Raw genomic sequence first — 57,671 nt, 5'->3', positions numbered from 1 at the left:
TATTCTGAGGCTGATGAAAATGCCCTACATGTAAAAATGGCAAATGAAGCTTACTTAGTAGGCGGACCGCGTGTCCAAGAAAGCTATTTAAACCTTGAAAAAATTATTGAAATAGCTAAGAAGACAAATGCTGAAGCAATCCATCCGGGATATGGATTATTATCAGAGAATCCGTCTTTTCCGGTTCGCTGTAGAGAAGAAGGGATTGTATTTATCGGTCCATCAGAAGAAATCATTACGAAAATGGGAAGTAAAATCGAGTCTCGTATTGCAATGCAAGCTGCAGATGTCCCAGTAGTTCCAGGTATAACTACAAATATTGAAACTGCTGAAGAAGCAATTGAAATTGCAAAACAAATTGGTTATCCATTAATGCTGAAGGCATCCGCAGGCGGCGGAGGCATTGGAATGCAGTTGATGGAAACTGAGCAAACGCTCACCAAAGCATTTGAAAGTAACAAAACAAGAGCACAAAACTTCTTCGGTAACGGAGAAATGTATTTAGAGCGCTATATTGCAGATGCACATCATATTGAAATTCAGCTTTTAGCAGATACACATGGTAACACAGTGTATTTATGGGAGCGTGAATGTTCCGTGCAGCGCCGAAATCAGAAAGTAATTGAAGAAGCACCTTCACCATTTTTAGATGAAGGTACGCGAAAGGCGATGGGAGAAGTGGCTGTACAAGCTGCCAAAGCTCTAGGCTATACAAATGCAGGTACAGTTGAGTTTCTTGTAGATGATCAGAAGAACTTTTATTTCTTAGAGATGAATACGAGATTACAAGTAGAGCATCCAGTTACAGAAGAAATTACTGGTTTAGATCTTGTAGAACAACAACTTCTAATTGCATACGGTGAGAAACTATCATTTACACAAGATGATGTAAAACGTAGTGGTCATGCCATTGAGGCACGTATTTATGCAGAGGATCCGAAAACTTTCTTCCCATCACCTGGGAAAATTACAAATTTAACGCTTCCATCAAATGTACGTATTGATCACTTTTTGGAGAATCAAGTCACGATTACACCTTTCTACGATCCAATGATTGCGAAAGTTATTGCTCATGGTGAAACTCGTGAAGAAGCAATTTCAAAATTACATGATGCTTTAGAAGAATTAAAAGTAGAAGGTATTAAAACGAACACGCCAATGCTACTTCAAGTATTGGAAGACGATGTGTTCAAAAGTGGTATTTATACAACGGGTTTTGTAACGAAACAACTTGTTAAAAAATAAGATTTAACAATATTAAGGGGGAAAAAATGATGACGAAGGTATATGCATCGATGGCAGGAAATGTATGGAAGATTGTTGTAGGAGTAGGAGATACAGTAGAGGAAGAGCAGGATGTCGTCATTTTGGAATCTATGAAAATGGAAATTCCAATCATTTCAGAAGAAGCTGGCACAGTTATGAAAATTAATGTGCAAGAAGGCGATTTTGTAAATGAAGGAGATGTATTACTAGAAATTGAATAGGGAGATATAGGGGGAAGCGAATTGAAACTACCTAATTTTGCTGTCATTAAAGAAGTCGGGCCACGTGATGGCTTACAAAATGAAAAAAAGATTGTTGGCACAAAAGATAAAGTAAAATGGATTCAACTACTTACAGAGGCGGGATTATCGTACGTTGAAGTTTCCTCATTCGTTCACCCTAAATGGGTCCCTGCATTAGCAGATGCAAATGATGTGTTTTCTGAGCTGAAAAGGGATCCCAATGTTACTTATGCAGCGCTTGTTCCAAATCAAAATGGTTTGGAACGAGCTTTTTTGCAAAATGTAGATGAGGTGAATGTTTTTTTATCAGCAAGTGAATCTCATAATAAAAGTAATATTAATAAATCAATTAAAGAAGCATTAGTTGTAATTGAAGATATAACAAAACAGGCATTATTCGAAGGAAAAAAGGTAAGAGGCTATGTTTCTACTGTATTTGGATGTCCTTATGAAGGGGATATAAGTGCCACAGCAGTTGACGAATTATGTAATCAACTATTTTCATACGGCATTTATGAAGTATCTCTTGGTGACACGATTGGTGTAGCGAATCCACTACAAGTAGAGCGAGTATTAGAGCATTTATTAAAGAAATATGATGCTTCGCAGTTTGCAATGCACTTCCATAATACGTATGGAATGGCTCTGGCGAATGTAGTTAAGTCATTAGAATATGGTATTACAACATTTGATAGTTCTTGTGGTGGTCTTGGTGGATGTCCATATGCACCAGGAGCATCAGGCAATGTTGCAACCGATGACTTAGTTCATATGCTCCATAAGTTAGGGGTCCAAACGAATATTGATGAAGAGAAGTTATTGAAAGCGAGTCAATTCATTCAAAGTAAATTAAATATCCAATTACCGAGTCATGTGTATAGAGCGCTTCAACATAAAACGATAAGTAGGTGAGAAGATGCTACAATTACAAAACATTTCAGTTGATTATGTAACACCTCACGTTGTAAAGATTTCATTATATCGTGAAAGACAAGCAAACTCATTATCTTTAGCGTTATTAGAAGAGTTACAAAACATATTAACTCAAATAAGTGAAGAGTCCAATACTCGTGTAGTTATTTTAACAGGTGCTGGTGAAAAAGCGTTTTGTGCTGGTGCTGATTTAAAAGAACGTGCTGGTATGAATGAGGAACAAGTTCGCCATGCTGTTAGTATGATTCGCACTACTATGGAGATGGTTGAACAATTACCACAGCCAGTTATTGCTGCTATAAACGGAATCGCCCTTGGTGGTGGTACGGAATTAAGTTTAGCTTGTGATTTTAGAATTGCGGCTGAATCTGCAAGTCTTGGTCTTACTGAAACTACACTTGCAATTATACCAGGAGCAGGTGGTACGCAGCGTTTACCAAGATTAATTGGTGTTGGTAGAGCGAAAGAATTAATTTATACAGGCAGACGTATTTCAGCGCAAGAAGCAAAAGAATATGGTTTAGTAGAATTTGTTGTACCAGCTCATTTACTTGAAGAGAAAGCGATTGAAATAGCAGAGAAAATTGCTAGTAATGGCCCTATTGCTGTTCGATTAGCAAAAGAAGCAATTTCAAACGGTATTCAAGTTGATTTACATACCGGATTACAAATGGAAAAACAAGCGTATGAAGGTGTAATCCATACGAAAGATAGATTAGAAGGATTACAAGCATTCAAGGAAAAACGCACACCAATGTATAAGGGGGAGTAAATATGTTAGATCAAAAACAACAATCGAATACATTTGAAGAACGAGTTGAAACGATTAAACAAGGCGGCGCACCAAAGTATCATGAACAAAACAAAGCAAAAGGAAAACTATTCGTTCGAGATCGCTTAGCTCTTTTATTTGATAATGGTGAATATGTAGAAGATGCATTATTTGCAAATTGTGAACAAACAGGATTACCTGCTGATGGTGTTATAACGGCAACGGGTAAAATACATGGTCGTACTGCATGCGTAATGGCAAATGATTCAACGGTAAAGGCTGGATCATGGGGCGCACGTACAGTTGAAAAGATTTTACGTATTCAAGAAACGGCAGAAAAATTACGTGCTCCGTTATTTTATTTAGTTGACTCTGCTGGAGCACGTATTACAGATCAAGTAGAAATGTTCCCAGGGCGCCGCGGTGCAGGAAGAATCTTCTACAATCAAGTGAAATTATCAGGTAAAGTTCCTCAAGTATGCTTATTATTTGGACCTTCGGCAGCTGGTGGCGCATATATTCCAGCCTTTTGTGACATTGTTATGATGGTAGAAGGGAATGCATCTATGTACTTAGGTTCTCCTCGTATGGCGGAGATGGTTATCGGCGAGAAGGTAACTTTAGAGGAGATGGGCGGAGCTCGTATGCATTGCTCTGTATCAGGATGCGGAGATGTTTTATGTAAAACAGAAGAAGATGCGATTAAACAAGCAAGACAATACATTTCATATTTTCCAAACAACTACTTAGAGAAGACTCCATTGGTTACACCTCAAGAACCGAAACAATTCGAAAAAACGTTAGAACAAATCATTCCAGAAAATCAAAATGCTCCTTTCAATATGAAAGATCTCATTAATAGAGTTATTGATGAAGGTTCTTTCTATGAAGTAAAAAAATTATTTGCTCAAGAACTAATTACAGGCTTGGCACGTATTGATGGTAAGCCAGTTGGTATTATTGCGAATCAACCGCGTATGAAAGGCGGCGTATTATTCCACGATTCAGCGGATAAAGCAGCGAAGTTTATTAATTTATGTGATGCATATCATATTCCATTGTTATTCCTTGCAGATGTACCTGGATTTATGATTGGTACAAAAGTAGAGCGTGCTGGTATTATTCGTCATGGTGCAAAGATGATTTCTGCAATGAGTGAAGCAACTGTACCGAAAATTTCTATCGTTGTTCGTAAAGCATACGGTGCTGGTTTATATGCAATGGCAGGTCCAGCCTTTGAACCAGATTGCTGCCTAGCATTACCGACAGCTTCTATTGCAGTAATGGGTCCAGAAGCGGCAGTCAATGCTGTATATGCAAATAAGATTGCAGCTTTACCAGAAGAAGAGCGTGATAGCTTCATTGCTGAAAAACGCGAAGAGTATAAGAAAGATATTGATATTTACCATTTGGCATCAGAGATGGTCATTGATGGTATTGTTCATCCAAACAATTTAAGAGAAGAGTTAAAAGGACGATTCGAAATGTATATGAGTAAATATCAAGTATTTACAGATCGTAAACATCCTGTTTATCCAGTTTAAAAGCCCTATTTAGGGCTTTCTTGCTCAAAAAATCAAGGAGGGGAAAACATTGAAACAAGCAGTTTGGTTTCCAACAGAAGAATATAAAGAAAAAACGCGTTTATATGGCTGGATGAAATCATTGGGCTATGAAGATTATGAAACGTTTTATAATAAATCTATTGAAGAAACAGCATGGTTTTGGGGAGAAGCTGAGAAAGCGGTTGGCTATCAATGGATGAAACCTTATACAGAAGTGCTAGATTTAGAAAATGGTACACCGTTTGCACAGTGGTATAATGGCGGAACATGTAACGTAGTAGAATCAGTTTTATCACGCTGGCTTGCAGATGATGAAACAAGAATGCAACCAGCACTACAGTATGAGGGAGAAAATGGAACTTCAAAATCATTTACATATGAAGATCTTGACAACTGGGTAAGTCGCGTTGCAAACGGTTTGAAACATGCGGGTATTGAAAAAGGTGACCGTGTAACAATTTATATGCCGATGATTCCGGAAACAGTTGTTTCAATGCTAGCTGTTATGAAAATCGGAGCAATTATTTCACCAATATTCTCTGGATTTGCGTCTGATGCAGTCATGACTCGTGTACAAGCGGCAGGATCAAAAATGATCATTACTGCAGATGGTTTTTCACGCCGAGGTAAAGTTGTTTCATTAAAAGACGAAGTAGATAAAGCTTGCGAACATTGTCCAACTGTTGAAAAAGTTGTTATTGTTCGTCATGCAGGAAATGATTTTACACCACATAATTATGATTTCCCATGGAGTGCGCTAGAAAAAGAAAAACCATTTACACATGCTGAAGAGATGAATAGTGATGATCCGTTAATGCTCATTTATACATCAGGTACAACTGGAAAACCGAAAGGAACAGTACATACACATGCTGGTTTCCCTTTGAAATCTGCATTTGATGCAGGATTTGGAATGAACATCAAACAAGGTGACCGCGTATTATGGGTAACTGATATGGGCTGGATGATGGGACCATTTTTATTATTCGGCTCTCTCATTAATGGAGCAACGATGGTTATGTACGAAGGTGTTCCAGATTTCCCAGAAGCAGATCGTTTATGGGTGACTGTTGATAAATATGAAATTACACATCTCGGTATATCACCAACATTAATTCGTGCGTTAATGGCAAAGGGTGATGATTATGTAAATAAACATTCGCTCAAGAGTTTAGAAGTATTCGCATCAACAGGTGAACCTTGGAATCCAGATCCTTGGATGTGGCTATTTGAAACAGTTGGAAAAAATAATGTACCAATTTGTAACTATTCAGGCGGAACTGAAATTTCTGGTGGGATTTTCGGAAACGTCCTTATTAAACCAATTGCACCGATTAGTTTTAACGCATCTTTACCAGGAATGGCAGCGGTTGTGCTCGATGATCAAGGCAATCCAATTCGTGATGAAGTTGGAGAATTATGTTTAGAGAAACCTTGGGTTGGTATGACGAAAAGTTTCTGGGAAGACGATGAGCGTTATGTGAACACGTATTGGTCACGTTTTGAAAATAAATGGGTTCATGGTGACTGGGTGATTTATGATGGTGAGCAATATATTATTACAGGACGCTCAGATGATACGTTAAACATTGCTGGAAAACGTATTGGACCTGCAGAATATGAATCTATTCTTGTGAAGCATAATGATGTCATAGAAGCTGCCGCGATTGGAGTACCTGATGATGTAAAAGGTGAAGTTTGTCATTGTTTTGTAGTATTAAGGGACGATGTAACATTCACAGGAGAGTTAAAGAAAGAATTAATGAGTTTAGTAAACTCTCATATCGGAAAAGCATTGTGTCCAAAAGATATTCACGTTGTAGAAGATTTACCAAAAACACGAAATTCTAAAGTAATGCGACGTGTTATTAAAGCAGCTTACTTAGGAAAAGAGTTAGGAGATTTATCGTCACTTGTAAATCCTGAAGTAGTTCCGTTTATTCAGGGGTTACAGTCTAGCAAACTATAAAATTACGAATGAGCTCTATTTACATAGAGCTCATTTTTAATGTTTACAAAAAGATAAGAGAGAAAAAGTAAATTTGAAGTTAAAAAATCTACTATTAGTGTTAAGTATATCTGTTTGTTTTTAGTTTTTATCAAAATAGGATACTATGGCTGTCTATTCAATGGAGTGATTGAATTTTGTTAAGAATGAAAATTTAGTGAAGAAAAAAGTAATGAATAAAAGGAGAAATCCCTGGGGGACAGGGATTCAATAAGGGAGATATCATTGTCGTTCAATGTCGAAATTTGGCGTATCCGACAAATTAATATTATCACGAATTTTCAGGAGATTGTGATAGTGGATGTGTCAAAAATGTGTACGGGTTTCATATAAAAGTGTTATTTAAATAGGAAAAGGGAAAAGAATTAAGTTCACTGGTTCTTAAGATTTTTCCCTTTTAAATTTACTGTTTGTTCGTTGTTCTATATACATCTGAAATTGGTAAATCTTCGCCATGTAAAGCTTGAGTACTGTCCTTTTTGTTTGAATCATGTGCCTCCTGAGATGTTTCTTGCATTTGCTCTTGGGCTTTACTAGGAGTATTCAGCGCATCTGATGACACATAATCAAGTTGTTGACTTAATAGATTTTTCTTATCCATGTTATGTAGCTCCTTTTTGAACTTAGATATAAAAACGATGTCTTTTTAAATAGTTACGTGGGTATTATGTATCTTTGAATGGAATTATATACACAAACTATATTGAGAATTTAACTAATAATAAAAAGCACTTGTGATGACAAGCTGAAGAAATATAAAGATCATTAGTCCTTAATAAAAGCGTTATTTTAGTAGGGTGTAGATTAAATAGGACCTGTTGTACGGAACAAGTCCTTTCAAAAAGGACAACAGATAATGACTGGGGGTTACTTGAACATTTCTATTAGTGGTAACTAGATCCCACTACAAAATTTCATTTGAAAGGAACATCCCAATGATAAAAAAGAGCACTGTAAATCAGTGCTCATCTTATTAGATATGGCTTAGTCCTTAAAAATAAAACCATTATGGACAATTCACAATGGTAATAGTGACGCTAGCCATTGTTCCAGGAGAATCAAGAAGTGAAGCAGTAACGGTTACTGTTCCAGGCCCATTAGCGGCTAGAAATACAGCGTTAAAGTTACCTGAAGCATTGGTAATGACCGCAAGAGGAACCATGAAAGCAAGAGAAGGGTTACTGAATGAAAAACTGACCACTACTCCTGGAGTAGGACTACCGTTTACTAATACTTGACCCGAAAAAAATAAAGTATTATTTCCTTGAGTGGATATACATGCTGTGGTTTCGTTAGAAGTCAAGGTAATAGAGGCAGGCCCAGCAGGAAGATTAAATCCAGTTGGTCCAGTTGGTCCGGTAGAACCGGTTGATCCTGTAGAACCGGTGGGACCAGTAGGGAATTGAAAGGGTTGAACAGGTGGAAGTGTAGGTCCAATAGAACCCGGATTAAGTGCAGCAAAATATAAAAACTCGTCCATTATTTATCACCTCTAAAAATCGTATTACTAATAGTAAATGTAATGATAGAGCAATGTGAAATGGACAAGCGGTTGTATTTTAATAAATTAAACAAAATAGTTATTTGATAGAAAAAGAAATTAGTATGTTTATTTTAGAAATTAAATATAAAAAGGCGATTATCGTCAAATCGCCTTTTTGGGTAATGCAGTGTAATTTTATTCAGTTATTTGAAATAAAGTTTCATTCGGTTTGGAAAATCCATACAGTTTCCTTGCCAATTTTAAAATCTCTTCTTCACTACCTGTTAAAGCCTTAACATCATTTTTAAGGGAATGACCATCCTTCTTTAAAGAAGATAATTTTTGTTGCTCCGTATTAAGCGTGATTTGTTTTTCTTTAATCATTTCTTGTTGGTTATTAAGAGAATATTGAAGGACAAAAATTACAGATAATATAAAAGCCAAAGTAGTTATAATACGGCGTCTTGTTTTTTTATTATTACCTTGTTGGATGTTAGGGTTCACTTGCTGTGAGGGTATCTTAGGATTTGATTGTTGTGATGATATTTTTGGGATGTTTCCCATTAAAATGCCTCCATTACTGATTGTAGAATTTAAACTGTTTAAAAGTATTATAAATGTTCAATGGGAATTTTAGAAGATAGTTTAATATAGGTGAGTTTTGTAAAGTTTAAACAAAATCCTTATTTAAATAAAAGGAACCCCGATTGTCTGCAGGGCTCCTAAGGGTAATCGTCAAGTAATGACGTACTCGACTAGTTAACGATATCATGAATTTTTTGGTAAATATACTGGTAAATGCGTCCAAATTAATGAGAGCATTATTTGAAACAAAAACGCTATTTTAATAGGGAGGGGAATAATGATGATTCCATGGGACAAGCGAGTATACATTGTATTAAGGTGATCATTTTATTACAGAGGGGACAATTTTAGAGGTTAGTGAAAAGGCGAATAAATCATTATATTGGCTTTGGTGCATGTTAGCTCCAAGCTATGAAAAAGTGTGCGGTAATAGTACAAAGCGACTTCGGTTGATTCGGATAGATGATGATGAAGAATGATATAAAAATTTCATTTTGTAGAGAAATGAGGTGATTAAGGATGGGCATAGAATATGCCATGTTTGTATTAAAAAAGAGCAGAATTTAGCCTATATATAAAGATGTTGGAATTGTTCTAAAGGGGGGGAATATCTGAAATATAAATAATTGAGGGGAGTGAACTAATAATGGAAACTAGTACTTTTTTAGGATTGTTTTGGGGATGGATAACGGTTATCGTATCGGGAATACTTTTCGTACGTCCATCGGTACTACGTGAATTGAAAAAATTAGTGGTTGAAGACAGAGGATTTGGTATTATGTATGGTTTTCTATCGATTTTCCTAGGGTTAGGTAGTGTAATCCTACATAATGTATGGGTATTCAATTGGCAGGGGTTCCTAACGGTTATTGCATGGCTTGCATTATTAAAGGGAATCTACATAATTGCATATCCTGAACCCTCCAAGAAAACAGACTTTGAATTAAGGGTACTATCTACACGTATAGCGCTCGCTATCATTGGCGCCTTGGCTTTATGGATGCTTATAGTAATCTATATAAAATAATCCTTTTCTAATAAGAACTATATTAAAATAAATCTCTACGTGTTCATTGACAAAAAGCTGACTATACTTAGTCAGCTTTTTGTATATTACATTCTAGTATTTATCGGTCACAAAAGACATGTTCTCTCTTTTAAGTCGATATCGAAAATATTACCAATTTTTTCTTTTACAATGACAACAAATAAAGAAACATTTACAACGACACTTATTTCGTTTAGAACTCCAATCATCATCACAATGATTCTTTTCTTTAGATTTCCACCAATCATCATTACAATGCTTTTCCTTAGAACTCCAATCATCATCACAATGATTCTTTTCTTTAGATTTCCACCAGTCATCACAACAATGCTTTTTCTTAGAACTCCAGCAATCATTTTTCCAGGACATTCTTTTATACCTCCCTTCAATAGGATTCATACTATTCTATGTTTTAGTAAAAGAATGGCTTGTTTATTAACCTATTATTTTACCTTTATATGATAGAGTGCTTTCTACTAGATATAGAATTCATACAAACTATGCTAATTTTCAGGAGATAGTTGAGAGAACTACTGGTTATGATATTAATCAACAAACACTTGTTGAAGGAAACGTTAAGATTTTAAATAATATCTTATTTTGGAGTACGCTTTTTTGAATGTATATTTCACAACAGCAAAGGTACTATATTAATGCAAACAAAGCCTATGTATATGGTATATGTGAAGTAATAGGAAAAGCTGGGGACTCTTAAAGGAGCTGACTTATAAGAGGTTGTCTAAACTTTAAATTCAGCAGAATTAAATCCAATTCCCCTCATTAAACAAGCTTCAAATTGTTAGAGGCCTGTTTTTATAGTTAATAAAGAAAAGAATGTCTAATACAATTGTTTGTTTTTTCCTTTCTATGTGTTTGTCTCTTACACTTTTAAGCTTGTGGACATACTTTACTAATAGAAAGGATTAGGGGGTGAGGTTTTGGGTTCTCGATTTAATAATTGTAAAAAGAAGTGTACATGTAAACAGGATGATTGTTGGGATGCTTTCGAAGAATGTAAAAAAGAACAAGAAGAACAAAATAAAAAATGCGATTGTTGCTGTGTACAAGGAATTAGAGATGAGCTTAAAAAATTAGTAAACAGAGCCGTGCGAATTACTACAGTAGGAAATAATTATGCAGGAACTGTTTCTTCAGTCACTTGTGATGTTGTAAAGCTTGCTAATAGTGCTGGGGTAGTTACAGTAATTATATCAGTTTGTAAAATTGAAGCGATTGAACCATTGTTGACATAGGAAACATTGCATAATTAGGCTATGTTTTTGTAAAGCCATTCTTATGAATGGCTTTATTTTAAATTCATATAAAAGGAGAATATATTCTTTATATAGAAATAAGTTTGAGTTTAAAAAGTATGATATACGAAAGGAGCATGAAAGTGATTAAACTAGAAACCTTTAAAAAGTCTGATTTCAAACAATTAATAAATTGGATTAATTCCGAAGAATTTTTAATACAATGGTCGGGAAATGCATTTACATATCCTTTAAATGAACAGCAATTAGAAAAATATATAGAAAGTGCAAATACACTTGCATTCAAAGTGATAGATGAAGAGACTAAAGAAGTAATTGGTCATATTTCACTTGGACAAATTGACAATATAAATAATTCTGCGAGGATTGGAAAAGTGCTAGTTGGTGATACGAAAATGAGAGGACATTCTATAGGGAAACATATGATGAAAGCAGTACTTCATGTTGCTTTTGAAGAATTAAAACTACATAGAGTAACTCTAGGTGTTTATGATTTTAATACATCGGCCATCTCATGTTATGAAAAAATAGGATTTGTAAAAGAAGGTTTATTAAGAGAGTCAAAAAAAGTTGGAGAAACGTATTGGAATTTATGGGAAATGAGTATGTTAGAATATGAATGGAGCGATAAAAAATAATAGTTACCTATAACTATGTTATGTTAATTAAAAGGGGTATGGTTGGGAATTATGAATAATAAAACGAAAATCATTACAATTGCAGCTGTTTCAGGAGGAGGTAAAACTACTGTTACAGAAAAATTAACTCAAAAGTTAACAAATTCAAAAGCACTATATTTTGATAGCTATCACTTTAAAAACTGTCCTAGTGATATTTGTAAATGGATTGATGATGGAGCAAATTATGATGAATGGGTACTTACGCCATTAATTCATGATATTCAGCACCTTAAACGAGAGGGTAATGTAGATTATATTATTGTAGATTATCCTTTTGCATACTTAAATAGTGAAATGCGAGAGTTTATTGATGTAACTATATTTATCGATACACCTTTAGATATTGCGATGGCTAGAAGAATTTTGCGAGATTTTAAAGAAGATACAATAGATGAAATACATAATGATTTGAAACATTACATGACATTTGCGAGAAAAGCATATTTAGAGGCAATTCATACTGTTAAGCCGAATTCGGATATTGTATTGGATGGCTCTTTATCTGTAAGTAAAATAATTAATCATGCTGTAGAGGAACTTGGCCTGAGAGAAGTGATTGTCAATGGTTAAATGTATAGAGGAATATGTGCAAGTTGATGATTTTAAAATGTATACGAAAAAGTTTCAAGGAAAGAAGCTGCAGCCAGTTATTATAATGGAGGCAGGTTATGGCGATTATTCAAAGGCGTGGGACCATATTGCTGAAGAGTTGATGGAATATGGAACGGTACTTACATATGATCGAGCGGGATTAGGGAAAAGTGGGAACAGTTCCAAGAGACGTATTAGTTCTGAAATGGTAAAAGATTTAAGAAGTTGCTTAGCGCAACTACAATTGAAACCACCTTATATTTTTGTAGGACATTCTTTTGGCGGTATAAATGCACGTTTATTTGCGACTTCTTATCCCAAAGATTTGTTGGGAATCGTTTTGGTTGATTCGACACCGGAAAATTATAAAGAAGATTTTCTGCCAATCATGTCTCCAGAATTTCAAGAAGCTTACTATAAACAGTTTGTATATGAAAGTTCTTATGAAGAGTTTACATTTAGTTTAAGTGAAGTAGATAGACATTGTAAATCAATGAATGATATTCCACTTGTCGTGTTAGCTGCGGGTAAAAAAGCTTTTTATTCGCCAGATGCACAAATGAAATGGTTACAATTGCAAGAAGAATTATTAAGCCTATCAAGCAATAATAAATTTGTAATTGCAGAGCAAAGCGGCCATTATATTCAAAAAGATGATCCGTATTATGTAATAGGTTCTATTAAATGGATTATTGAGGTAGGGGAGAGATAAAAATGTACACTTTATTTCAATACAATTGGCAAGTAAGAGATGATTGGTTTAAGTGGTGTGAACAACTTTCAGAGGAAGAATTACTCCGCAAGCGTGTAGGTGGTGTTGGGAGTGTTTTAGAAACATTATTCCATATTGTCGATGTTGAGTACAGCTGGATTAGTGCGCTTCAAGGAAAAGAAGATAATGAACCGCAGTTTAAAGATTATCAATCCATCCAAAAAGTGAAAGCGTTATCTGATTTATATAAACGAGAATTAGAAGATTTTTTACAAGAATGGTCATCTACCGTAGAATGTAAGATATTAAAAGCTTCGTGGACCGATAAAACATATACATACGGTGAAGTTTTAAGACATGTAATTGTGCATGAAATTCATCATATCGGTCAGCTATCTATATGGGCGAGAGAGTTAGATCTTCAGCCTGTTTCAGCGAATTTAATTGGAAGAGGATTATAAATTTAGAAACCGGCTTGCACTGTAAATGCAAGCCGGTTTTTATATAAAAGAAGATTTCCTAGTTGAAATCCTCGGATTTTTTCTGACGTATATGTAAAAACATTAAAATTGTAATAATGAAGAAAATCAATAATGTTTGTATAATCAAATTTTTAAACTGAAGTAAAACTGTCCACGATGTAACAGCATCTTTAAAAGCTTGGAGTGCAGAGTACGAGGAAGGATCAAAACCGTACTGTAGTAACTATTTTGTTTCAATAAAAGTACTGTTTTCTTCATTGGAGTCTAATATTACGGAAATAAGTCTAGTATCTCCTCGTTTTGCTGTACTGACAAAACTATAATTACCATTAGTTGAAAAACTAGTTTGTAAGCCGTCAACACCTTGGAGTTTAATGTTTTTATTAAGAGAATAAATCATTTTATTTGTGTTGAAAACTTTTGAGTCTTTGAAGGTAAATTGGTAAGAGGTTAGTTTCGTAACATTCAATACATCTGGAAAGTCTTTTACTAATTGTGTCGCTAGTTTAGCTACGTCTATAGCTGTTGTAGTTGATTGTTTATTTGTATCGTTATTCATTCCAGTAGCATTTAGAAACGGGGATGGTTGTGATAACTTTAGTTGTTTTGCTTTTTCATTCATTAAAAGTGTAAAGTTATCTTCGTTTCCAGCAATGTGTTCTGCAAGGGCAAGTGCGGAACGATTATTCCCTGTCAAAAACAATGCATGAAGTAAATCACGAACTGTCGTTTTATCTTTCGAAGTTACTTGTATAGGACTCGTTTCTGCTCGGAAAACTTCGTTACTTATTTTTACTAATTCATCTAACTGTATTTTTCCTTCATTCAGTTGTTCCAGTGTGATATACTCTGTCATTAATTTAGATAAAGTAGCTGATTGTATAGGAGTTTCTTCATTTTTTTTATAAACAACTTCACCTGAATTAGCATCTATTAAAATAGCTGATTTAGCTTGAATAATTGGACCATTTACATAGAGGTAAAAATATAAAACGATAAGTGCTGTAATAACAAAAGATAAGAATAAAATTGTGAACTTTTTCAAGAATTGCATAAGCGATCCTCCTACTATGACATCAATAATACTATTGTAAAAAGGAATGCTTAATTAGGAAGAAAGAAAAGGTAAAGAATTTCTAAAGAATTATAAAGGATTATTAAATTTTGGATTTTAATGGAAAATAAAAGGTCCAATTTCTTACCATATAAGAAATTGGACCTAAAATTAAGTTGTATTAACATTTATATGGTTGTAGTTTTACAGTGAAAGTTGTTTTTTTATCATCACTATATACTTCAATTGTTCCTTTATGCAATTCCACAATACTTTTTGCAATTGCCAATCCGAGTCCAGATCCACCAGTGTTCGTAGAGCGAGATTTTTCAACGCGATAAAAACGTTCAAAAATATGAGGTAAATCCGTACTAGGAATAGGTTGGCCGTAATTTGTTATATCTATAGTAATCATATTATTGCTTTCATAGGCAGTGAGGTCGATATATCCACCGTCGTTTCCATAAGCGATAGCATTTATAATAAGATTTTCAAACACACGCACTAATTTGTCTCCATCAGCTAATACCATGAGTTTTTGAGATGGGAAAGAAGGTCGACATTCTATATTAGCTTCTTGAACTTGTATGCGGAATTGAACAGTTAATTGCCCAAGTAGCTCTACAATATCAATGGGAACAGAATATAAACTTAACTCTTTATTTTGAACACGTGTATATTCAAACAAATCATTCATTAATGCATTAAGACGGGTTACTTTATCGTAAATGACTTGTATATAATGACGTAATTCCACTTCATCTCTATAATTATCATGGTGGATTAAATTCACGTATCCAACTATAGAAGTAAGAGGAGTACGTAAATCATGCGATACATTTGTAATAAGTTCACTTTTTGCTTGTTCCGCCTGTCTCTCTTCATCAATTGAAACTTTCAATTGTTCAACAATTTGATTAACCCCGGTTGCTAACTCTTCCAGGTAATTATGATGTACGATAGAAACTTTATGATTGAAGTTTCCATTTGCAATATAACGAATTTCTTCTATCATTTTTTTAATACAAGTTTCATAATAAATCTTTCTTTCATGACGATAAAAAATGTATAGGTAGGATGAGAAAATAGAAAATAAAAACAAATAAGATACAATCATCATCCATAGAGATTCCTTTATTCCTTTATATTTTTCATATCCAAAAATTCGAATGAATTCTTTTCCGAGCTCACTTAACGTAAGTGAACTTTCAATTACACTTGTAACGAGGCGATATATAATTAATTCAGTAATAGGAGTAAGTGTGATAGCTAACATAAACCAAAAAATCAACTTCCATTTTGGGATATCTTTTAATATATCAAATGCTTCATTTCTCAATTTTATAGCCTACTCCCCAAACAGTATGAATAAACTTCTCTCCATTCATTCCTGTTTCAAGTTTATCCCGTAAATTACTAATGTGAACCATTACAGTTTTATTTGAACCATAACCATCTTCGTTCCATACGCGTTCAAAAATTTCTTCGGAACTAAATACTCTTCCGGTATTACTCGCAAGTAAATATAAAATATCAAATTCAATAGATGTAAGTTTAATATATTCTCCATTTACTTTAACAGTATGATTATGTTTGTGTATTTCAGCAGAACGAATACGAATAATACCATCTTCATTTTTGGAGGAAGTGGCATTTTGGAAAGATGATCTTCGTAACAAAGCTTTCACTCTAGCTACTAATTCTAATGGATTGAATGGCTTAATCATATAATCATCTGCACCTGTCATAAGACCTAATATTTTATCCATATCTTCTGCTTTTGCACTCAGCATAAGAATAGGTACAGTATTATTCTCACGAACTTCCTGACAAACTTCTAATCCATTACGCTTTGGCATCATAATATCCAAAACCATAAGGTCAACATCATATGTAGAAATCATTTGCAATGCCTCATCGCCATCGTATGCTTTATAAATGTTATAGCCTTCATTTCGCAAATAAACAGCAAGTAACTCAACAATTTCTTTATCATCATCAATAATTAATATGTTTTTATTCATTATGTAGTTCCTTTCCTTACAAATCATTAACATTACTATAATATCAAACATTTATGTATTTTGTAGCAATGATTCACCATAAAATTTCATGTAACGTATAAAAAGGGATTAAAACATTCATAACGAATACAAATAAAAAGGATATTTAAATACAGCGTTATATTGAAAGTTAGGAAGAAAGGTGACTTGAGATGTTTTATAAGGATATATAATCATTTACTCCAACTGGAAAAATTGAAAATGATATAAAATCATTTCTATTAAAATACAATAAAGAACTTACTTATAAACATTCAATTCGGGTGGCAAAAGAAGCCCGTAAAATTGCGATTACGTATCATGTAAATGAAGAAAAGGCAGCGATTGCAGGATATTTACATGATATTAGTGCAATCTTTCCAAATGAAGATCGGGTTGCAGTTGCTGAAGAATTTGGAATAGAGATATTACAAGAAGAACGAGAATTTCCAATGATTATTCATCAAAAGTTATCGAAAGTAATTGCAAAAGAGATATTTAAAGTGGATGATGAAGAAATCTTAAATGCAATTTGCTGCCATACTACACTACGTAAACTTGCAACGAAAATGGATTTAGTGTTATTTGTTGCTGATAAAATAGAATGGGATCAAAATGGAGCACCACCATATTTAGTAGAAGTAAAAAAAGAATTAGAAAAATCTTTAGAACATGCTGCTTTTGCATATATTTCATATTTGTGGGACAGAAAAGACACGTTGAAAGTTATACATCCATGGCTAGAAGATGCATATTGGCAGTTAAAAGAAATTGTAGAGTAGAAAGGAATTAAGAATGCAATTAAAAGAATATATGAATGAAACATTCCCTGGAGTTACATTAGTACCACATATATACTTTCAATGGGAAAATCATTTGCATTTTCATTTTGGGAAAGGGAAAGACCTATTTGTAGAAAGAACCGACGATGTAAATAGGGAATACTTCACTCAGCTTTATACATATAATAAATACTTATTTGAAGATATATTTTCAAAAGAAGATGAAGTTTTTTTAGTAACAAATGTTTATCGATTTAAAAAGGAAAATGTGAAAAATCCGCAGAAAATTAATATATATAGACGTTTTATTCATATTAGAGATTTAAAGTATCATATAAGGCAAGAAACAATACCTTTTTTATTTGAAGAAGAAGAAGCTGACTTGTATTGTACTTATCAATTTTCATTAAAATGTTTTGCTTGTGATATAAAGTATACACCGCTTATTCAAGCTGCAAATCATGAAGATTTTCTAGGTCTTTATCCTCGTTTTGGACGCAAAAAAGAAATTTCTTATCCAGATGTATTTCTCATAAATGTAACAAAAGATATTATCATGTTTATTTACGATGATAGAGGATGTGAAGTAATTGCGAAGAATAAAGAAACAATACGAAATTTATATGAGAAATATAAAGAGTGGATTCCAGATTATGAATGAGAAAGTATAGATAAAGTATTTACATGATAACAATAGGGGAAGTGAAGCATGTAATGAAACGTATTGCAATCGTATCCGCATGGGAACCAGAACTTACGTATTTGCATCAATATTATCCAAGTGAACGTATTGAAAAACGAGCAGCTTGGGAATTTCATTTTCATTATATTAATAATATGGAAGTTATCTCCGTAATAACTGGAATTGGGAAAGTAAGTTGTGCTAGTTGTGTGCAATTATTAATTAGTGAGTTTCAGCCAGATGAGTTGTTTATGACAGGAATATGCGGAAGTCTATCAAATAAGGTGAAAAATGGACATATTGTAGTAGCCCTTAATGCAATACAACACGACGTTACTGCTGCTGGTTCAGGGGAAGATATTTTTAATTTATATAATGGTAGGACAGCACCTATTGAAACAACAAAGTCACTTGTAAGAAGAATAAAAAAGATACGATCTTATGATCCGATTCATTATGGTACATTTTTATCTGGAGATCAACGTATCCGTAGTTCAGAAATGAGATATTTACTCCATACTGTATATGGAGCATTAGCGGTTGATCAAGAAGTGGCAGCTTTTGCTTATGTGTGTCAAATCAATAACAAACCTTTTCTTAGTTTAAAAGCTGCATCAGATCAAGCAAATGATAAAACGAAAGAGGAACAAAAAATCTTTAAAATGTTAGCGTGTGAACGAGCGTGCGAGCATTTAATTGCTTTTTTACGTGTACATGAGATTAATGTAGTAAATAATAGATAGTAAGAGGGGTTAATATTGGAAAGTACAAATAAAATAGCTATTCTGGGTGCAAACGGAAACGCAGGGAAATTCCTTGTAAACGAAGCGTTAGAAAAGGGATATCAAGTAAAAATATTAACAAGAAATTCTAATAATATCAAAATAACAAATGAAAATTTAGAGATTATTAATGGAGATGCACGTGATTTTGTTTCAATACGCAAATTACTTAAAGGGTGTCGAGCTGTAATTAATGCGGTAGGTCAACCAAAAAATGAATCTTATATTTTTAGCACAGTAACGAAGCATATTTTAGAAGCAATGAAAGAATTTGAAATAAAAAGATATATACTAATTTCTGGAGGTTCTTTAGATGTTACAGGAGATCAAAAGGGAATTGTAAATAAAATAGGAGCTACCTTGTTTAAAGTATTTTTATCAAAGATGATGCAAGATAAATATAAAGAATTGCAAACTATTCAAGGTAGTGATGTAGATTGGACAATTGTTAGATTACCATTTGTTATGGAAGGGAAGAGCATTGGAAATATAAAAGAGAGTTTAGTAGATATGCCAGGAATCAAAATTCAAAATAGTGATATTGCACCATTTGTTATAAAACAAATTAACAGTGAGAGATATGTAGGGAAGTGCCCGTTTATTTCAAATTAAATGTTAAAGAATGATGGGTAGAGTGAAACTAGTACATTTTACGTATTTGAATGCTAAGTTTAACACGAGTAAGTGGGGGAGAATTTTATATGATTCAATACAAAAGATGCAGTGAAGTAAGTATAGATTTAGTGTATGAAGCTTTTAAAGATGGATTTTCAGATTACATTATTAAAATGGAAGTTTCAAATGAAGATTTTATAAAAAGGTTTTTGGGACCAGAAGGGAATTCACTAAAACATTCCTTTCTTGCTTTAGACGGTAACAAATCTGTTGGTGTAATACTTGGCGGGATAAAGGATTATGAAAACATAAAAACAATGCGTTGTGGAACATTAGCGGTTCATCCTAATTACCGCGGTATTGGTGTGAGTCAAAAATTATTTGAACTGCATAAAGAAGAGGCGCTTCAAAATGAGTGTAAGCAACTTTTTCTTGAAGTCATTGTAGGCAATGACCGAGCGATTCATTTTTATACGAAATTAGGCTATGAAAAAGTGTACGATCTATCTTATTATAATTTAAAAGATATGACTAAAATAATAAATAAAGATTGTAAGGGAATTGAAGTAAAACAATTAGAATTTCCAGCTTTTAAAGTTGAAATTCAGAAATGGTTACACTTCCATATAAATTGGCAAAATGATATGGATTATATCGGAAAAACAAACAATACATTTTATGGTGCATATGTCGATAATGATTTAAAAGGTTCTATATGTATGAATGAACAAGGTAAAATTAGTTTTCTTTTCGTAGACAAAGACTATAGAAATCGTGGTATTGGATCAAAATTATTACAAGTAGCAACAGAAAACTTAAATGTATCAAGTTTATCAATTGGTTTTCCAAACAACAATTTACTGGAAGGGTTTTTAAAGAAAACTGGATTTGAAAAGAATTCATTAGCACAATATGAAATGTATGTATTATTATAAAAAGCGAAAGGAGCCATTCTTTCGCTTTTTATTTTTGTGCTATATTGATATTTTACTTTGTATAATATTCTTTTTTTATGTAGAATAGATAGGATGGGAGGGGATGAAATGAATAATGGATTAAAGTTTAAGATTTTTGAATTGCATTGTTTCGTTCAAAAGACTTATTCTGATATTAAAATAGCATGTGATATTGCTATTTATCAAGAAAACACTTCTAAATATTTAATTTCATTAGGATTTTTAAATAAATCATATATGACTTATATAGAAGCAAAAAGATTTTATCGTGAAAATGAAGAACTTATAAGTGTAGAATTTGATAATTTCTTTCATACATATGATAAATTAGAACAAGAATTAAAAAAAGTTATTTCAACTGAAGATAAGAATCCTTCATTGCTACATAGCAGATTTGATCAGTTTCAGCAAAAAGTTGAAAATATAAATGACCTAATAAAAGTATTGCAAAACGCTCGTTAAAGAATACTTTTTCTTTTTCATATAGAAAGTATGCATTAAAAACATATTAGGGATATGACATATTGAAGAGGTGACTTTTGTTGATGACAGAAGTCATCTTTTTATAATACGGTTTTGCGTAATGTGATGTACTTTTTATTTTTTCTATTTTTGATAGGAATACATTTAAGCAGTTTCATATTTTAGGAAATTATACGAGGAAAATAAAATGAAGAATAAAAAAGAAATAGCTATAGCTGTATTAACAACAGGATTAGTTTTAACAAGTGTAGCACCATACGGAGTAGTTTATGCAGAAGAAACGGGTCAAATGCAAGTTGATATTCAAGAGGGTTCGTTCCGTACAGGTGAACTTACACAACCATCACAAAAGACGCCAGAGAATGTAGTGAAAGATGCACTTAAGGAAAAAACCGAGCATGCTTTGTCTCCAAAACAAGTTAGTGGGGACAAAGGGGTAGATTACAACGTTGTTCAAAAACGTGCTTCTTATGATGGGACTACACTTGTACGTATGCAACAAATATATGAAGGTAAAGAAGTATATGGACACCAATTGACTGCTCATGTAGATAAAAAGGGTATTATTAAAAGTATTTCAGGAAAAAGTGCACAAAATTTAACACAAGAAGATTTAAAGAATGCTAGTAATTTATCAAAAGAAGAAGCAAAACAATATATTTATACGAAGTACGGGAACGATATTAAATTTATTTCTGAGCCAGAAGTTAAGGAAGTTATTTTTGTTAATGAAAACCATGGACAGGCTATCAATGCATATCAAGTTACATTTGCCGCTGCAACACCAAACTATGTATCTGGAACTTATTTAGTGAATGCTCATAATGGTGATATGTTGAAAAATATGGTGCAAGAGTCAGATTTAAAAGTAAGTGAAGAGCATGTTGAAGCTATTAAGGAGAGTAAAAAAAGCAATTTTAAATCATTAACCGGAACTGGAAAAGATGATTTAGGAATAACTCGTACATTCGGTATTTCTGAACAAAGTAACGGGAAATATGTGCTTGCTGATTACACAAGGGGGCAAGGAATTGAGACGTACGATGTAAATTATAGAGATATTAGTTTTGAAGATAAATATTATCCTGGTATATTAGCAACTAGCACATCAACAACATTTAATGATCCAAAAGCGGTAAGTGCTCATTTCTTAGCAACAAAGGTATATGATTTTTATAAAGACAAATATAAGCGAAATAGTTTTGATAATAAGGGGAAAAAAGTAGTATCAGTTGTACATGCTTGGGATTCTGGAGAAACCGATGATCCTAAAAGTTGGAATAATGCATTTAGTGCTAATGTTAACAATGTCAGTATGCTTATATATGGTGATTCAATGGTTAGAGCGTTTGACATAGCCGGCCATGAATTTACTCATGCGGTTACATCTAGCGAATCTAATCTTGAATTTTTCGGAGAATCTGGAGCAATTAACGAGGCGTTATCTGATATTATGGGAACGGCTATTGAGAAATATATAAATAATGGAGAATTTAATTGGACAATAGGAGAACAAAGCGGATCAGTTCTACGTAATATGAAGAATCCATCTTCAATCAATTTTTTTGATGGAGTACCGTATCCAGATGATTATAGCAAATACAGTGATTTAAACGGAGAAGATAATGAGGGCGTCCATTTCAACTCAAGTATTATTAATAAAGTCGCGTATTTAATTGCACAAGGTGGCACTCATAACGGTGTAACTGTAAATGGTATTGGTGAAGATAAAATGTTTGATATTTTCTATTATGCAAATACTGATGAATTGAACATGACTTCTAATTTCTCTGAATTAAGATTAGCGTGTCTTAAAGTTGCAACAAATAAATATGGGGCGAACTCAATTGAGGTTGAAGCGGTCCAAAAAGCATTTGATGCAGCAAAAATTAAAGGAACAGTGAAAGAAAACGAAAAAACTGCAGAAAACCAAGTCCCTGAATTAACTGTACCGCTTACAATTACACTGCGTGTTGGTGATACGTTTGACCCGATGAGTAATGTAAAAGCTGTTGATAAAGAAGAGGGTGATTTAACAAATAAAGTAAAACATAAAGGCGATGTAGATACTTCTAAACTAGGCACATACATTGTGAACTACTCGGTCGTTGACTCTCAAGGGGGGAATGCAACGGCTACACAGACTGTAATTGTAAAGGGAAATGGAGAAGTATTAGATTTAAACCCTACATTAACAGTGCCTACTGCAGCGACAATTCATGTAGGAGATTCATTCGATCCAATGGCAAAAGTATTAGCTATTGATAAAGAAGACGGTGATCTTACTTCTAAAGTAAAACTTAATGGTGAAGTAGATACCTCTAAAGCCGGTACTTACGTATTAACGTACATAGTTACAGATTCTAAAGGTCATAAAGTAACTGCGGAACAAACTGTAACGGTCAAAGTTAGAGATGAAGTTAAAAATGAAATACCAATACTAAAAGTAGCTGATACAACTACAATTATTGAAGGAGACCAATTCAATCCAATGGTAGGTGTATCAGCTACTGATAAAGAAGACGGTGATCTTACTTCTAAAGTAGCATATGAAGGTATTGGAGATACCACTAAAGCTGGTACTTTTGAAATAATATATAGTGTCACAGATTCTGTAGGTAATGAGGTACATACAATACAAAAAGTATTGGTGAAGGATAAAGATACTAGAAAAGCTAAAGGCGTTGCTAATAACAGTAATATCCCGAACAACAGTAATACCGATAAAAAAGAATCTACATATAAAGAGCTTCCCAACACAGGTGCCAGTACAACTAACAGTGCAACAATGGGCATATGGATGGTTATTGCAGGTACAGTACTCACTTTGGCTCGCAAATTTAGACAGATACAAAAATAACGTAGGGATTATTTCTCACACAATAATTATTAGATGAATTTTTTACTTAATAAGATTTTAGTATTTAAGTAGTGTATTTGGCTTCTATAAAACTTTTTGCTTGGACGCTATTTTGCCTACAGACCTACATTACATATAAAGCACGTTACTATTCTCATTCAAATAAAAGAATAGTAACGTGTTTTTTGATTTAAAAATAGCCTAAATTCAAAAGGTCATGAGTGTGGAAGTAATTCTAATCTGCCATTGATAAGTTACTAAAAACACTTTGTTTTAATGAAAGTTTAACTCTATATGACAACATGAGATTTTCGATATTTACCAGGTGTTTCGTTAGTGAATTTTTTGAAAATTTTAGTAAAATAGCTTTGATCACTAAAGTTGAGCGAAGCACATATGTCTGATAAGGGATAGGTTGTGAAAGTTAATAATTTTTTTGCTTCTTCGATTCGTTCACGTTGAATGTACTCAATTAATGAAATACCGACTTCTTTTTTGAATAATATAGATAAATAATCTGAATTTACGTTTGCAAATTTAGCAAGTTGTTTAACTGATATTTGATTGTAAATATTTTCAAAAATATAGTTTTTGCAAATAGCGATAGTCTTTGAGTATTTCTTTACTTTTTGTACTTTTACACGGTCTGCAAAAGTACAGAAAACATTTCTTAATAAATCCCAAACAGATTCTGTGTCTTTTAAATCCTCTGTCTTTTGGATGTGTAGATCGTAAATCTTGTAAGCAATCCCGGAAGGAAGTCCTCCTTTTATAGCATATCTAGTAGCAAGTGTGATGGATGAAATACAAATGTTTTTATGACGTCTTAATTGATGGAATGAAGATAAGGATGAAAGAGTCTCTTGTTGGAATTCGTAATAATATTTGAGTACGCTTTCTTTATCCCCGTTTTCTATAGCTCCAAGTAGTTGGTTCTCTATATACAAATTATGACAGATAGATTCGTTTTTTTGCATTGAAATATATACATCCTCGTTTAAGATACTGCTATGATTTACATGAAATGAGTCACTGTTATTTGAAAAGATACGTACATCTGATTTTTTTTTGTAGAGAATGTTATAGAACAATATTGCTATATTTACAAAGAAATTTTGATCTTTGACTGACAATGAAAAATAATAATCTCTTGTTCTTTTATAATTTGAAATAAAATTAAGGTTACTATCCGTTTTACTTGTAGAAAAATTTACATGTGTCAAGGGCCCGATAATAACAGTACCGTTCACCATATAATGACTCTTTATGTGAATTAAAATGAAGTGCCCTAAATATTGGTGAGATCTGAAGATGGGCGAATTATTTGAATCATTTTTTTGAAAAAGCACATGTAACTGTTCTATTTTTGATTTATAGAACGAATGTGATTCATCTTTTGATGTAAATTCTAAAAGAATATTTTTGTTACAATCTAAAAAACAAACTGGAATTTCGAAATGTTGGAAAAACAGATTACAAATGTACTCTATCTCAATTAGACTGAGCTTTTTATTCATATTATTCCTCCTTACAGTTGTGTGTAATAGTTGAATGTTTATATATTCCTTTTTTTCATAAGTAGAAACGGAAAAACTTTATCTATAAAAATTATAAACTTCTAAGAATAATACCATAATTTAACATGATTAGCACATATTATTTGAATATACAGGTAATAGTTTTAGGGAGTAACGTAAAATATGAATTGTCACACTTATTCGTTGTTCATTGTTTATATGTATCAAAAATGATTAAGATTGGATTTTAAATAGGGATAGGAAGGGAGAGATTAATGAATTGAAGTTAAGTTAAGTAATTAATGAAAATTTGCGATAGAAGTTAATATGTAACGATTTTTGAAGTAGAGATATAAGTGCAATTCAGGGGAAAAACTACATATATCATACGGAGAGACAACGTAATAATAGAAAATAAGAAGAGTGAATAAGTGATTGTAAACAATGGATTGTTGGACGACTATGTTTTAGGTTACTCGTTTAAATCTGGTACTTGGCACACTATTACTTTTAAGAGGGTAATAGTAATAAAGAGATTTTTAAAATGATAGAAGTAGTAAAGGGGATAAGAGAAATGAAAAAAATATTTAGTGTGCTTTTAGTATTTTTCTTAACATTTTCTACATGGTCTAGTGTATTAGTAAAGGCAGCTTCACCATCCAAAGGTACTTTAACGATTCATAAATATGAACAAGAAAAAGATGGCGCATCGGGGCTAGAAGGTGATGGCTCTGCAAATCAAGAGGTACCAACAAATGCGAAACCATTAAAAGGTGTAACGTTTGAAGTGAAAAGGGTTGCGTCGTTTGAAAAAATTTCAAACGATGGGAAAATCGTGAAAGAAGATGTGAAGCCTGTAATGGGAGCAACTCCAACTCAAGTAGTAACAGATGATAACGGACAAGCTGTATTAAAAGATCTTCCGCTAGGACGTTATGAAGTGAAAGAAGTGGCAGGACCTCCGCATGTTAACCTAAATCCAAATACGTATACAGTGGATATTCCATTAACGAATAAAGAGGGTAAGGTACTAAACTATGATGTTCATATGTATCCGAAAAATGAGATTAAACGTGGTGCAGTTGATTTAGTAAAAACTGGTGCAAATGAAAAAGCATTAGCAGGTGCAGTATTCTCTTTATTAAAAAAAGATGGTACAGAAGTGAAAAAAGAGTTAGCAACAGATGGTAATGGGCATATTCGCGTGCAAGGATTAGAGTATGGGGAATACTATTTCCAAGAGACAAAAGCGCCGAAAGGGTATGTACTAGATCCGACTAAACACGAGTTTTTTATAAAGACCTCCGGAACTATTAACGAAGATGGAACAATTACTTCTGGTACAGTAGTTAAAGTAGAAGTGCAAAACTATGAAGAACCAAGTATTGATAAAAAGATTAACGGGAATTTGGAAGCGTTACCAATTAATCCGTTAACTAATTACAATTATGATATCAAAACATTAATTCCAGAAGACATTAAAGAATACAAAAAATATGTAGTAACAGATACTTTAGACGATCGTTTAATGATTCAAGGAAAACCAGTCGTAAAAATTGATGGAGCGGAAGTAAATGCAAGCATTGTAGAGGTAGCTGTAGAAGGCCAAAAAGTAACAGCCATAGTAAAAGATTTCACAAAGTTAGATGGTAAAAAAGAATTTCATTTACAAATTAAATCACAAGTAAAAGAAGGAGTACTATCTGGTTCGGAAATTTTAAATACAGCAAAAATTGATTTTATAAATAAAAATGATGTAATTGGAGAAAAGGAATCTAAACCTGTAGTTGTTGTTCCGACAACTGGAATTATCGAGTTAACAAAAGTTGATGGTGCTGATAAGAAGAAATTAAAAGGTGCGGAGTTTGTACTTAAAGATAAAAATGGAAAAATAGTTGTTGTGGCAGGTAAAGAAGTCACAGGTGTATCAGATGAAAATGGTGTTATTAAATGGACTAACATTCCGTATGGAGACTATCAAATTTTTGAAACGAAAGCACCAATTTATACAAAAGAAGATGGTATAACAGCTTCATATCAATTATTAAAGGACCCTATTGATGTAAAGATTAGCGAAAATAATCAAACGGTTAAATTATCGATTGAAAATAATAAAAGTGGATGGATTCTTCCTGTAACGGGTGGTATCGGAACGACTCTATTTACTGTACTAGGTCTTACGTTAATGGCTACAGCGGCATTTGTTTTCTTTAGAAAAAAGTTTGCTAATAATTAAGGTTTTAGGAACATGTAACCAAGTGATGTGAAAAGGGGAGAAGCAAAATGCTTCCCTCTTTTCAATATTTTAGTATATACAGAGGTGGAAATATGAAACGAAATCTTGTTTTAGGAGGTATTTTTTTATTTGGATTAGCTATTTTTTTATATCCTACTATTAGTAATTGGTTGGCGACTCGTGCACATTATTCTGAGATTAGCTCCTACGATAAGAAGATCAAAGTACTACAAAAGAAAGAAGTTGAACGTAGGGAAAAAGAAGCAACCGAATATAATAAACAAGTTCAAACTTCCATGAAAACATTTGCAGATCCATTTTCTGAAGAAAAAAATAATCATCAAGCGTATGCTGATGCGTTAAATTTAGGTGATGTAATGGGGTATATTGAAATATCGAAAATTAATATAAAACTGCCAATCTATCAAGGGACCTCTGAGGAAGTATTGAGTCGCGGGGTAGGTCATTTAGATTATTCTTCACTTCCAGTAGGTGGAGAAAATACGCACACTATTTTAACAGGGCATCGTGGTTTACCATCATCAAAATTATTTACAGATTTAGATAAGTTGAGTGAAGGAGATCTTTTTTATATTCATTCTTTAGACAAAATTCTTGCTTATAAAGTAGATCAAATTAAAGTAGTGTTACCACACGAAACGGACGATTTAAAAATTGTGAAAAATAAAGATTATATAACATTAATTACATGTACGCCTTATGGAGTAAACACAAATAGATTACTGGTTCGAGGTGAGCGTGTGGAGTTTAACGAGAAAGAAAAACAAAAAATGGGTAAAGAGATATTTATGTTTAATAAGTGGACCGTAGTAATCTTAATCCTATTATTATGTGTGTTACTAGTCGCAATTTATAAGAAAAAATTAACTCGATAGAATGAATTTATTTATCCTGTATTAATGGGCAGTGGGACCGAAAATCCAGAGATAAGTAAAGAAGGTATATAGGGGATGAAGTAAATCCTTACTGAAAAAAGTTTCACTTTATTCGACTGTAGAAAAAATACGGTAAAGGTGGGAACAAAGGAATTGAAGTTACAATTAAAGTTGGTAAGTATTCATTTTATGGTTTTGTTAATGTTATGTGTAAGTTTTGTCGTATATGCACCAAAAGAAGCATATGGATCCACGACTAACTTAGAAGGTCTAGGGGATATATCGCGTTATAATGCTGTTGTCTTTGGTAACCATATAGCAGTAGGTGGAGACATTGAAGGAGCAATTGCAGTTCAAGGTGATATGGATGCATCTGGTTATACAATTGTAGGTGCAGCAGCGGGAACATCTAATATAGTTGGGGAAAAATGGGATGATGAGGGATATCCATCCTTGTTATTGTCTGGAAAATTTAAAAAATCAAGAGAGGAATCTTTTATCATTCAAAACGGAATAGTCGTAATGACAAAAGAGAGTGATCCAGATCGTATCATACAATCTTCTTATGATCGTATCGTTTATAAAGAAAAACTAGAAATTGACGCGAAATTTAATGAATTTCACAACATAGTGAACCAAGTCAGTAAAAATGCAGGTCAATATAAAACGAATACCCCAATTCCAAATATGAGTTATGGAATCGGAAAAGATATAAACAATCCTAATATTTATGTTTCATCAGAACTGGTAGGGAAAATCAATTTAGATATAAGAGATGTCTTTTTACCTAATGCTAAAGGAAAAGATTTTATCGTTATGTATTCGGATGCAATAGAGGTTACATTTAAAAATGGTGCTATCTTATATGACACGAACAATATTGGTAGGGCTACAGATATAATTCCTACATCACAACCCTATTCTCCTAATTCACCGTTCACTGAGTTATACGGGAAGGTGATTTGGGTTTTTCCTAATACAAAAAAGATCACAACAGAGGGATATGGTGTCGTTGGGAGTGTGTTTGCTCCAAATGCTGTATTAGAAACAAAAGGCGGTTCGATTAATGGACAAGCATTTGTCGGTGCAGTACAACAAACTGGTGGATTTGAATTTCACAATTTCAAATTTAATTGGCAACATTGGAACAAGCCTAGTACAGGAAAAGTAAAGATAAAAAAAGTAGATAGTAATAATGATAATAAAGAATTGATGGGGGCAAAGTTTCATATTGAAGATTCAAATAAAAAGGTAGTTGGTGAGTTAGTAACAGATGAAAAAGGGGAAGCGATATCAAAAGAATTACCAATAGGTAACTATACTCTTGTGGAAACAGAAGCGCCTAAAGGTTACGAATTATTAAAAGATAAAATAGCTGTAAAAATAGAAAAAGATGCAGTAGTAGAAATTAAAATAGGAAATAAGAAATTACCAGATCCGATGGGGAAAATGAAGCTAGTGAAAGTAGATACGGGAGATAAAAATAAAAAGCTAGCAGGAGCAAAGTTTCATATTGAAGATTCAAATAAAAAAGTAGTTGGTGAGTTAGTAACAGATGGACAAGGAGAAGCGATATCAAAGGAATTACCAATAGGTAACTATACCCTAGTGGAAGTAGAAGCACCTAAAGGTTATGACTTATTAAAAGATAAAATAGCTGTAAAAGTAGAAAAAGATGTAGTAGTAGAAAGTAAAATAGGGAATAAGAAATTACCAGATCCAATGGGGAAAATGAAGTTAGTAAAAGTAGATACGAGCGATAAAAATAAAAAGCTAGCAGGGGCAAAGTTTCATATTGAAGATTCAAATAAAAAAGTAGTTGGTGAGTTAGTAACAGATGAAAAAGGAGAAGCGATATCAAAAGAATTGCCAATAGGTAACTATACCCTAGTGGAAGTAGAAGCACCTAAAGGTTACGAATTATTAAAAGATAAAATAGCTGTAAAAATAGAAAAAGATACAGTAGTAGAAATTAAAATAGGGAATAAGAAATTACCAGATCCGACTGGGCAATTTGAAATTGAGAAAGTTGATGATAAGGATATTAATTTAAAACTAAAAGGTGCTGTATTTCAAGTCTTAGATAAAGAAGGTAAAGAAGTTACTAGATTAACAACGGATGAAAAAGGAAAGGTGATTTCCAACCAGCTAGTACTTGGAAAGTATACGATTAAAGAAATAAAAGCGCCAAACGGATATATGTTACTAAGAGATCCAATAGAAATAGAAATTACAGAAGCGGTAAGGACACAAAAACTAACAGTGAAAAATGTGAAAAATAATTGGGTAATTCCTAATACTGGTGGCAGCGGAACAATAAGTTTTTACGTGATTGGTTTTGTGCTAATATTTGGTGTGTTATGCTTATGTAAGAAAAATCGTATATAATTCGTATAAAAACAGTTGTGTATTAGGAACTGATTCCATAAAGTTAGAAAATCGTTGTGTTAGAAAAAATCTCCAGCACGAGTTCGGTATTGTACTGGACTCATGCTATTAAATTTGTCGAAGAAGGAAGGATAATAGTAAACATAGAATATATTAATAATTAATATGTTTACGAGGTGAAAGTAGTGGCAATAAAACAAGATGAAATTAAAGTAGTAGTTGGAGCTGGAGTTTTTAATAATAATCCAGGTTGGATTCAAACACAAGAAGATGAACTTAATTTACTAGATAAAGCTACGTGGGAAGAAAGATTTGAATACAATTCTATTTCAGCTATTTTAGCTGAGCATGTATGGGAACACCTTACATTTGAAGAAGGTGTAAGGGCAGCAGAAATTTGTTATGAATTTTTAAAGCCAGCAGGGCACATTCGGTGCGGTGTTCCTGATGCGTTTTTCCAAGACGAAGCATACCAAAATATAGTTCAAATAGGCGGACCAGGTCCGAAAAATCATCCAGCAGCAAGTCATAAAATCGTTCATAATTATAAAACATTAACGAAAATGTTTGAAACTGCTGGATTTGAGGTGGTTTTACTTGAATATTGTGATGAAAATGGTCAGTTTTATTACAACGAATGGGATGCAAACGACGGTGTTATTTTCCGTTCTAAAAGGTATGATTCTAGAAATAAAGGTAATAAACTTGGTTTTCCATCGCTAATTGTCGATGCGATTAAGCGCTAAATCATTCAACAAAAACAAGAGTAAATTCTATCATTTCACAAGTCGCAAATGCGGCTTTTTTTGTACGTAAGTTTTTATTTAATAAGGAAATGGACATACATGATATTCATTCTCAACAAAATATAACTCGATTTAGAAAATATTTAAGTTTTTCAGCACCATTAACTTTAAATTAATACTTCGGTGACATAAATATTTATTTTATAATTATATTCGTGTAAAATGAAGTGAGAACATACATTCTGCATAGGGGGTAATCAATATGATAGCTGAAATTGAAAAAGTAACTGATGGGTATATTGTAAAATTTGAACGCCAATTTCCATATACAATAGAGGAAGTTTGGTCTGTATTAACAGAAAACAGTAAGCTTAAAAAATGGATGTCTAATTTACAGATTGAAAGCCTTAAAACAGGTGGAATAATCAAGTTTGACATGATGGAAGGTTCATTTATAAATATTGATATTTTAGAGTGTCAAGTAAACGCAGTGCTTGAATTTACTTGGGATAAAGATCGTATCCGATTTGAAATACATAAAGAGGAAAATGGTACTCTTTTACTTCTTAAAGAATACATTCATGAGTTAACAGATCATACACCGAAAGATATAGCTGGTTGGCATATTTGTTTAGATCTTTTTTCTTTCGTTATTGAAGGAGAAGAAAAAGAATTTTCTAAAGATGAATGGCAACAATGGTTTGAAATATATAAGGGTAAGGTTCTTGAAGTAAGAGGATAATTGCATAAAAGGTTATTTTTATTATGTAGTTATTACATTTTAAAAATGGTTTTGATGAAAAATAAGAATAGAGGTCAATATGAAAGTAAATCAATTAATTGCTAATAACATAAATAAATTAGATACAGCTATTCCATTTAATAAGTCGTTTGGAATCGCTGGTTTATCAGGATCAGGTAAAACAACTTTTTGTCAAACGATTGGCGAAGAATCAAAAAAACGATTAGTTTCTTTATTGCCAAAGGCTGAATATCAGTATTTATTTCCTAATATCATGGAAACAAATTTTAGTGCTATTAAGATGGAGGATATGCCTTTAGTACTTTTTCTAGCAAAATCATCGATTTCTTCCAACCCACGTTCAACGATAGGTACTCATACTGGTGTGTTTACTGAAGTTCGCGAAAAACTTGCTGAAGTATTTCATCTTTCCCCTGAGGTTTTTTCGTTTAATAATCAGTTAGGTTGGTGTACTGGTTGTAAAGGCCGAGGCACTACTAAAAATATTGAGTGTAAAAAATGTAAGGGAAAACGTTATAGTGAAGAAATCGAACAACATACGATAGATTTATTTGCTAAACCACATACAATTTCAAATATTAATGATTTAAGTGTTGAATCTATTCTTTCGTTAGCAGAAGTGTTAAATATTAGTGAAGCAAAACAACATATACTGCAAAATATAATTAATATGAATATTGGTTATTTAACATTAAATCGAATTATGGGTACGTTGTCAGGTGGAGAGTTAACACGACTTTATTTGGCTGAATTCATGGCAGTAAGTGAAAATGCTGTAATTATTATTGATGAGATTTCAGTTGGACTTGATCATGAAACATTATTACAAATATTAGAAGAGATTAAGCAGTTAGGGTGTAAAAATCAAATTTGGCTCATTGATCATTCAGATACAGTACTGGATACAACAGATGAGCAATTGTTCTTTGGGCCTGGTAGCGGAAAATATGGTGGACAAATTGTGAAAGAATCACCAAGACCAAAACCAATACTGTCGGATCTAAATAAAGAAGTACCAACAGAATATTATGTATTCCAAGAATTATATTGCCGTAATATCCAAATGACGGAGTTTCAAATTCCTAAAAATAGGCTTGTGACGGTTACAGGAGAATCTGGATGCGGGAAATCTACACTTGTTAACGAATGTTTAGCTACAGATTTCTTGAAACGATATCCAAAAGATAAACTAGTTATGGTCGGACAAGATCGAAATCAATCCATTACAAATCGATCAACTGTAGCCACGTTCCTAGATATTAAAAAGAAACTAACAAAGTTTAGCGAAGAAATTGATGATATTTTTGAGCGTTCGATTGAGGATATTATAGATGAACTTCCAAATGAAGATATTGCGTATAAACGCTTGAGTCTACTCATTAAATTAGGACTTGGTTATTTAACGTTAGAAAGAAAAACACAAACATTATCAACGGGTGAATTTCAATGTGTTCATTTAGTTTCGGAGTTATTTGCGAACACAAGAAATCCACATACATTATTTATCTTTGATGAGCCTTCAAAAGGTTTATCCCAAAATATTTTAAATCAATTTATACATAGTGTTAGGGGGATATTGCAAGATGAATCAGTCTCTATCATTATGATTGAACATAATAGTTACATGTTAGAAAGCTCTGATTATATTGTAGATTTCGGGAAAAGACAGCCTGAATCTATAAAGCATCTTGATGTAGTAAGTCATGAAGATTATTATCGTCAAAAAAGCAGTGTGAATAATACTGAGCAAATACATATTTCTTCAGCGCTTAAGCATAAAGAAGGCGTTCACTATATAGAAGAAAATCATATTAACTATTTTAAAAATGCCGAAAACATTTATAAGGGTGGTATTTTAAAAAGTTTATCATCAATGGCCCGTTTAATTTATGGTGAATATGAATCTGATATAATTGCACCTGTTGTTGCTATTGATCTTGAAAGACATTTATATAGTCAATATAGTTTCTTATATGAGATTGGTGGACTAATTAATCATATTGTAGCTGCTCATCCAACTAATAAAGATACGAGAAGTTTTGATTTCTATTCACAGGATAATCATTGTCCATCTTGTTCTGGACGCCTTCAAATTGAAGTTTTCGATAAAGAGATTACAATTCAAGATAAAAATGTTCCATTTTGGGACGGTTTATTCGATCCGGAAATCATGAAAGCATTAAAATTTTATCAATATGAAAAAATAGAATTTCTATTTGAAGAAATTAAAAATGAGCTTGGTCACGATTTATCAAAGAGCTATAATGATATGTCAGAAGAAGAAAAGCATACGTTTTGGTACGGATATTTTGAAAAATCATTTTATGATAAAAAAGGAAAGACACGCAGAACATGGGTAGGATTTAATACGATTATTGGTGGATATATTGTTATTTCAAAAGCAGCTATTAAAGAAGAAATTAAGACTTCTAAAGAAAAGATGACATGTCCAATTTGTGAAGGGACGGTATTAAATCATCATAAACCGCTTAAATTTGGTAACTTCGATATTCGGGAAATTATCAATCAACCAGTTGATGAAGTGTTGAAGATAGTCGGTGATTTACCTGCACTTCAAAAATTGAAATTTATTGTTGGTGGCGATATGAGATTGACAGAAGATGTTTCTTTACTGCCAAGAAAAGCACAAGTTGCACTGAAAATGTTTGAATTAGAACAGGCAAGCTTTTCAAACTATGAAATGGTGTTACAAAATGTCTTACCATTCTGGGACGAAATAAAAGGAAATATCGAATCCATTAGTATTAATAATCAAGTAACTGTTTGTGATTTCCCTAATGTTTATGAAACGAGAGAAACCATCATAGATAAGTATTTCACAAATGGTAAATATAAAAAACTTACGTATGTATACGAAGCGTTTGGATACAAAAAGTTAGTTACCCAAATTAACAAAATTAAAAAAATTAATCCATGTCCATTCTGTAAAGGAAAGAAAGTTATAACGGAAGATAATCTACATGATGGTGTATTTAAACTAACAATTCCATGTGTAACTTGTAATGCAACTGGTATTAATGACGAAGGACTAAAAGAAGTTGTTGAGGGTGTGGATGTACACACATGGTTAACTGGAAAAGTTAATGATGTTGTGGATGAAAGCTTATTAACAGAAGCTGTTGTGCAAATACCAATTTTTAATCGCATTCGTGAATTGGATAAACGAGATATGATGGCGGTTTATGAATGTTTGGAGAGTAATCAGTAAAGTTTTATTAGTTTATGTGTTATTAACATAACTTATATAAAACGTATATTTTTTATAATGTTTATAATAACGCAGTATGAGTATTACAAGGTAATGAAAGAAGATCCAATTTCTTAATGTGAAAATTAAGGAATTGGATTTTTTAGTATTTTTATGTCCCGTATACTACATTTCCAACGATATGGAGGAGAGATAGAAAAATAAAAGGGACGAACAGTTGATATATTATGTAATTATTATATTATAAAAGTGGTTGTTAGGGGTGAAAACAGTTCGCAAGTAATATCTTTTGCTTATAATATCTTCGTTATGTTGTCTGATTTTTTGGATTTAACAGAAATATATACTTGAATGAAGTATATATTTCTGTTAAATTTATCCTATGGACAGAACAAGTTTAATTAAAGGTCATTTAGAAATGTGTGTATTATCTATTTTGTCGAAAAAGAAAAGTTATGGTTATGAGATTATGAAAGAACTTGAAGTAAACAATTTAAAATTGAAAGGAGTAGGAAGTATTTACCCCATTTTAACTAAGTTGAAAAATCAAGAGTGGGTTAATACTTATCAAGAAGTAACAGACAATGGTAAAGTTAGGATTTATTATGAAATTAATGAAAACGGAAAAATACGTCTTGAGAAGAAAATTAACGAGTGGTTAGAATTGCAATCGGATATTCAAACATTATTAAAAAGTGGTTTGAAAGGAGACCTTCTGAAATGAGGAATAGATTAATAGGTAAAGAAAAGCAATTTTTAACAGACGTACTTAAGGAATTAAAGCAATACGATATTAGTTTAGAAGAAATGGAAAATGTTAAGCGACAAATATTAGAACATATTCAAGAATGTCGTGAACATGGTGAAGATAGTATAGATGATTTAGGTACACCTCAATTATTTGTTCAAGATTATTTAGAAATAAATGAAATTGATTTACAAGTTAAAATGAAACAACTTAAAAATGAAAAGGGTAAATTAAACACATCTATCTTACGTGGCATATTCATCGCAGTTATTACTTACCTCATCTCGCAAACTATATTTACAATATTTTTAACTCAATCATTTAATCCAACTAATAGTAAAAATACATTCCAGTATAATCTTTTATATCGTATTTCAGAAAATCAATGGTGGAATTCATTATTAATAATGATTAGTTTTATGCTCTCTGTAGCAGTATTTATTAGTTTAGTAAATTATAAAAAAGAAAGCTGTCTAAAGCATAATGAAGAATACGATCTATAAAATGTCTCTAATTTATATTCTTTGTAATGTATTAATGTTATGTATTACAGATCCAAAAGTTTATGCTCAGCAGAATATTAAAATTGCATTAGATAAGTATATTGAAAAATTTATAAAGGAGCAGAACATTCCAGGAGCTTCTGTTGCAATTGTACATAAAAAAGATGTATTTTTCACAAAAACGATAGGAATTACTGGAGAATCTGAAAAAAAGGTAACTAGTAAAACCCCATTTGCAATCGGCTCAATAAGTAAACCTTTAACAGCTTTAGCTATAGTAAAATTAATAGAAGATAAAAAATTAAAATTAGAGGATCCAGTTCAACGATACCTTCCATGGTTTAAACTAAAAGATTCTCAAATATCCTCAACTATAACAATCCGACATCTATTAACTCATACAAGTGGAATCAGTACATATGAGGGATTAGCATTATCAGATAAACAATCCAAAAATTCTACAGCATTAAAAGAAAATGTAATGAAACTTTCAAATGTAAAATTAACTGCTCCACCAGGTGAAAAATATCAATATAGTAATGCGAATTATATTCTATTAGGTGCACTTATTGAAGGAGTCACAAATGAAACATATTCATCATATATGGAAAAGCATATTTTTCAGCCATTAAATATGAATGGCGCGGCAGCAAGTAAAGAAACTGCATATGAAAAAGGTTATTTAACAGGTTATCAGTCTTGGTTTGGCATACCGAAAAAAAGTATAGTCGCCTATGATAATGCCGGGGCACCGTATGGCTATATTACTGCAAATTTAGAAGATATGATTCAATATATTATGTTTTTGAATCGGTCAGAGGATGCTCAATTCTTAAAGCAAGAAAACATGGATCTTTACCTTTCACCACTTTATAAAATAAATTCAGAAAAAAGTTATGGTTTCGGATTAAGAACAACAAATATAAATGAAAGTGAAACGATGATTTGGCATTCAGGATCAACGCCCGATGCTCGTGCAGAAATATTTATTTTAAATAAAAGTGGCTGGGGTGGTGTGATTTTAACAAATAAAAATCATGTTTTAGAAGAACCAGCACTATCGGAATTGAAAAATGGGATTATTAGTATTTTGAATGAGGAAGAACCGGTTGATATCCCTAAAAACATACCATTAACACAAATTATTTTGTTGATAGTTACACTTATACTTTTCATAATATCATTTATGTTAATTAAAAAGTATAAACATATGAAAACTGCAAAAAAGGTAATTTGGTTATCCATAGGGATTCTATACCTACTATTATTTATTACGTTCATCCCAATTCTTACTTATAGTATAAGATCACCATGGCGTACGATTAAAATGTTTGCGCCAGACGTAGCTTTATTTACAAGTATTATTGTAACTTTATTAGCTGTGAACGGGCTAATTTCAATCTTTATAGCCTTAAGGAGGAAAAAGGTATAAAGGTAAATAATTAAAGAAATATAATTTAAGCTTTATAAACAGTTGACTCTCACACGATGTCATTGTTTAAGATAAAGTTGAGCTTCGAAGTAGATGTGAATTTTAGGAGGAAATCATGTTTAAAATAGGAGATTTTTCAAAGTTATCTTCCATTAGTATACGTATGCTGAGACACTACGATAAAGTGGAATTATTACAACCAGTAAAAGTCGATGAACAAAGTGGTTATCGATACTATGCAGCAGCACAGCTAAAGAAAGTAAATCAAATTCAAACATTAAAAGATATGGGATTTAATATTGCAACTATTAAAGAAATAGTTGCAAGTGAAAATATGGAAGTAATAAAATCACAATTTGAAAATCGTAGTGCTCAAATAAAGGATGAAATGGATGGCCTCCAAAAACAATTACGTCTTCTTGAAGCCTCAATGAAATCGATGAGAGAGGATGTAGTTGAGATGAACTATCATGTTTCAATAAAAGAAATTCCAGAAAGAAATGTAGCCAGTGTTAGAAAGATTATTCCATCTTATAATCGCGAAGGGGATTTATGGGGTATATTAATGCAAGAAATACAAATGAAAGATATTAGTATTGCCCATCCGAGTTATAGTATTGCAGTTTTCCATGATCGTGAATACAAAGAAAATGATGTAGATGTAGAAATACAGCTAAGTATTTTAGAGAATCAAGAAAATACAAAAGATGTTACATTTAAAAATGTAAAATCAACTAATGTAGCTTCCATAACGGTTAATGGAAGTTATGAACAAATGACAGCTGTAAATGAAGCTGCGGCAAAATGGATTGAGACAGAAGGTTACGAATTAGCAGGCCCGATGTTTAACATTTATCATGTGAGCCCAGCGATGGAATCGGATCCTAATAAGTGGGTTACAGAAGTTTGTTATCCAGTAAAATGATGATAAAGAAAAAAGGCATATACATAATGCCTTTTTTCTTTATCAATTCATCCATAAATATCAAGAGAAATTATTTCTTGATTCGATTCATCAATGACTAGCACAATTTTCTTTGCAAATCTACAAAATTAGCGCATTGTAATAGATATTTAAGTTTCTCAACTTCAATTAACTAATCATACATAATTATCTTTCCATCCATCATATTTTGCGTATCGGGCTATATATTGCAATAACAACTTCAAGTAGTTTCGTGAAAGCAGCTAAAGCAAATACAAGTACTGGATTATAGGCTGAAATAATACCTCCTACTAATGCCCCGAGTGGCATTGCTAAGCGTGTAAGTACACGCGAAAATCCTAAAACCCTTCCTTGCATATTTGATGGAACGGTTTCTTGGCGAACTGTGGCTACAATTGTATTCCATGCAATATTGCAAGTCATTGCAATACCGAAAGCAATACCGGGAGCAAGCCAATATGTACTCCAAAGCGCGAAAGTTAAGCCAATTGCTCCAACAAATAATAGTAAAGGAATTAGAATGCCACGTTGCACTCTTTTTTCTAAAGGAACTACAATCAAGCTTCCTAAAAGACCACCTATTCCAATTAATGAATAATTAAAGCCACTTTGTTCCGGTGTAAGTTGCAATGTGAACAGTAAATAATACATGAACACACCTAAAACCGCACTTGCTCCAAAGTTTCCAATCATTGCTTGAAAAGATAAAGCTAAATTTAAGCAATCATTTTTGATCCATTTAAATCCATTAACCAAATCAGCTAGTACATTTTGAAGTGCATTTTTATCTTCGCATTTCTTGTTTACGGTTTTCATAGACGGTAATAATATCACAGCAACTAATGTTGCAATAAATGAAAGAACATTAATCCAAAGCACTTGAAAGCCGCCAATAAAAGAAATGAAAATCCCAGCTATCATTGGACCAAATAAACTAGCCAATTGATTGACCATTTGATAGAAAGAATTAGCCTTTGTTAATGATGCACCTGCAATATGTGGAATGACTGTAACAGTTGTTACATCAAAAAGCATGGACATAACTGCTAAGATAAAAGTAATTACGTATAAATGCCAGATTTCTAATAGATGTAATGCGTGTAGAATTGGTACAAGACTTACTAAAATAATATTTGTAATATCCGCTATCCAAAGTAACTTTTTTCGATCGTATCGATCAATTATTACACCAACTAAAGGGCCGAATAAAACAATTGGCAATACATTAATAGCAAATAAAGAACTCATAATTACAGCTGAACCGGTTAATTGATAGGCAATCCAAGGCAATGCAAAAGTATATAGTGAATCCCCAATTCGTGAAATGAGTAAACCAAAAATGAAAATCTTGTATTCTTTAGAGAAAGTTGTCTTAATGGTAAGCCTGCGTTCTAGTATAAATTTCACAACTGTTTGAACCACCTTTATTATAGAGGAATTTGAAAATCATCCGTCCAATACTTGTTATATATAGAATTCTGTAATTTTTAGATGAATCCTACTTTTTAGAGGTATTTTTAAACTTTTAGGAGGAAATAAAAATGAAGGCAGTATTTTTAGATAGAGATGGAACAATTGGAGGGACAGGTGGAGGAGTTCACCCGAATGAATTTACATTATTTGATTTTGCACCTAAAGCAATTCAAAGGTTAAATAACTTAGGATTAAAAGTGTTTTTATATACAAATCAAACTAGAATTGGAAGGGGATAGTTTACCGAAAAAGAACTGCTTAAAGGATTTCAAAAGATGCAACAAATTTTAAAAGATGAAGGTGTATATATAGATGGAATGTACTATTGTCCACATAAAATGAATAGTAGTTGCGACTGCCAAAAACCGAATATAGGTTTACTTTTAAAAGCAGCAGAAAAACATGATTTATGCTTAAAAGAATGTTTTCTTATTGGAGATACAGGGAGTACAGATATGTTTGCAGCTGAAAGGGCTAATATGAAAAAGATTTTAGTGAGAACAGGATGGGGAGAAAGTTCATTAACAAAGTATAGAAATTTGTGGGAAGAAGTGGTACCTGATTATATAGCGCAAAATCTAGTTGATGCTGTGAATTGGATTGAAGATCATTTGAAAACATAATAAAATTATAGTAAACTATCTTATTCAAAGATTCTTAGGAGGTAGAATATTAATACATATAAATAAGAATGTAAGAACTTCTGGTGCGTATGTAATGTATAAAAATCTATTTGTTTTTCAGGTTGGACCAACGAGTAAAGGAGATACATTAGGTGTAGTAAGGCTTGGAGGACATAAAGAAGATGAAGAAACAGCAGTAGAAACGGCTAAAAGAGAAGTGAGAGAAGAAGCTACTATTGATATTACTATTTTGAGTTCACCAAGTACATACTACAAACAGAATTGGAATGCACAATCAAAGAAAATAAAAGTAGAAAATGAAATCGATCCAATATTAATTATTGATAGTCCAGATGAAACTTTATCTATTATGTATATGGCATATTCAGAAAATGAACCAACTCCATCTTCTGAAACGAACGGGCTCTTATTACTTTCAGTAAGTGATATTAGACTTATTTGTAGTAAGGCAATCACACTAAACGATTATATAAAGCAAGGTGGAATAGCCATATTGAAAGAAAAAATGGATAAAGAATTAATCTTACAACCTTTTCCGCAACTTTTGTTTTTAGCAGAACTTTTAAAAGAGGACCCTGTATTACTTCAGCAGTTTCTAAATTAGGATTATAAATCCACATTTATAAGGGGCTTTTTAATCCTAGATATATCTCAAGGAACTTAAGTGGGATTGGAACGAGATCAATTAATAACCGGGAAATTCCTCAAGAAATAGCACCTAAAGTGGAATATAGCTTATTTAAACATGGAAAATCAGTAAGCGCTGTTTTGGGTAGTTTGTGTGGTAGTGGGAAAGGAGGCATTTAGAATGTACAAATAGTAATAGATTATAAAAACGTTATGTAAACTAAATGTGGTGTTTGGAATGTTTTTCTGAAATTTTATATTTTGTAATATATAATTAACTAATAAGTTTGTGATTACATATCACTAAAGGGGAAAACAAAAAATGAACGAATTAGAGTACAAAAACTTTTATGATAAAGTAGGAAGGTTAAATGGATGGGATTTTAGTAAAATAAAATGTGAAACTGTAGGAGATTCATGGGACTTTTATAGAGAGGTAAAAGAAAGATGCAAACCATCACATATTTTACTTGATGTTGGTACAGGTGGAGGAGAAAATGTACTTAATATATCATCTTCAGCTAAATTGTTAATTGGAATAGATAATTCTAATGGCATGATTGAAACAGCACATTCTAACTTGAAAAAATCAGATGTACAAAATGTTGAGTTTCTTCAAATGGATTCTGAAGCTTTAACGTTTCCACATGCGCATTTTGATATTGCTTCTAGTTGTCACGCACCATTTTTAGCATCCGAATTAGCAAAAGTAATGAAAAAAGGCGCTTTGTTTTTAACGCAACAAGTTAGCGAACATGATAAATTGAACCTAAAAGAAGCATTTGGAAGAGGACAATGCTTAGGTGAAAGAGATGGAACTTTAAAAGAAAAGTATATGGGTGAACTTATAAATGCAGGATTTGAACTCGTGCAAGTACGTGAATATGATGTTACTGATTATTACAGTACGCCTGAAGATCTTATTTTCTTATTAAAACATACACCTATTATTCGTAGATTTGGAGAAGAGGAAGATGATTTTACTATATTACAAAAGTTCATTGATGCAAATAGTTCTGAAAAAGGGATTTATACGAATTCAAAAAGATTTATGATAATTGCTGTAAAATCATAATGTATTTTATTGTAGAAGCTGCTTTTCGTTTGAGGAAAGGCAGCTTTTTTGTATGGAAACAATGCAGGATAAATTTAAATATTCATACTAAAGTTGTAGTTTTTATATGAAAAATCCACCCTTCTGTTTGATTTTATCTATTTATAAGTGTAATACAATACGAATAGATAATATGAAATAAGGGGGAATGTAACGTGATTACACATATATCAGATATAAAATTACAAACAGTTTCGATAGAAGGGATAAAACAAGTTTATAAGGACATATTATCTTTCCCAATAAAACAAGAAACAGCATCTTTTATTCAATTTGAAGTAACACCGCACACAACAATTAGTTTTCAAGAAGTATACGAACCAATCGCACCTGCACATTTCGCTTTTGAGATTCCATATTCAAAATTTCATGAAACAGTAAGATGGTTAAAGGATTCTGGATTACTCATTGTGAAATGGCAAAATGGAAATGTAATTGGTGAAGAGAATGGCCTCTTCAATTTATACTTTAAAGACGGAGATGGAAACCTTCTCGAGATTATCGCACATACGTATGTGAAAGAAGATGTATTAGTTCCACAGTCACCTTTAAATATTTTATATGTAAGGGAAATTGGTCTTCCTGTCAAAAGTGTACCCGTATTTCGCGAATGGTTGAAATCAAATCTAAATATGAAAACGATGGAAGATGGGGATATTTTCAACTTTGTAGTTGGTGGCACAGCCTATATTGTTGCGACTTGGTGGCAGCGACCTTGGATTCCAATTGCGATGAAAGCTTTGCCACCGAAAGTACACATATCTTTCGGAACACCAGATCAAGCATTTTTACAGCAAATCCAAATTAACTTTAAGAGAAATTGTGTACCATTTCAATGTAAACATAATGAAGTATCATTTATTGAGCAAGGATATGCATTTTCAATTGTGCATACACCACATTTTCCTTCCGATATTCCTAGTAAATTAAACTTACCACTTTCTATTTAAGGATAGAAAGTGGTAAGTTTTTTATAATTTCATAGAGAAGGATTTCAGCATAATTACACTGAATGTATAAAGGAGTATAATGTGTCAGCTTAATTTACAGTAAGGAGAGAAATGAATTGAATTTAGGAAATCCGATAGCTAAAGGGAATACAGCGGAAATCTATCTCTATGATAGTAAGGTTGTAAAATTATTTAAGGAATATCTTCCAGATACAGAGTCTATAAATGAAGCAAAAAAACAAAAATATGCTTATTCATGCAGGCTACCAGTTCCAAACGTATTTGAAGTGACAAAGATACAAAATAGACAGGCAATTATTATGGAATACGTAAAAGGAGATAGTATTGGTGATCTCCTGCTAAATAATCTAAATGAGGCAGATTATTACATAAATATTTGTGTGAATGAACAAAAGAAGATTCATTCTATTCGTGTGAACACAGATGAAATAGAATCAATGAGAGAAAGGTTAGAGCGACAAATTAAATCTGTACATAAATTGGATGAAAAACAAAAGGAAAATATATTGAATAAGTTACATTCAATCAAGTTTGAGCCTAGATTATGTCATGGGGATTTTCATCCGTTTAATCTAATTTTGAGTAATAAGAGTGTGAATATTATAGATTGGGTTGATGCTAGTTCAGGTGACATTCGCGCAGATGTATTTCGAACATACTTGTTGTACTCACAATCTTCGGTAGAATTAGCTGAAATGTATTTACATATTTATTGCAGAAATACTGGATTATTGAGAGATGAGATTTTTCAATGGGCACCTATCATTATTGCGGCTAGAATATCTGAAAATGTAACTGCTACAAACATTGAATATTTAAATGATTTGGTAGCGCAGTATTGTAATTAAAGAAAAGCTCTTCCTAAATTCATTTTTTATTATAACCGTTCTAACAATGCAAATGGATGAGTAAGGTTATTGAGATTTGTAATCGGGTATTACATTTGTAAAGAAGGAGTCCATTTTATGAAAACTGGTGAACCAATTTCAATGCATACTGAATTTGAGCAATTTGATCCGGCACTACAGCTTTCGAAACTACATAAGCGTTTCGGAGAATTTATTGCAGTCAATCATATTGATTTAACTATTCCAAGGGGGGCTTTTTACGGAGTTGTTGGGCCTAATGGAGCAGGGAAAACTACATCTTTATCGATGGCCGTTGGTTTGTTACGACCAGATAGTGGTAGGGCAAACGTATTTGGAATTGATGTTTGGAGTAATCCAAAACAAGCTAAAACGCTGATTGGGGTATTACCAGATGGGTTAGCTTTACCGGAAAGACTTACTGGTCGTGAATTATTAACATATATGGGATTGCTAAGAGGAATGAATGCCAAGGAAGTTGCTCGGCGGACAGAAGAATTACTTACAATATTAGAGTTAAATAATACCGAAGGGACTCTAGTTATTAATTATTCAACTGGTATGCGTAAGAAAATCGGTCTTGCACTTGCACTTCTTCATGCGCCGAAATTACTCGTTCTCGACGAACCGTTTGAGGCGGTAGACCCTATTTCCGCATCTACTATCAAAAAGATTTTACAGAAATTTGTTAGTTCGGGTGGTTCTGTAGTATTTTCAAGTCACGTCATGGCGTTAGTTGAACAACTTTGTGATCACGTTGCAATTATATCAAAAGGAAGAGTGGTTTCTTCAGGAACAATGGAAGATGTTTGCGGTGAAGAAACTCTCGAAGACATTTTCGTTCGGTTAGTAGGAATTCCTGTTGTTAAAGGAGAGGAACTGTCTTGGTTAGTGTTTTGATTCGAATGAAGTTATCTATCTTTAAAAATTCAATGAATAGTGGTAAAGCAGTTCTTTTCATTATTACAGGAATAGTTGGCTTATTAATTGCAATTGGAACCATGCTGCTTTTTTCTTTTTATCCTACAGAACAGAACGTTTCACAAAGCATTCTATACATAACATTTGCTCTGTGGACAGTAGGGTGGGTTTTGGGTCCAATTATCGCTGGGGGAGATGGAATATTACGTCCTGAATATTTCGCGTTGCTTCCATTTACTTCTTATAAACTTGCTAGGGCGTTACTTGTTGTGGCTTTTATAGGATTAGGACCAATCGTTAGTTTAATAGCCTTCATAGGACTATTTATTTACGCAGCTAGGGTTAGCTTAACTGCAACTATAGTTGCAGTTCCAGCAATTATTTTACAGTTAATATTTGTAGTATTGTTATCAAAAGTAGTAGTTAGTATTATTGGTGAGACGTTGAAATCAAGGATTGGCATGGAAGTGGGAGCAATGCTCTTTGGTTTCATTATAGCGTTTCTAAATGTGGGATGGTATGTACTTCCTGCTATTAATAAGATGACACTTAGTGATTTAACTTTACTTTACATGTTTCCGTCTAGTTGGGCGATACTCGCTGTAGAGTATGCGATTCAATCCAATTGGTTATTAGCTTTTGTTTTTTTAATGCTTCTAACAATATTATGTGGATTGCTCTTTTTTATATGGACAACATTATTGATGAAAAGTACAGTGATTAAGAAAATCGAAGGAAGGATTACTACTAATAAACATAGAAAAGCTTTACGTTTCTTTTCAGAAACGTAAATTGGAGCAACATTTACGAAAGAATTAAAAAGTTGGGGAAGAGATCCACAACGAGGCCGTTTCCTCCGGATGGGTATTTGGATAGGGCTATTTTATGGTATTTTAGTTACAAGCGCTAATATATCGTACTTAATGCCTTGGGCAGGGATAATTATGATTGTATTTACAAGTATGTTTTCCTGTAATATATATGGTTTCGATGGGAGTGCATTATGGTTAACTTTGACGACACCTGACGCAGAACGAATTGATGTGCGTGGCCGTCAATTTGCATGGTTGATAGCTGTAGGTCCAATTGCAATTATAACAACAATTATTTTCACAATCTCTAGCGGACTTACTTTCATTTATCCTTGGGTATTTGCAGTAATACCAGCATTACTTGGTGGAGCTGCAGGTCTTATTATGTTATTTTCTGTATGTAACTTAGTACCAATAACTGATCCTCATCGCCGCGGGAGAGGGAGTGTTATCTCAGGTGATGATATGAATGCGAGTAAAATGTTTATAACAACGTGGTTAATGATGGTGATGGTACTAGCAACAACTATACCCGCTTTGTTAGTTGTATGGCTTGGGACATTACTACATGTACAGTTCTTACAATGGCTAGGTGTATTGACTGGCATTTGTACAGGAATGTTTTTTGCTTGGTGGTTTGGGCGAATTGCTTACTTAAAACTTGAAAAAAGTGGATCTGAATTGCTATTTGAAATGAAGAATGGCATGAAAATATTGCGTGGGGATAACAAAAAGAAAGATAACGGAAAAGCGGTTGAATTACCTAAGAAAAAACTAGCTATTGTTGTTCTTTTAGTATTTATGGGTATCTTTTTTTTGATACATCAAAGTGTAGTCCCGTTAATTTTTGAGATATTTAGTGTAGATGAAAAAGTTCGTCTTTTCTTTCTACCGCGCTATGTTCCACATATTGTTCGTATTCCTATAATCATCCTATTTGCTATATTAGGTACAGCATCTTTGTATAAAGCAATTGTAATTAAGAAAAAACATGGGAAGGAACATCAATTTATAAAAGATGAAATGTAAAATACTGTTTAAAATAATCTAGTAATTATAGGATGTTGTTCAACTATCATTACCATGTAGTTGAACAACACTTCTGCTAAATATTAATGAGAGAACGATTATTTTCGATCTTCATCCTATAAAGGTTCATTATCCGTACTTGTTCCTCAGTTAATTCTCCTTTATCCCAATACATATGCATTAAGCTATATTCAAAAATCTCCTTTAATTTAATAAACATAGGCAACTTGTCTATCATCTCTTTAGGTAGTTCATTTTCCTCTTGATATCCGTCAAATATTGCTTTTGTAATAGAATGCTCATAGTCTGCGATATTCCCATTTCCAGCAAATGAATATTCTATCGCACTATAAATAGGAACGGCTAAATCAAATATGTAAAAATGTTTTTCACAGTCTTGAAAATCAATCATTATTAAGTTTGAATTGTTTTCAACTAAAATATTTTCTAACCATAAATCACCGTGAATTAAGCCGTAATTCGAAGTGGATTTTTCTACCCCCTTTATAGAAGTTAAAACGTCAGAGGCAATTTCTCTTATAGTAGTTTCATCTTTAGGGATATACTTAAGAAAATTATATTCTTCATTTTCATACCAATCTTTTATATGTTTAACCGGTTTAGTCTTTTCAAAGCTTTTAGAAATACGATGTAATTTTCCAATTTGTTTACCAAGCTTTCTAAATATATTAGAATTCCATTCGTACCTTGGTAAATGTATGCCAGGCGCAGCTTTATATAATACAGCAAAAATCTCCTTGTCTAATGTTAACTTTTCTACTAAATTCTCATTAAGAGAAGGTATTATTGGAGGAACTGCTAAACCATTTTCATATAAAAAGTTCGTATATGTAACTTCTTCTAATTGTTCTTCATATTTTTTGTAGTTTGTAATTCTAATGAAGTATGAACCTAGTTCTGTAAGACATTGATACATTTCATTCGTTATAGGTTTAATGTTAATAAAATTTAATGGATATCGTTCATTTATTAATTGAAGTATTTCTTTTTCTAGCTCGTTCATTGTAGCGTCCTTTCCAAACTTATATTTTTTAACTAGAGAACTAAAAGAATCTTAATTTACAAAATTCGTGTTTAATAGTTGAAATCCTTTAAAATAAAATATGATGTAAATTGACTTTTAAAAAGTGGTAAGGTGTATCCATCATACTAATTAACGCTAAATTGAAAAGTTAATAGAATGTATCAAAAAATAAGATAGCTAAAAAAATAAAATTAATACTTACATATAAATTTTGAAAATCTTAGAGAATGGCTCATGTTATAAAACACAAGAAATATCAAAAGAAAGAAACGAACCTCTTTTATACTTATAAATAAGGAGTGGAGGAAATGAATGAACATATACAGCAGATGATTGATTGGATTGAGAGCAATTTAAAAAAAGAATTTTCATTAAATGAATTATCCCGTTATATGGGCTATTCTCCTTATTATTGTTCCTTTAAATTTCACCAAGTAACAGGCATTAGTATTAGGCGCTATATTCTTTTAAGAAGACTGTATTTATCTACGGAGGATTTGAAGAATGATAGAAAGATAATAGATATTGCATTAGATTATGATTATTCTTCGCAAGAGGCTTATAGTAGAGCTTTCAAAAATGTTTTTGGAATGAATCCAAGAGAATATCAACTTAACAACATGCCTATTCAATCATTTGTTAAACTCAATATAAATAAAGAAGGGGAGTTTAAAATGAATATTTCTAGAAAATTTGAGGTTGAGCAGTTACGTAGCAATAATAATGAGTTGTTTGATAAAGATGTATTAAACATATTGAATGGTCAAATGATGTATGAAGAATTTAAAGCTGAAAAGCTAATGGGTGAGTCTGATTACGCTCCATTTAACGAAGCAATGTGTGTAAACACGGCTACTACACGAGTTTTTAATGAAGAGTTTATTAATATAAGAGCAGAAGGACACAACAGTTCAGTAGAAAGTTATACAAAAAAGGTTATAGATCCGTTAGAAAATCTTTTTACAAAAAAGTATAAATGTATTGTTTTATGGTTCGGTGAAGATATGTTTTGCCAAATGAATCTACTTACTATACTTTCATACCTTGAACAGTCTTGCTATGAAGGGAAAGTATACTTAAATAACTTCAGAGAAGATGAATTTAAAGTAAATCAAATTGAACTTGAATTGGGGAATTATTCTTCTATATACAATGAAGTATTAGTAAACCATAAAAAAACATCCTATAAAGTACCACCTGTAATGTATCAGGCTATAGACTTATATTTAGAAATGCTAAAAGAAGATAATATCGTAATGAAATTCATCTCTAAAAATCAAGGTTTATCAAATCATGAATTATTAATAAAGTTGTTTCAAATTTTTCCAACAATCGGATATGGTGATTCTCAGTACATAGAATTAATAAATAAAATAAAGAAGAAAGCTGAACCTAAAATATAGGAACAGCTTCCTTCTTATAATTGTTTAAGTGACTCTAATTCGCCCTCTACAAATAACATTAGTTCTTTAATTGTTTCGCCAGAAAAATCAAAACGAATGCCAGCCGCTTCATATATTTTCGGTAAAGATTTAGAGCTACCTAATGATAAAGCTTTTTTATAATTTTCTATTGCTTGTTTAGGGTTTTCTTTATATTGTTTATACATTTGTAGTGCACCAAGTTGTGCGATAGCGTATTCGATGTAATAGAATGGTAATTCAAATATGTGTAGTACAGGTAACCAGCTAGTTGCAATCCAATTTTCATACCCTTCAATATTTACGACGTTCGATTGGTATGTTTTATGTAATTCTAAATACTTTTCATTTCTTTCTTTAGCAGTATGATTAGGATTTTCATACATCCAATGTTGAAATTGATCAACGATAAGCATTTGTGGTAAGTACTTAACAATATCTTTAAAGAAATCTAATTTTGCTTTTATAAATTCTTCTGTATTCTCATAAAATGTATCCCAATACTCCATCGAAAATAATTCCATTGTCATGCTAGCGAGTTCAGCTGATTCAGAAGGGATTTCTAAATATTTTTGTAGCTCTAGCTGATTCATACACTCATTATGAATACTATGACCCATTTCATGAAGGAAAGTAGTAACGTCATAATGTGTATGATTGAGATTCATGAAAATAAAAGATAGTTGCGAAGCAGGTAAGTATTCACAAAATCCTCCAGGTCCTTTTCCTTTACGACTTTCTAAATCTAAGCAATTATTTTTATGCATACGGCTTAATAATGCAGAAAATTCCGGGTCTAGTTTGTGTAAAATGCGAGAACTTTTTTCGACTAAATCACTCGCATCTTCGATAGGTTTTAATACTTTTTGATTTGGTGCGGTTGCTTTTAAATCCCATAGACGAAGACTATCTACTTGAAGTTCAGATGTTTTCTCATTAAATATTTTATCGATAAGTGGTACTACGTATTCACGAATAGATTCAGCGAGCTCATAGCAATCATCAGGCGTATAATCAAATCGTTCATGTTTTTTAAACATATAATCACGATAATTATGTAATTGAATGTTTTGCGCCTTTTGATGACGGATTGCGATTAATTCATTTAATATATTTTGTAATGTATCTTCAACAGATAAGAATGTTTCAGAAATGAGTGTTTTTGCTTTTTTTCGTATATGACGATCCGGATCTTGTAAGTAAGACTGTAGTTCGGTAATTGTCTTTTCTTCACCGTTCCATAGCGCAGTTAAATCACCTGTAATTTCGAAGTACTCGGTTACTAGTTTGTCTTCGTTAACCTCTAAATCAATGTTCTTTTCACAAAATAAAGTCTGCGCATTCTTTATTTTTTTATCTAGTAAGCTATACGTTTTTGGATCAAGTTCCATTCGAAAAGGAGACTCTAAATATTTATTATCAAAAGAATTTTGAAAACGTTTCAAAAGTGGTCGTACATATTGTTGATCATATTCAAAAGTATCTTTTATTTTTTTATTATTTGTATTACATTGAAAGGCGATATAGTGTGATCTTAATTGTTCTTCGATTTCCCAAATGACTGTAGATTGTTTTATTAACCAGTTTTCAAGCTCTAGTTTTGAAGCAATCACTTCATTTTTTAAAGTAGAAAGAGCCTTTTCTAATTCTAGAACGTTACTAATATCAATCGTATTTAAGCGCTGCATAACATATCCCTCACTTTTTATTTATTCATGGAGATATTCTACTTATTAATTGTAATTTCCTTGTTAAGAGAAGGAAATGTGAAATAATGTTAAAGTTTAACGTGGTAGAAGAGATGTATTTCCGTTTGCTTTATAATGAGCTTGTAAGAATGAGGAATCTTTTTAAGTGGTTGTATAAGGGGTGAAATAATGTATAAGTATTTACATATTTTTAATGATATAGAAAACATGATTCAACATGGAGAGATAAAAGAAGGAAAGAAACTACCGTCTATTCGGACACTCGTTACGAAATATGAATGCAATAAGGCGACAGTTATACGAGCGCTACATGAATTAGAAAAGCGTCATATTATTTATTCCGTCCCTCAGAGTGGATACTACGTTGTTCGAAAATCAGGGAGTTTTGTAGAAAATGACGAGATAATTGATTTTGCTTCCTCAGCACCAGATCCAGATGTTTTTCCATATTTAGATTTTCAACATTGTATTAATAAAGCCATTGATACATATAAAAATGACTTGTTTGTATATGGGACGCCGAAAGGTTTACCATCTTTAATTCCGGTTATTCAAAAACAACTGGCAAACTATCAAGTCTTCACTAAAGAAGAGAATATTTTTGTAACGTCAGGTGTACAGCAGGCGCTAGCAATATTAACTTCTATACCATTTCCAAATGAAAGTGAAACGATATTAATTGAACAACCAACATATCATCTATATATTGAATATCTAGAAATAAACAAAATTCCTGTAATCGGTATTAAACGTACGAATGAAGGTATTGACTTAAATGAATTGGAACGCATTTTTCGAACAGGTAAAATAAAATTCTTTTATACAATACCAAGATATCATCATCCACTTGGAACTTCTTACTCTAAAGATGAGAAAGAAAAAATCGTGCTACTGGCTAAGAAATATAATGTATTTATAGTGGAAGATGATTATTTAGCAGATTTAGAAATGGATTCAAAAGCAGATCCGTTATATAACTTGGATAATTGTAATCATGTAATATATTTAAAAAGTTATTCGAAGATTATTTTTCCAGGTTTACGGGTTGGAGTTGCGGTCATTCCGCCATCCATTGCAAATGATTTCCATAAATATAAAAAGATTTTAGATATTGATAGCCCAATGATATCTCAAGCTGCTTTAGAAATTTATATAAAGAGTGGCATGTTTGAACGTCATAAAAATAAAATTAAATCTTCCTATCACGATAGATCTAAAAAACTAGCAGAAACATTAGAAAGAACTCATAGTGAAAACCAGCTTTTATTCATATATAAAAAGCATAATACAATTGGAATCCATACTTGTTTAGAATTACAAAAAACGAGTATTTCCGAAATGTTTTTCCAAAGATTAAATGAAATGCAAATAAGTATTGATACTATTGATAAAAATTATATGAGAGGTTTTCCGAAAGAAAGACTATTAAAGTTAAACGTATCGAATGTAAAGGAAGATAGGATTGAAGTAGGAATTCGTAAAGTAATTGAGGAAATCAAACAAGTGGAACGTATAACCTTTCAATTTAAAAAAGAAAAAAATGAAAAAGGAGGTTTGTTGTGAGACGCAAAATAATTCTCTTGTTTGTGGTATCGCTATAATAATTGAAGCTATTGTTGTTACTAAATATTATAATAAAGATGATAATTAAAATCCTTCAAAGATACATGGCTAGATTTATCAGAAGATAATCCCTACAGCCAATTCTTAATTACGGTTATGGCGGGTGTAAACCAATTAGAACGTGATCTTATCCGTATGCGGCAGCGTGAAGGGATTGAACTGGCTAAGAAAGAAGGAAAGTTTAAAGGTCGGTTAAAGAAGTACCATAAAAATCACGCAGGAATGAATTATGCAGTAAAGCTTTATAAAGAGGTAGATATGACTGTAAATCAAATTTGTGAAATTACAAATGTGTTTATGGCCTCATTATATAGAAAGCTATCGGAAAGGAACAGTTGATGAGTTATACTAAAAATCAGAAATATATAATAGGGGATAAATTCCATAGAGAGGTGGAATTACATGCCTAAAATTGATAATATGTTAGCGATTCTATGGATGCTTCGCTCAGGTAAAAAAATTACTGCGAAACAAATTTCAGAAAAGTTAGAGATGAATATAAGGACTGTGTATCGTTATATTGATACAATTTCAACAAGTGGTGTACCTATAATTTCAGAACCAGGACATAACGGTGGATACACTTTATTGAACAATTTTATTGAGGCTCCTCTTTTTTTTGATTTTGAAGAGCAAACTTCACTATTTCACGCTGCTGTTTTTGCAGAAGAAGCCGGATATTATGGAGGTAAAGCATTAAATAGGGCCATTTCAAAACTAAGTAAATACTCAAATCAAGAGCAGGAAGCAAAGATAAACCAACATTTAAGTAGTCTAGAAGTAATCAGTCGATTTAGTTCACTCTCTATGGAACATTTTTTGAAGGAATTGGAGCAGGCCGTAACTGACGGGTACTCAATAAAAATCCTCTACTATAAAAGTGGCAAAAAGCAATTAAATTATAGATTGGTCGATCCGTACAGAATTATCTATTGGAATAATAAGTGGTATGTGATTGGATTTTGTCATCTTAGGAATGATATCCATAGTTTTAGAGTAGATCGAATTGAAAGTTTAATGCTAACCGAAAATAAGTTTAACCGGCCAGAAAATTTTTCAGCACGTGACTTTTTTATAAAAAATCTTCTTCCAACTATAGAAGATAAAGAAGGAATTATTTCTTTGGTTATTAGTGGGGATAAAAGTGTATTGGCTGATATTTGCCAACATTGGTTTTTAGGACATTATTTACAAGAGCGGACTTCAAATCAAGCAGTTTTTCTTCTTGAAAAAGATATGATACATACATATGTACCTTATTTACTTTTACCGTACAATAAATCTATTAAAGTTATTGAGCCAATAAGTCTTAAGAAAAGACTTATTGAAGTACTGTCGGAATTAATAAAATTTCATGAAGTATGATAACTTCCCTGACGTTAACTGTCAGGGAAGTTATATTATAATATCCATATCAATTGTGATTGGAGTGATACGGGATGCAAACAAAAAAAGTTTTTCTATATGTATTTAATACAATGTCGGACTGGGAATATGGATATTTAATTACCGAACTAAACTCAGGAAGATATTTTAAAAAAGATTTAGTACCTTTAAAAGTAATTACAGTAGGAGCTAATAAAGAAATGATTACTACTATGGGGGGACTGAGCATAAAACCAGATATTTCCGTTGATGAATGTACTTTTGAGAGTAAAGATCTTTTAATTTTACCAGGAGGGACTACTTGGAGTGAAGAAATTCATCAACCTATCTTGGAAAGAATTGGCCAAGCTTTAAAGTTTGGCACTATTGTTGCTGCAATTTGTGGTGCAACTGAGGCCCTTGCAAATATGGGATACTTAGATACTAGAAAGCATACAAGTAATAATTTAGAATACACTAAAATGGTATGTCCTAACTATAAAGGAGAAAAGTTCTATGAGTTGGGATCTGCGGTATCTGATGCGAATTTAGTTACTGCATCAGGAATAGCTCCTCTGGAATTTGCGATGGAAGTACTGAAAAAATTAGATGTATTTGCATCAGATACATTATATGCATGGTATAACCTAAATAAGACTCATAAACCTAAATACTTCTTCCAGTTAATGAATTCAATAAATAGATGAACTAAAAAATTAACTTAGCAGATTTATATTTGTTTAAATAATTACCATGCTCTAGACAATGTCAAAGCATGGTTTTTGAATATAACTTAAAAATGGTTATGGAGTAATGAAAATTCCTTAACGTTGTAAATTCGTATTTTCCTGACGTTACCTCTATAAAAGGAAATATGATAGTAATCTTATATTGGAAGTGATAGAACTGAGTTATAAAAACTAGAAGAAAATTATTACGTTAATACTTTTTAGAGCACTCAATTGTTGAGTGCTCATTTTGTTTAGGACATAATTGTTTTAAATGGAAATAAACTACCAATAGGTGATATCCTTAAGGTATAGTATTTACTTTGAATAGGAGGTTGATGTAGTCTATGGGGGTACGTATAGTGGATGATTTACAGCAATTATCATTGTTACTTATGTTTTTAAGTACATTTATATTTTACAGATACTTAAAGAAAGTGAAACGAGAGAGGAAATTGACTGGTTTTGAATGGACAATGTATTTTGTCACTCAATTTGCGACATTAATTTGGGCATTCACTTATTTTATTAAACACTTAGCTGAATCGTAATTTCTATTCATTTCAACTAGTTTACTGTTATCTATTAGGAATATAAATATAGTCCGTATCTAAATCAATGACAACATCGCTCATGATGTATTCTCGTAGTAACTTTGGGATTATTTCATAGTGGTACCGTACACAAAATAAGCTTAGAAGCTCTTCGTTAGATAACTCTTCATTTTTAACATTTATATACAGGACGCATTCAATGTTTTAAGGAATTAAGTCAAGGAATAACTACTCCTTTAAAAGTATTTGTCTCATATGAATAATGAACAAAACGAACAGATACTTGTCACATAGCCTACATATGTTTCGACACTAATATGATAACAGAGCGCGGAGTAACATGTACGAGAATTTTTTTATAGGTACATCGGGTATGTAAACCAGGCAGGGGTTTTGCTTTTTCATTATGTACAAAAAGTATATTATCTTTCTTAATGTACATATTAAGTAAAGTATTTAATATCATGTACATAAAAGGCGGGGTAATATGGATGAAAATAAGAAAAATGAAGAATTGATTAAATTTAAGAAACAATGGTTTAATGAAGATAATCAACCAGTAGCTGGTATAGAGTTAGCTTTACCGCCCGATATAGGCAGCATGTTAGACTTGAAATCAGTTGATGATGAAAGTGGAGAAAGTAATAATGAATAAGTTTAATCTATACGCATCCATTTGGGTGCTTTTGTTTTTTTTGACAATAGAAGATGGATTATCAAATCCTTATTGAAAAAAGATTGATCTAAATAGATCCATTTTTTATATATGTAACTTTTAATTTTCACAAAAAAGTTTAATCAAAATTCATTTAGAATGCTATATGAAATGGGAATGCTAATAACATTCACTATTAAAGGATTGGGCCATAATGAATATTATTTTGGAGAGTATTATTTTAATTTTCACTGGAATGATTGCATTAAAAATGACTGGTAGTACATCTGTTAGCCAAATGACAAGAGCTGAAATCATTATAGTAGTATCAATTGGACGTATTATTGTAGAGCCTGTATTAAGTAGGAAAGTAGTCCCATCTATATTTGCGGCTGTAATATTTGCAAGCATACTTCTTATCATTCATTTCTTTGAATTAAAATCAAGGAAGGTGGAACAATTCCTTAATGGCAGTAGCATTATAATCGTTGAAAATGGAGAGGTTGTAAAAGAGAATTTAATGAAGGCAAAAATGTCGGAGCAACAACTATATATACAATTAAGAGAAAAAGGGATTCATGATTTAAAAAGTTTACAACAAGTTACAGCCGAACCGAATGGACGTATTGGTTATCGATTAATAGAGAAAGCTCAACCGATAACTTTAGAAATGTTAGAAAAAATATTAGATCAGCACAAAATAAAAAAATAATTTCTCTTTAGAAAAGCCAATACTATGAACTGCACCCCAATTGTTAGACACAGTCTAACAATTGGAGGTGCAGTTTTTTGTATGACAAAATTTACGAAGGA

53 protein-coding genes and 4 pseudogenes (1 of these 57 running past the window's edge) are annotated in these 57,671 nt (G+C 32.2%); 46 read left to right on the top strand and 11 right to left on the bottom strand.

Annotated elements, in window-relative coordinates:
- The 6 genes in view from JDS99_RS07305 to JDS99_RS07280 are tightly spaced (at most 49 nt apart) and all read left to right on the top strand, a layout consistent with a single transcriptional unit that may run on beyond the window.
- Window positions 1-1,245, top strand: the 3' portion of a protein-coding gene (locus tag JDS99_RS07305; protein ID WP_048546961.1) for an acetyl-CoA carboxylase biotin carboxylase subunit. The gene continues 93 nt to the left of window position 1, outside the view; the window shows 1,245 of its 1,338 coding nt (coding positions 94-1,338); its start codon lies off the left edge, out of view; it ends in the stop codon at window positions 1,243-1,245.
- Window positions 1,246-1,271: 26 nt separating this feature from the next.
- Window positions 1,272-1,487 (top strand): acetyl-CoA carboxylase biotin carboxyl carrier protein subunit, encoded by a 216-nt coding sequence (locus tag JDS99_RS07300; protein WP_001987345.1) that lies wholly within the window; start codon window positions 1,272-1,274, stop codon window positions 1,485-1,487.
- 21 nt (window positions 1,488-1,508) lie between these two features.
- Window positions 1,509-2,420 carry a hydroxymethylglutaryl-CoA lyase gene (gene mvaB / locus JDS99_RS07295; RefSeq protein ID WP_088063513.1) on the top strand — a complete coding sequence of 304 codons (912 nt, stop codon included), beginning with the start codon at window positions 1,509-1,511 and terminating at the stop codon, window positions 2,418-2,420.
- 4 nt (window positions 2,421-2,424) lie between these two features.
- Window positions 2,425-3,213 carry an enoyl-CoA hydratase gene (locus tag JDS99_RS07290; RefSeq protein WP_098857058.1) on the top strand — a complete coding sequence of 263 codons (789 nt, stop codon included), beginning with the start codon at window positions 2,425-2,427 and terminating at the stop codon, window positions 3,211-3,213.
- 2 nt (window positions 3,214-3,215) lie between these two features.
- On the top strand, window positions 3,216-4,757 hold the full coding sequence (locus JDS99_RS07285) for an acyl-CoA carboxylase subunit beta (protein WP_199694837.1): 1,542 nt from the start codon (window positions 3,216-3,218) through the stop codon (window positions 4,755-4,757).
- 49 nt (window positions 4,758-4,806) lie between these two features.
- Window positions 4,807-6,747 carry an AMP-binding protein gene (locus JDS99_RS07280; protein ID WP_199694836.1) on the top strand — a complete coding sequence of 647 codons (1,941 nt, stop codon included), beginning with the start codon at window positions 4,807-4,809 and terminating at the stop codon, window positions 6,745-6,747.
- Between the two features lie 442 nt (window positions 6,748-7,189).
- Here the strand turns inward: JDS99_RS07280 and JDS99_RS07275 are convergent, their stop codons facing one another.
- From JDS99_RS07275 to JDS99_RS07265, 3 genes are all read right to left on the bottom strand, one after another.
- Window positions 7,190-7,387: a hypothetical protein gene (locus tag JDS99_RS07275; RefSeq protein WP_088084176.1), complete on the bottom strand. Its 198-nt coding sequence runs from the start codon at window positions 7,385-7,387 to the stop codon at window positions 7,190-7,192.
- A 405-nt stretch (window positions 7,388-7,792) separates the two neighbouring features.
- Window positions 7,793-8,266 (bottom strand): exosporium leader peptide-containing protein, encoded by a 474-nt coding sequence (locus JDS99_RS32550; RefSeq protein WP_199694835.1) that lies wholly within the window; start codon window positions 8,264-8,266, stop codon window positions 7,793-7,795.
- 198 nt (window positions 8,267-8,464) lie between these two features.
- On the bottom strand, window positions 8,465-8,833 hold the full coding sequence (locus tag JDS99_RS07265; protein ID WP_199694834.1) for an FtsB family cell division protein: 369 nt from the start codon (window positions 8,831-8,833) through the stop codon (window positions 8,465-8,467).
- A gap of 667 nt (window positions 8,834-9,500) precedes the next feature.
- On the opposite strand from JDS99_RS07265, the gene JDS99_RS07260 reads away from it, so the two are divergent.
- Complete coding sequence (locus tag JDS99_RS07260; protein WP_002127497.1) at window positions 9,501-9,881, top strand: hypothetical protein; 381 nt, start codon at window positions 9,501-9,503, stop codon at window positions 9,879-9,881.
- Window positions 9,882-9,988: 107 nt separating this feature from the next.
- Here the strand turns inward: JDS99_RS07260 and JDS99_RS07255 are convergent, their stop codons facing one another.
- Entirely contained in the window at window positions 9,989-10,291 is a 303-nt protein-coding gene (locus JDS99_RS07255; RefSeq protein WP_306426517.1) for a hypothetical protein, read from the bottom strand.
- Window positions 10,292-10,840: 549 nt separating this feature from the next.
- Here JDS99_RS07255 and exsK point away from each other — a divergent pair.
- The 5 genes from exsK (at window position 10,841) to JDS99_RS07230 (ending at window position 13,620) form a co-directional block, all read left to right on the top strand.
- Window positions 10,841-11,155: an exosporium protein ExsK gene (exsK, locus tag JDS99_RS07250; protein WP_199694833.1), complete on the top strand. Its 315-nt coding sequence runs from the start codon at window positions 10,841-10,843 to the stop codon at window positions 11,153-11,155.
- Window positions 11,156-11,274: 119 nt separating this feature from the next.
- Entirely contained in the window at window positions 11,275-11,814 is a 540-nt protein-coding gene (locus JDS99_RS07245; RefSeq protein ID WP_199694832.1) for a GNAT family N-acetyltransferase, read from the top strand.
- A gap of 51 nt (window positions 11,815-11,865) precedes the next feature.
- On the top strand, window positions 11,866-12,426 hold the full coding sequence (locus JDS99_RS07240; protein ID WP_199694874.1) for a nucleoside/nucleotide kinase family protein: 561 nt from the start codon (window positions 11,866-11,868) through the stop codon (window positions 12,424-12,426).
- Window positions 12,419-13,159: an alpha/beta fold hydrolase gene (locus JDS99_RS07235; RefSeq protein ID WP_088063520.1), complete on the top strand. Its 741-nt coding sequence runs from the start codon at window positions 12,419-12,421 to the stop codon at window positions 13,157-13,159. Before JDS99_RS07240 ends, JDS99_RS07235 begins: the two co-directional genes overlap by 8 nt.
- A 2-nt stretch (window positions 13,160-13,161) precedes the next feature.
- Entirely contained in the window at window positions 13,162-13,620 is a 459-nt protein-coding gene (locus JDS99_RS07230; RefSeq protein ID WP_199694831.1) for a DinB family protein, read from the top strand.
- Window positions 13,621-13,678: 58 nt separating this feature from the next.
- Here the strand turns inward: JDS99_RS07230 and JDS99_RS07225 are convergent.
- The 3 genes and pseudogenes from JDS99_RS07225 to JDS99_RS07215 form a co-directional block, all read right to left on the bottom strand.
- Window positions 13,679-14,695: pseudogene (locus JDS99_RS07225) on the bottom strand (D-alanyl-D-alanine carboxypeptidase family protein).
- A 181-nt stretch (window positions 14,696-14,876) separates the two neighbouring features.
- Window positions 14,877-16,034 carry a sensor histidine kinase gene (locus tag JDS99_RS07220; protein ID WP_199694830.1) on the bottom strand — a complete coding sequence of 386 codons (1,158 nt, stop codon included), beginning with the start codon at window positions 16,032-16,034 and terminating at the stop codon, window positions 14,877-14,879.
- A complete protein-coding gene (locus tag JDS99_RS07215; RefSeq protein ID WP_087986134.1) occupies window positions 16,024-16,719 on the bottom strand; it encodes a response regulator transcription factor in 696 nt (231 codons plus the stop codon). Before JDS99_RS07215 ends, JDS99_RS07220 begins: the two co-directional genes overlap by 11 nt.
- 233 nt (window positions 16,720-16,952) lie before the next feature.
- Here JDS99_RS07215 and yqeK point away from each other — a divergent pair, with 233 nt between their 5' ends.
- The 7 genes from yqeK (at window position 16,953) to JDS99_RS07180 (ending at window position 23,897) form a co-directional block, all read left to right on the top strand.
- The gene (gene yqeK, locus JDS99_RS07210; RefSeq protein WP_199694873.1) at window positions 16,953-17,519 is read left to right on the top strand and encodes a bis(5'-nucleosyl)-tetraphosphatase (symmetrical) YqeK; all 567 of its coding nucleotides are present in this window, start codon (window positions 16,953-16,955) and stop codon (window positions 17,517-17,519) included.
- A gap of 13 nt (window positions 17,520-17,532) precedes the next feature.
- Complete coding sequence (locus tag JDS99_RS07205; protein WP_199694829.1) at window positions 17,533-18,180, top strand: DUF3885 domain-containing protein; 648 nt, start codon at window positions 17,533-17,535, stop codon at window positions 18,178-18,180.
- A gap of 26 nt (window positions 18,181-18,206) precedes the next feature.
- Window positions 18,207-18,944 (top strand): 5'-methylthioadenosine/S-adenosylhomocysteine nucleosidase, encoded by a 738-nt coding sequence (gene mtnN, locus JDS99_RS07200; protein ID WP_199694872.1) that lies wholly within the window; start codon window positions 18,207-18,209, stop codon window positions 18,942-18,944.
- A 15-nt stretch (window positions 18,945-18,959) separates the two neighbouring features.
- A complete protein-coding gene (locus tag JDS99_RS07195) occupies window positions 18,960-19,595 on the top strand; it encodes an SDR family oxidoreductase (protein WP_098133522.1) in 636 nt (211 codons plus the stop codon).
- A gap of 89 nt (window positions 19,596-19,684) precedes the next feature.
- The gene (locus JDS99_RS07190; RefSeq protein WP_098204231.1) at window positions 19,685-20,533 is read left to right on the top strand and encodes a GNAT family N-acetyltransferase; all 849 of its coding nucleotides are present in this window, start codon (window positions 19,685-19,687) and stop codon (window positions 20,531-20,533) included.
- A gap of 108 nt (window positions 20,534-20,641) precedes the next feature.
- Window positions 20,642-21,016 (top strand): hypothetical protein, encoded by a 375-nt coding sequence (locus JDS99_RS07185; protein WP_088063527.1) that lies wholly within the window; start codon window positions 20,642-20,644, stop codon window positions 21,014-21,016.
- Window positions 21,017-21,224: 208 nt separating this feature from the next.
- Window positions 21,225-23,897, top strand: a complete 2,673-nt coding sequence (locus JDS99_RS07180) for a M4 family metallopeptidase (protein WP_199694828.1) — start codon at window positions 21,225-21,227, stop codon at window positions 23,895-23,897.
- A 290-nt stretch (window positions 23,898-24,187) separates the two neighbouring features.
- Here JDS99_RS07180 and JDS99_RS07175 read toward each other — a convergent pair whose 3' ends face one another.
- Window positions 24,188-25,414 (bottom strand): AraC family transcriptional regulator, encoded by a 1,227-nt coding sequence (locus JDS99_RS07175; protein WP_046955936.1) that lies wholly within the window; start codon window positions 25,412-25,414, stop codon window positions 24,188-24,190.
- 574 nt (window positions 25,415-25,988) lie between these two features.
- Here JDS99_RS07175 and JDS99_RS07170 point away from each other — a divergent pair.
- The 10 genes from JDS99_RS07170 (at window position 25,989) to JDS99_RS07125 (ending at window position 39,280) form a co-directional block, all read left to right on the top strand.
- On the top strand, window positions 25,989-27,650 hold the full coding sequence (locus JDS99_RS07170; RefSeq protein WP_199694827.1) for a SpaA isopeptide-forming pilin-related protein: 1,662 nt from the start codon (window positions 25,989-25,991) through the stop codon (window positions 27,648-27,650).
- Between the two features lie 92 nt (window positions 27,651-27,742).
- Window positions 27,743-28,546: a class C sortase gene (locus JDS99_RS07165; protein ID WP_088063922.1), complete on the top strand. Its 804-nt coding sequence runs from the start codon at window positions 27,743-27,745 to the stop codon at window positions 28,544-28,546.
- Between the two features lie 153 nt (window positions 28,547-28,699).
- Window positions 28,700-30,934 (top strand): SpaA isopeptide-forming pilin-related protein, encoded by a 2,235-nt coding sequence (locus JDS99_RS07160; RefSeq protein WP_199694826.1) that lies wholly within the window; start codon window positions 28,700-28,702, stop codon window positions 30,932-30,934.
- Window positions 30,935-31,119: 185 nt separating this feature from the next.
- Complete coding sequence (locus tag JDS99_RS07155) at window positions 31,120-31,680, top strand: class I SAM-dependent methyltransferase (RefSeq protein ID WP_199694825.1); 561 nt, start codon at window positions 31,120-31,122, stop codon at window positions 31,678-31,680.
- A 262-nt stretch (window positions 31,681-31,942) separates the two neighbouring features.
- Window positions 31,943-32,422 carry an SRPBCC family protein gene (locus JDS99_RS07150; RefSeq protein WP_098857038.1) on the top strand — a complete coding sequence of 160 codons (480 nt, stop codon included), beginning with the start codon at window positions 31,943-31,945 and terminating at the stop codon, window positions 32,420-32,422.
- Window positions 32,423-32,501: 79 nt separating this feature from the next.
- Window positions 32,502-35,672, top strand: a complete 3,171-nt coding sequence (locus tag JDS99_RS07145; RefSeq protein ID WP_199694824.1) for an ATP-binding cassette domain-containing protein — start codon at window positions 32,502-32,504, stop codon at window positions 35,670-35,672.
- A gap of 382 nt (window positions 35,673-36,054) precedes the next feature.
- Window positions 36,055-36,396 (top strand): PadR family transcriptional regulator, encoded by a 342-nt coding sequence (locus JDS99_RS07140; protein ID WP_046955943.1) that lies wholly within the window; start codon window positions 36,055-36,057, stop codon window positions 36,394-36,396.
- Window positions 36,393-36,923: a hypothetical protein gene (locus tag JDS99_RS07135; RefSeq protein ID WP_199694823.1), complete on the top strand. Its 531-nt coding sequence runs from the start codon at window positions 36,393-36,395 to the stop codon at window positions 36,921-36,923. Before JDS99_RS07140 ends, JDS99_RS07135 begins: the two co-directional genes overlap by 4 nt.
- On the top strand, window positions 36,904-38,355 hold the full coding sequence (locus JDS99_RS07130; protein ID WP_199694822.1) for a serine hydrolase domain-containing protein: 1,452 nt from the start codon (window positions 36,904-36,906) through the stop codon (window positions 38,353-38,355). The genes JDS99_RS07135 and JDS99_RS07130 overlap by 20 nt, the downstream gene beginning before the upstream one ends.
- A gap of 115 nt (window positions 38,356-38,470) precedes the next feature.
- Entirely contained in the window at window positions 38,471-39,280 is an 810-nt protein-coding gene (locus JDS99_RS07125; protein WP_199694821.1) for a MerR family transcriptional regulator, read from the top strand.
- Between the two features lie 201 nt (window positions 39,281-39,481).
- On the opposite strand, the gene JDS99_RS07120 is transcribed toward JDS99_RS07125, so the two are convergent.
- Window positions 39,482-40,708, bottom strand: a complete 1,227-nt coding sequence (locus tag JDS99_RS07120) for an MFS transporter (protein ID WP_199694820.1) — start codon at window positions 40,706-40,708, stop codon at window positions 39,482-39,484.
- Between the two features lie 134 nt (window positions 40,709-40,842).
- Between JDS99_RS07120 and JDS99_RS31910 the strand changes: the two genes are divergently transcribed.
- The 9 genes and pseudogenes from JDS99_RS31910 (at window position 40,843) to JDS99_RS32545 (ending at window position 47,758) form a co-directional block, all read left to right on the top strand.
- A complete protein-coding gene (locus JDS99_RS31910) occupies window positions 40,843-41,013 on the top strand; it encodes an HAD family hydrolase (RefSeq protein WP_242475696.1) in 171 nt (56 codons plus the stop codon).
- 36 nt (window positions 41,014-41,049) lie between these two features.
- Window positions 41,050-41,397 carry an HAD-IIIA family hydrolase gene (locus JDS99_RS31905; RefSeq protein ID WP_242475694.1) on the top strand — a complete coding sequence of 116 codons (348 nt, stop codon included), beginning with the start codon at window positions 41,050-41,052 and terminating at the stop codon, window positions 41,395-41,397.
- A 94-nt stretch (window positions 41,398-41,491) separates the two neighbouring features.
- Entirely contained in the window at window positions 41,492-42,022 is a 531-nt protein-coding gene (locus JDS99_RS07110) for an NUDIX hydrolase (RefSeq protein WP_199694819.1), read from the top strand.
- Window positions 42,023-42,088: 66 nt separating this feature from the next.
- A pseudogene (locus JDS99_RS07105) lies at window positions 42,089-42,251 on the top strand (winged helix-turn-helix transcriptional regulator); the annotation flags it as partial.
- Between the two features lie 116 nt (window positions 42,252-42,367).
- The gene (locus JDS99_RS07100; RefSeq protein ID WP_199694818.1) at window positions 42,368-43,120 is read left to right on the top strand and encodes a class I SAM-dependent methyltransferase; all 753 of its coding nucleotides are present in this window, start codon (window positions 42,368-42,370) and stop codon (window positions 43,118-43,120) included.
- A gap of 194 nt (window positions 43,121-43,314) precedes the next feature.
- Window positions 43,315-44,109, top strand: a complete 795-nt coding sequence (locus JDS99_RS07095) for a VOC family protein (RefSeq protein WP_060488968.1) — start codon at window positions 43,315-43,317, stop codon at window positions 44,107-44,109.
- A gap of 116 nt (window positions 44,110-44,225) precedes the next feature.
- Complete coding sequence (locus JDS99_RS07090; RefSeq protein WP_199694817.1) at window positions 44,226-44,978, top strand: phosphotransferase family protein; 753 nt, start codon at window positions 44,226-44,228, stop codon at window positions 44,976-44,978.
- A gap of 117 nt (window positions 44,979-45,095) precedes the next feature.
- Window positions 45,096-45,896: an ABC transporter ATP-binding protein gene (locus JDS99_RS07085; RefSeq protein ID WP_199694816.1), complete on the top strand. Its 801-nt coding sequence runs from the start codon at window positions 45,096-45,098 to the stop codon at window positions 45,894-45,896.
- A pseudogene (locus JDS99_RS32545) lies at window positions 45,881-47,758 on the top strand (hypothetical protein). The gene JDS99_RS07085 and the pseudogene JDS99_RS32545 overlap by 16 nt, the downstream one beginning before the upstream one ends.
- Before the next feature lie 76 nt (window positions 47,759-47,834).
- Here the strand turns inward: JDS99_RS32545 and JDS99_RS07075 are convergent.
- Window positions 47,835-48,782: a phosphotransferase enzyme family protein gene (locus tag JDS99_RS07075; RefSeq protein ID WP_199694815.1), complete on the bottom strand. Its 948-nt coding sequence runs from the start codon at window positions 48,780-48,782 to the stop codon at window positions 47,835-47,837.
- Between the two features lie 329 nt (window positions 48,783-49,111).
- Here JDS99_RS07075 and JDS99_RS07070 point away from each other — a divergent pair, with 329 nt between their 5' ends.
- Window positions 49,112-50,206: a helix-turn-helix domain-containing protein gene (locus JDS99_RS07070; protein ID WP_199694814.1), complete on the top strand. Its 1,095-nt coding sequence runs from the start codon at window positions 49,112-49,114 to the stop codon at window positions 50,204-50,206.
- 14 nt (window positions 50,207-50,220) lie between these two features.
- Here the strand turns inward: JDS99_RS07070 and JDS99_RS07065 are convergent, their stop codons facing one another.
- Window positions 50,221-51,912, bottom strand: a complete 1,692-nt coding sequence (locus JDS99_RS07065) for a M3 family oligoendopeptidase (protein ID WP_199694813.1) — start codon at window positions 51,910-51,912, stop codon at window positions 50,221-50,223.
- 189 nt (window positions 51,913-52,101) lie between these two features.
- Here JDS99_RS07065 and JDS99_RS07060 point away from each other — a divergent pair, with 189 nt between their 5' ends.
- The 7 genes and pseudogenes from JDS99_RS07060 (at window position 52,102) to JDS99_RS07030 (ending at window position 57,570) form a co-directional block, all read left to right on the top strand.
- Window positions 52,102-53,496: an aminotransferase-like domain-containing protein gene (locus JDS99_RS07060; RefSeq protein ID WP_199694812.1), complete on the top strand. Its 1,395-nt coding sequence runs from the start codon at window positions 52,102-52,104 to the stop codon at window positions 53,494-53,496.
- An 84-nt stretch (window positions 53,497-53,580) separates the two neighbouring features.
- Window positions 53,581-53,895 (top strand): annotated as a pseudogene (locus JDS99_RS07055) (helix-turn-helix domain-containing protein); the annotation flags it as partial.
- Window positions 53,896-53,958: 63 nt separating this feature from the next.
- On the top strand, window positions 53,959-54,921 hold the full coding sequence (locus JDS99_RS07050; RefSeq protein ID WP_199694811.1) for a helix-turn-helix transcriptional regulator: 963 nt from the start codon (window positions 53,959-53,961) through the stop codon (window positions 54,919-54,921).
- A 74-nt stretch (window positions 54,922-54,995) separates the two neighbouring features.
- Window positions 54,996-55,628: a type 1 glutamine amidotransferase family protein gene (locus JDS99_RS07045; RefSeq protein WP_199694810.1), complete on the top strand. Its 633-nt coding sequence runs from the start codon at window positions 54,996-54,998 to the stop codon at window positions 55,626-55,628.
- 368 nt (window positions 55,629-55,996) lie between these two features.
- Window positions 55,997-56,200: a hypothetical protein gene (locus JDS99_RS07040; protein ID WP_000538966.1), complete on the top strand. Its 204-nt coding sequence runs from the start codon at window positions 55,997-55,999 to the stop codon at window positions 56,198-56,200.
- Window positions 56,201-56,690: 490 nt separating this feature from the next.
- Entirely contained in the window at window positions 56,691-56,858 is a 168-nt protein-coding gene (locus tag JDS99_RS07035) for a hypothetical protein (RefSeq protein ID WP_087985878.1), read from the top strand.
- Between the two features lie 214 nt (window positions 56,859-57,072).
- Window positions 57,073-57,570: a DUF421 domain-containing protein gene (locus JDS99_RS07030; protein WP_199694809.1), complete on the top strand. Its 498-nt coding sequence runs from the start codon at window positions 57,073-57,075 to the stop codon at window positions 57,568-57,570.
- Window positions 57,571-57,671 lie beyond the last annotated feature (101 nt).

This window comes from Bacillus cereus group sp. N6 (assembly GCF_016483705.1).
GTDB lineage: Bacteria > Bacillota > Bacilli > Bacillales > Bacillaceae_G > Bacillus_A > Bacillus_A wiedmannii.
Note: the sequence above shows the minus strand (reverse complement) of the source record. Positions and strands in the feature narration are given on the sequence as shown.

Excerpts from the sequence above, each read along its gene's own strand:
- JDS99_RS07300 (WP_001987345.1), top strand. The coding sequence starts at position 1,272 with ATGATGACGAAGGTATATGCATCGATGGCAGGAAATGTATGGAAGATT.
- JDS99_RS07290 (WP_098857058.1), top strand. The coding sequence starts at position 2,425 with ATGCTACAATTACAAAACATTTCAGTTGATTATGTAACACCTCACGTT.
- JDS99_RS07285 (WP_199694837.1), top strand. The coding sequence starts at position 3,216 with ATGTTAGATCAAAAACAACAATCGAATACATTTGAAGAACGAGTTGAA.
- JDS99_RS07275 (WP_088084176.1), bottom strand. The coding sequence starts at position 7,387 with ATGGATAAGAAAAATCTATTAAGTCAACAACTTGATTATGTGTCATCA.
- JDS99_RS32550 (WP_199694835.1), bottom strand. The coding sequence starts at position 8,266 with ATGGACGAGTTTTTATATTTTGCTGCACTTAATCCGGGTTCTATTGGA.
- JDS99_RS07265 (WP_199694834.1), bottom strand. The coding sequence starts at position 8,833 with ATGGGAAACATCCCAAAAATATCATCACAACAATCAAATCCTAAGATA.
- JDS99_RS07260 (WP_002127497.1), top strand. The coding sequence starts at position 9,501 with ATGGAAACTAGTACTTTTTTAGGATTGTTTTGGGGATGGATAACGGTT.
- JDS99_RS07245 (WP_199694832.1), top strand. The coding sequence starts at position 11,275 with ATGATATACGAAAGGAGCATGAAAGTGATTAAACTAGAAACCTTTAAA.
- JDS99_RS07240 (WP_199694874.1), top strand. The coding sequence starts at position 11,866 with ATGAATAATAAAACGAAAATCATTACAATTGCAGCTGTTTCAGGAGGA.
- JDS99_RS07235 (WP_088063520.1), top strand. The coding sequence starts at position 12,419 with ATGGTTAAATGTATAGAGGAATATGTGCAAGTTGATGATTTTAAAATG.
- JDS99_RS07230 (WP_199694831.1), top strand. The coding sequence starts at position 13,162 with ATGTACACTTTATTTCAATACAATTGGCAAGTAAGAGATGATTGGTTT.
- JDS99_RS07215 (WP_087986134.1), bottom strand. The coding sequence starts at position 16,719 with ATGAATAAAAACATATTAATTATTGATGATGATAAAGAAATTGTTGAG.
- JDS99_RS07205 (WP_199694829.1), top strand. The coding sequence starts at position 17,533 with ATGCAATTAAAAGAATATATGAATGAAACATTCCCTGGAGTTACATTA.
- JDS99_RS07190 (WP_098204231.1), top strand. The coding sequence starts at position 19,685 with ATGATTCAATACAAAAGATGCAGTGAAGTAAGTATAGATTTAGTGTAT.
- JDS99_RS07185 (WP_088063527.1), top strand. The coding sequence starts at position 20,642 with ATGAATAATGGATTAAAGTTTAAGATTTTTGAATTGCATTGTTTCGTT.
- JDS99_RS07180 (WP_199694828.1), top strand. The coding sequence starts at position 21,225 with ATGAAGAATAAAAAAGAAATAGCTATAGCTGTATTAACAACAGGATTA.
- JDS99_RS07175 (WP_046955936.1), bottom strand. The coding sequence starts at position 25,414 with ATGAATAAAAAGCTCAGTCTAATTGAGATAGAGTACATTTGTAATCTG.
- JDS99_RS07170 (WP_199694827.1), top strand. The coding sequence starts at position 25,989 with ATGAAAAAAATATTTAGTGTGCTTTTAGTATTTTTCTTAACATTTTCT.
- JDS99_RS07165 (WP_088063922.1), top strand. The coding sequence starts at position 27,743 with ATGAAACGAAATCTTGTTTTAGGAGGTATTTTTTTATTTGGATTAGCT.
- JDS99_RS07150 (WP_098857038.1), top strand. The coding sequence starts at position 31,943 with ATGATAGCTGAAATTGAAAAAGTAACTGATGGGTATATTGTAAAATTT.
- JDS99_RS07145 (WP_199694824.1), top strand. The coding sequence starts at position 32,502 with ATGAAAGTAAATCAATTAATTGCTAATAACATAAATAAATTAGATACA.
- JDS99_RS07140 (WP_046955943.1), top strand. The coding sequence starts at position 36,055 with ATGGACAGAACAAGTTTAATTAAAGGTCATTTAGAAATGTGTGTATTA.
- JDS99_RS07135 (WP_199694823.1), top strand. The coding sequence starts at position 36,393 with ATGAGGAATAGATTAATAGGTAAAGAAAAGCAATTTTTAACAGACGTA.
- JDS99_RS07130 (WP_199694822.1), top strand. The coding sequence starts at position 36,904 with ATGAAGAATACGATCTATAAAATGTCTCTAATTTATATTCTTTGTAAT.
- JDS99_RS07125 (WP_199694821.1), top strand. The coding sequence starts at position 38,471 with ATGTTTAAAATAGGAGATTTTTCAAAGTTATCTTCCATTAGTATACGT.
- JDS99_RS31910 (WP_242475696.1), top strand. The coding sequence starts at position 40,843 with ATGAAGGCAGTATTTTTAGATAGAGATGGAACAATTGGAGGGACAGGT.
- JDS99_RS31905 (WP_242475694.1), top strand. The coding sequence starts at position 41,050 with ATGCAACAAATTTTAAAAGATGAAGGTGTATATATAGATGGAATGTAC.
- JDS99_RS07110 (WP_199694819.1), top strand. The coding sequence starts at position 41,492 with ATGTATAAAAATCTATTTGTTTTTCAGGTTGGACCAACGAGTAAAGGA.
- JDS99_RS07100 (WP_199694818.1), top strand. The coding sequence starts at position 42,368 with ATGAACGAATTAGAGTACAAAAACTTTTATGATAAAGTAGGAAGGTTA.
- JDS99_RS07085 (WP_199694816.1), top strand. The coding sequence starts at position 45,096 with ATGAAAACTGGTGAACCAATTTCAATGCATACTGAATTTGAGCAATTT.
- JDS99_RS07075 (WP_199694815.1), bottom strand. The coding sequence starts at position 48,782 with ATGAACGAGCTAGAAAAAGAAATACTTCAATTAATAAATGAACGATAT.
- JDS99_RS07070 (WP_199694814.1), top strand. The coding sequence starts at position 49,112 with ATGAATGAACATATACAGCAGATGATTGATTGGATTGAGAGCAATTTA.
- JDS99_RS07065 (WP_199694813.1), bottom strand. The coding sequence starts at position 51,912 with ATGCAGCGCTTAAATACGATTGATATTAGTAACGTTCTAGAATTAGAA.
- JDS99_RS07060 (WP_199694812.1), top strand. The coding sequence starts at position 52,102 with ATGTATAAGTATTTACATATTTTTAATGATATAGAAAACATGATTCAA.
- JDS99_RS07050 (WP_199694811.1), top strand. The coding sequence starts at position 53,959 with ATGCCTAAAATTGATAATATGTTAGCGATTCTATGGATGCTTCGCTCA.
- JDS99_RS07045 (WP_199694810.1), top strand. The coding sequence starts at position 54,996 with ATGCAAACAAAAAAAGTTTTTCTATATGTATTTAATACAATGTCGGAC.
- JDS99_RS07040 (WP_000538966.1), top strand. The coding sequence starts at position 55,997 with ATGGGGGTACGTATAGTGGATGATTTACAGCAATTATCATTGTTACTT.
- JDS99_RS07035 (WP_087985878.1), top strand. The coding sequence starts at position 56,691 with ATGGATGAAAATAAGAAAAATGAAGAATTGATTAAATTTAAGAAACAA.
- JDS99_RS07030 (WP_199694809.1), top strand. The coding sequence starts at position 57,073 with ATGAATATTATTTTGGAGAGTATTATTTTAATTTTCACTGGAATGATT.